Origin of the sequence: Arthrobacter sp. NPDC056691 (assembly GCF_042791415.1) — a bacterium.
In the GTDB taxonomy this organism is placed as follows: Bacteria; Actinomycetota; Actinomycetes; order Actinomycetales; family Micrococcaceae; genus Arthrobacter.
The window spans coordinates 308,678-352,240 of record NZ_JBHTXX010000002.1 but is presented as its reverse complement, the minus strand read 5'-3'; the positions used below and the strand labels follow the sequence as shown (position 1 = coordinate 352,240).

General features: G+C 61.0%; 41 protein-coding genes and 1 pseudogene (1 of these 42 running past the window's edge). 21 read left to right on the top strand and 21 right to left on the bottom strand.

Annotated elements, in window-relative coordinates:
• Positions 1–375 precede the first annotated feature (375 nt).
• The 9 genes from ACFRAU_RS03580 to ACFRAU_RS03540 all read right to left on the bottom strand — a co-directional run bounded on the left by ACFRAU_RS03580 (position 376) and on the right by ACFRAU_RS03540 (position 6,682).
• Positions 376–885 (bottom strand): flavin reductase family protein, encoded by a 510-nt coding sequence (locus ACFRAU_RS03580; RefSeq protein WP_377998829.1) that lies wholly within the window; start codon positions 883–885, stop codon positions 376–378.
• A gap of 15 nt (positions 886–900) precedes the next feature.
• Positions 901–1,206, bottom strand: a complete 306-nt coding sequence (locus ACFRAU_RS03575; RefSeq protein WP_377998828.1) for a hypothetical protein — start codon at positions 1,204–1,206, stop codon at positions 901–903.
• 110 nt (positions 1,207–1,316) lie between these two features.
• Entirely contained in the window at positions 1,317–1,805 is a 489-nt protein-coding gene (locus tag ACFRAU_RS03570; protein WP_377998827.1) for a DUF1097 domain-containing protein, read from the bottom strand.
• A 177-nt stretch (positions 1,806–1,982) separates the two neighbouring features.
• A complete protein-coding gene (locus ACFRAU_RS03565; protein ID WP_377998826.1) occupies positions 1,983–3,260 on the bottom strand; it encodes an amidohydrolase family protein in 1,278 nt (425 codons plus the stop codon).
• Positions 3,261–3,303: 43 nt separating this feature from the next.
• Positions 3,304–4,212 (bottom strand): alpha/beta fold hydrolase, encoded by a 909-nt coding sequence (locus ACFRAU_RS03560; RefSeq protein WP_377998825.1) that lies wholly within the window; start codon positions 4,210–4,212, stop codon positions 3,304–3,306.
• Positions 4,209–5,081 (bottom strand): fumarylacetoacetate hydrolase family protein, encoded by an 873-nt coding sequence (locus ACFRAU_RS03555; RefSeq protein WP_377998824.1) that lies wholly within the window; start codon positions 5,079–5,081, stop codon positions 4,209–4,211. The genes ACFRAU_RS03560 and ACFRAU_RS03555 overlap by 4 nt, the downstream gene beginning before the upstream one ends.
• A gap of 128 nt (positions 5,082–5,209) precedes the next feature.
• Complete coding sequence (locus tag ACFRAU_RS03550) at positions 5,210–5,851, bottom strand: GntR family transcriptional regulator (RefSeq protein WP_377998823.1); 642 nt, start codon at positions 5,849–5,851, stop codon at positions 5,210–5,212.
• Entirely contained in the window at positions 5,829–6,386 is a 558-nt protein-coding gene (locus ACFRAU_RS03545) for an MFS transporter (protein ID WP_377998822.1), read from the bottom strand. The genes ACFRAU_RS03550 and ACFRAU_RS03545 overlap by 23 nt, the downstream gene beginning before the upstream one ends.
• Positions 6,383–6,682 (bottom strand): hypothetical protein, encoded by a 300-nt coding sequence (locus ACFRAU_RS03540; protein ID WP_377998821.1) that lies wholly within the window; start codon positions 6,680–6,682, stop codon positions 6,383–6,385. Before ACFRAU_RS03540 ends, ACFRAU_RS03545 begins: the two co-directional genes overlap by 4 nt.
• Positions 6,683–6,950: 268 nt before the next feature.
• On the opposite strand from ACFRAU_RS03540, the pseudogene ACFRAU_RS03535 reads away from it, so the two are divergent.
• Both ACFRAU_RS03535 and ACFRAU_RS03530 read left to right on the top strand, forming a co-directional pair.
• Positions 6,951–7,400 (top strand): annotated as a pseudogene (locus tag ACFRAU_RS03535) (DUF1016 N-terminal domain-containing protein); the annotation flags it as partial.
• A complete protein-coding gene (locus tag ACFRAU_RS03530) occupies positions 7,386–7,745 on the top strand; it encodes a PDDEXK nuclease domain-containing protein (RefSeq protein ID WP_377998836.1) in 360 nt (119 codons plus the stop codon). The pseudogene ACFRAU_RS03535 and the gene ACFRAU_RS03530, both read left to right, overlap by 15 nt.
• A gap of 245 nt (positions 7,746–7,990) precedes the next feature.
• Here ACFRAU_RS03530 and ACFRAU_RS03525 read toward each other — a convergent pair whose 3' ends face one another.
• From ACFRAU_RS03525 to ACFRAU_RS03510, 4 genes are all read right to left on the bottom strand, one after another.
• Positions 7,991–8,509, bottom strand: a complete 519-nt coding sequence (locus tag ACFRAU_RS03525; RefSeq protein ID WP_377998820.1) for a hypothetical protein — start codon at positions 8,507–8,509, stop codon at positions 7,991–7,993.
• Positions 8,510–8,543: 34 nt separating this feature from the next.
• Positions 8,544–9,542 (bottom strand): hypothetical protein, encoded by a 999-nt coding sequence (locus ACFRAU_RS03520; RefSeq protein ID WP_377998819.1) that lies wholly within the window; start codon positions 9,540–9,542, stop codon positions 8,544–8,546.
• A 66-nt stretch (positions 9,543–9,608) separates the two neighbouring features.
• Complete coding sequence (locus ACFRAU_RS03515; RefSeq protein WP_377998818.1) at positions 9,609–9,905, bottom strand: hypothetical protein; 297 nt, start codon at positions 9,903–9,905, stop codon at positions 9,609–9,611.
• A complete protein-coding gene (locus tag ACFRAU_RS03510) occupies positions 9,905–10,198 on the bottom strand; it encodes a hypothetical protein (RefSeq protein ID WP_377998817.1) in 294 nt (97 codons plus the stop codon). The genes ACFRAU_RS03515 and ACFRAU_RS03510 overlap by 1 nt, the downstream gene beginning before the upstream one ends.
• A gap of 283 nt (positions 10,199–10,481) precedes the next feature.
• Between ACFRAU_RS03510 and ACFRAU_RS03505 the strand changes: the two genes are divergently transcribed.
• A complete protein-coding gene (locus tag ACFRAU_RS03505) occupies positions 10,482–12,113 on the top strand; it encodes an IS1634 family transposase (RefSeq protein WP_377998816.1) in 1,632 nt (543 codons plus the stop codon).
• A 310-nt stretch (positions 12,114–12,423) separates the two neighbouring features.
• Here the strand turns inward: ACFRAU_RS03505 and ACFRAU_RS03500 are convergent, their stop codons facing one another.
• Positions 12,424–13,227 (bottom strand): site-specific integrase, encoded by an 804-nt coding sequence (locus ACFRAU_RS03500; RefSeq protein WP_377998815.1) that lies wholly within the window; start codon positions 13,225–13,227, stop codon positions 12,424–12,426.
• Between the two features lie 455 nt (positions 13,228–13,682).
• A complete protein-coding gene (locus ACFRAU_RS03495) occupies positions 13,683–14,699 on the bottom strand; it encodes a hypothetical protein (protein WP_377998814.1) in 1,017 nt (338 codons plus the stop codon).
• Between the two features lie 217 nt (positions 14,700–14,916).
• On the opposite strand from ACFRAU_RS03495, the gene ACFRAU_RS03490 reads away from it, so the two are divergent.
• Together ACFRAU_RS03490 and ACFRAU_RS03485 are read left to right on the top strand one after the other, a co-directional pair.
• The gene (locus tag ACFRAU_RS03490; RefSeq protein ID WP_377998813.1) at positions 14,917–16,230 is read left to right on the top strand and encodes an SIR2 family protein; all 1,314 of its coding nucleotides are present in this window, start codon (positions 14,917–14,919) and stop codon (positions 16,228–16,230) included.
• Complete coding sequence (locus ACFRAU_RS03485; RefSeq protein ID WP_377998812.1) at positions 16,230–16,544, top strand: PDDEXK nuclease domain-containing protein; 315 nt, start codon at positions 16,230–16,232, stop codon at positions 16,542–16,544. The genes ACFRAU_RS03490 and ACFRAU_RS03485 overlap by 1 nt, the downstream gene beginning before the upstream one ends.
• Before the next feature lie 18 nt (positions 16,545–16,562).
• Here ACFRAU_RS03485 and ACFRAU_RS03480 read toward each other — a convergent pair whose 3' ends face one another.
• On the bottom strand, positions 16,563–17,129 hold the full coding sequence (locus tag ACFRAU_RS03480; RefSeq protein WP_377998811.1) for a recombinase family protein: 567 nt from the start codon (positions 17,127–17,129) through the stop codon (positions 16,563–16,565).
• A gap of 390 nt (positions 17,130–17,519) precedes the next feature.
• Here ACFRAU_RS03480 and ACFRAU_RS03475 point away from each other — a divergent pair, with 390 nt between their 5' ends.
• Positions 17,520–18,278 (top strand): FadR/GntR family transcriptional regulator, encoded by a 759-nt coding sequence (locus ACFRAU_RS03475; RefSeq protein ID WP_377998810.1) that lies wholly within the window; start codon positions 17,520–17,522, stop codon positions 18,276–18,278.
• Positions 18,279–18,738: 460 nt separating this feature from the next.
• On the opposite strand, the gene ACFRAU_RS03470 is transcribed toward ACFRAU_RS03475, so the two are convergent.
• The 4 genes from ACFRAU_RS03470 to ACFRAU_RS03455 form a co-directional block, all read right to left on the bottom strand.
• Positions 18,739–20,223, bottom strand: a complete 1,485-nt coding sequence (locus ACFRAU_RS03470) for a sugar ABC transporter ATP-binding protein (RefSeq protein ID WP_377998809.1) — start codon at positions 20,221–20,223, stop codon at positions 18,739–18,741.
• Positions 20,224–20,331: 108 nt separating this feature from the next.
• Positions 20,332–21,351: a sugar ABC transporter substrate-binding protein gene (locus ACFRAU_RS03465; protein WP_377998808.1), complete on the bottom strand. Its 1,020-nt coding sequence runs from the start codon at positions 21,349–21,351 to the stop codon at positions 20,332–20,334.
• A gap of 61 nt (positions 21,352–21,412) precedes the next feature.
• On the bottom strand, positions 21,413–22,429 hold the full coding sequence (locus ACFRAU_RS03460) for an ABC transporter permease (RefSeq protein ID WP_377998807.1): 1,017 nt from the start codon (positions 22,427–22,429) through the stop codon (positions 21,413–21,415).
• Between the two features lie 46 nt (positions 22,430–22,475).
• Positions 22,476–23,636, bottom strand: a complete 1,161-nt coding sequence (locus tag ACFRAU_RS03455; protein WP_377998806.1) for a Gfo/Idh/MocA family protein — start codon at positions 23,634–23,636, stop codon at positions 22,476–22,478.
• Positions 23,637–23,939: 303 nt separating this feature from the next.
• Between ACFRAU_RS03455 and ACFRAU_RS03450 the strand changes: the two genes are divergently transcribed.
• The 13 genes from ACFRAU_RS03450 (at position 23,940) to ACFRAU_RS03390 (ending at position 39,498) form a co-directional block, all read left to right on the top strand.
• Positions 23,940–25,391 carry an NAD-dependent succinate-semialdehyde dehydrogenase gene (locus tag ACFRAU_RS03450; RefSeq protein ID WP_377998805.1) on the top strand — a complete coding sequence of 484 codons (1,452 nt, stop codon included), beginning with the start codon at positions 23,940–23,942 and terminating at the stop codon, positions 25,389–25,391.
• Between the two features lie 45 nt (positions 25,392–25,436).
• Positions 25,437–26,570 carry a sugar ABC transporter substrate-binding protein gene (locus ACFRAU_RS03445; RefSeq protein ID WP_377998804.1) on the top strand — a complete coding sequence of 378 codons (1,134 nt, stop codon included), beginning with the start codon at positions 25,437–25,439 and terminating at the stop codon, positions 26,568–26,570.
• 157 nt (positions 26,571–26,727) lie between these two features.
• The gene (locus ACFRAU_RS03440) at positions 26,728–28,227 is read left to right on the top strand and encodes a sugar ABC transporter ATP-binding protein (RefSeq protein ID WP_377998803.1); all 1,500 of its coding nucleotides are present in this window, start codon (positions 26,728–26,730) and stop codon (positions 28,225–28,227) included.
• Entirely contained in the window at positions 28,224–29,258 is a 1,035-nt protein-coding gene (locus ACFRAU_RS03435; RefSeq protein WP_377998802.1) for an ABC transporter permease, read from the top strand. The genes ACFRAU_RS03440 and ACFRAU_RS03435 overlap by 4 nt, the downstream gene beginning before the upstream one ends.
• Position 29,259: 1 nt before the next feature.
• The gene (locus tag ACFRAU_RS03430; RefSeq protein ID WP_377998801.1) at positions 29,260–30,264 is read left to right on the top strand and encodes an ABC transporter permease; all 1,005 of its coding nucleotides are present in this window, start codon (positions 29,260–29,262) and stop codon (positions 30,262–30,264) included.
• Between the two features lie 43 nt (positions 30,265–30,307).
• On the top strand, positions 30,308–31,327 hold the full coding sequence (locus ACFRAU_RS03425; protein WP_377998800.1) for an alcohol dehydrogenase catalytic domain-containing protein: 1,020 nt from the start codon (positions 30,308–30,310) through the stop codon (positions 31,325–31,327).
• A gap of 142 nt (positions 31,328–31,469) precedes the next feature.
• Complete coding sequence (locus ACFRAU_RS03420) at positions 31,470–32,678, top strand: mandelate racemase/muconate lactonizing enzyme family protein (protein WP_377998799.1); 1,209 nt, start codon at positions 31,470–31,472, stop codon at positions 32,676–32,678.
• Positions 32,679–32,779: 101 nt separating this feature from the next.
• Complete coding sequence (locus ACFRAU_RS03415) at positions 32,780–33,853, top strand: LLM class flavin-dependent oxidoreductase (protein WP_377998798.1); 1,074 nt, start codon at positions 32,780–32,782, stop codon at positions 33,851–33,853.
• A 20-nt stretch (positions 33,854–33,873) separates the two neighbouring features.
• On the top strand, positions 33,874–34,419 hold the full coding sequence (locus ACFRAU_RS03410) for a flavin reductase family protein (protein WP_377998797.1): 546 nt from the start codon (positions 33,874–33,876) through the stop codon (positions 34,417–34,419).
• Positions 34,416–35,210, top strand: coding sequence for a FadR/GntR family transcriptional regulator (locus ACFRAU_RS03405; protein WP_377998796.1), 795 nt, complete (start codon positions 34,416–34,418; stop codon positions 35,208–35,210). Before ACFRAU_RS03410 ends, ACFRAU_RS03405 begins: the two co-directional genes overlap by 4 nt.
• A 77-nt stretch (positions 35,211–35,287) precedes the next feature.
• Positions 35,288–36,361, top strand: coding sequence for an LLM class flavin-dependent oxidoreductase (locus tag ACFRAU_RS03400; protein WP_377998795.1), 1,074 nt, complete (start codon positions 35,288–35,290; stop codon positions 36,359–36,361).
• Positions 36,362–36,401: 40 nt separating this feature from the next.
• Positions 36,402–39,254 (top strand): FAD-binding and (Fe-S)-binding domain-containing protein, encoded by a 2,853-nt coding sequence (locus ACFRAU_RS03395; RefSeq protein WP_377998794.1) that lies wholly within the window; start codon positions 36,402–36,404, stop codon positions 39,252–39,254.
• A gap of 43 nt (positions 39,255–39,297) precedes the next feature.
• A complete protein-coding gene (locus ACFRAU_RS03390) occupies positions 39,298–39,498 on the top strand; it encodes a hypothetical protein (RefSeq protein WP_377998793.1) in 201 nt (66 codons plus the stop codon).
• Between the two features lie 346 nt (positions 39,499–39,844).
• Here ACFRAU_RS03390 and ACFRAU_RS03385 read toward each other — a convergent pair whose 3' ends face one another.
• Positions 39,845–40,552: a LysE family translocator gene (locus ACFRAU_RS03385; protein ID WP_377998792.1), complete on the bottom strand. Its 708-nt coding sequence runs from the start codon at positions 40,550–40,552 to the stop codon at positions 39,845–39,847.
• 1,249 nt (positions 40,553–41,801) lie between these two features.
• Here ACFRAU_RS03385 and ACFRAU_RS03380 point away from each other — a divergent pair.
• Both ACFRAU_RS03380 and ACFRAU_RS03375 read left to right on the top strand, forming a co-directional pair.
• On the top strand, positions 41,802–43,199 hold the full coding sequence (locus ACFRAU_RS03380) for an AAA family ATPase (RefSeq protein WP_377998791.1): 1,398 nt from the start codon (positions 41,802–41,804) through the stop codon (positions 43,197–43,199).
• Positions 43,192–43,563 carry the 5' portion of an HNH endonuclease gene (locus ACFRAU_RS03375; protein ID WP_377998790.1) on the top strand. The gene runs 294 nt beyond the window's last position, so only the first 372 of its 666 coding nucleotides appear in the window; its start codon is at positions 43,192–43,194; the stop codon falls past the right edge of the window. Before ACFRAU_RS03380 ends, ACFRAU_RS03375 begins: the two co-directional genes overlap by 8 nt.

The window sequence follows — 43,563 nt, the reverse complement described above, 5'->3', positions numbered from 1 at the left end:
GACGGCGTCGGCTCGCTTATTTCTGCAAAGAAGGGGCCCGCTTCCTTTCGGAAGCGGGCCCGTTCTGTCCTGACACTAAAGTGTCAGGTTGGGATTTAAGAGCTTCTTGAGTTGGTGTCAGCGAAAGGGGAATCGGACCCTATTCTGACGTCGTTTTGCGCCGACGCCTGACGTCAGGTTGGGGTGTACTTCGACCTGTGAATTCGCTCAGCCGCAAGGACTCCCGGCAGATCGGTGATGGCAATGTTCTGTCCGGACTGAAGGACCGGCAGCGCACAGCAAATTTCCTCTGCTACAGCCTTGGTTCAGTTCTCGCAGAAATTCCGCAGTGTGGGCGTGTCGGGGGTCAGGGGTGCTGTGGGGACGCAAAAGGTGTCAGCGGGGGAGGAGACTGGAGAATTCGTGGTTTTGGAAGACCAGGGGGTCTGTAAGGATGCCGGTGGTGAGGCCCAGGACTCGGGCCAGGATGAAGGCGTGGTCCCCGATGGGCGTAACGTTCTCGATTTGGCATTCCATGGCTGCGACGGCGCCTGCGACCAGTGGGGCACCGTATGCTCCTTGGGTCCAGAAACTGTCGTCGAAGCGGTCGGCTTCTTTTTTACCGAGCTTGCGGCAGAAGCCGGCCTGACCGGAGGCCAGTGTGCTGATGCCGAGCACGGTGGCTTTGTTTAGCTGTGGCCAGCTGGAGGACTCGTGGCCGACGAAGAAGCCGACCAGGCACGGGTCCAGGGAGATGAAGACGAAAGATCCGACGATTATGGCGGCGCGTTCACCGGTGAGTTCAGGCTGTCCGGCGACGACGGTGACGCTGGTGGGCACCATGGACATGACGTCCCGCACGTGGGTGGGGTCGAGGGTTCCGGGCCGTTCGGTAACGATAGTCATGGCTGGCCCCTTCGGTTACCGGTGTTGCTGGATGTAGTAGAGCTGGTCGGCTTCGACCCACACTTCGTATCCGTCGAGTTTGTCTATGAGGATGCGTGAGTCGACGCCTTCCGGTGCGAGCCACAGCATTCGGGAGTCCGGGGTGGCATCTTCGATGCGTGCGGTTCTGACGTATGCGCCGTTGTGGCGGATTTCCACTGTTGCTGTTGTGGGGAGATGGAACCAGTCATCGACCCGGTAGGACTGTGCCGGCTGGGGGGTGAAGGTTCTGTGTTCGATCGGGAAGGATCCGGCGGCTGCATGGGCTGTTAGTGCGTTCATCACGGTTCCTTAGGTGGTGGTGGCAGGGTTTGGGTTCAGGTACCACCGAAACCGGGGAGCGGGTCGGTGGCACCTGAGAGGGGTTGGCCGGTCGGGGCCTTGCTGTGGGTTTAGGCGACGGCTTGTGTGTCGGCGGCAGGGGCAGGTGTCGGGTCTTTTTTACCGGTGGCGAAGAGCCCTGCTGTGTATTCGGATAGCCAGCCAAGGCAGGCTCCGGCGATTAGGGCAAGGGAGGTGCCGGCCGCGTCGAAGCTGGTGCCGAAGTAGGCGGCGCATCCGGCAAACGCTCCGGGGATGAAGCCCAGGACGCTCCAGCGGGCTTGGACGCACATGGCGAAGGCTGCGATGGCGACGGAGATGCCGAGCGCCCCGGGGACGGGGAGGTTCGGCGCTGCCCAGAGGATGATGGCGCCCCACAGGACTCCGGAGAGGTTGGCGGGGATCGTTTTGAGGAGTCCGGCGCGTTTGCCGCCGGCGGCGAAGAAGCATGCCCAGGAGAGGAATCCGACCCAGGTGATGAGGCCCAGGGGTGTGCTGAATTGGGTCCAGAGGCCGGCGAGGATGCCGGCGGTGATTCCGATGATGACGAGGGGCTTCATTGGTGGTTCCTTAGGGTCAAAATGGCGTCGTTGTCTTTTTGAAAAGGAAAGCTAAGGGAGTGTGCACGCTTCGCTGGCGTGCACAGAACGCGGAGCAGTGTCAGCTCGTTCGGGTGCTGGTGAATCAGGCGGTATGGCCCCGGCCGGCAACCGGGGCCATACTGCATGGGCCGTTTGTTAGAGGTGGGTCAGGGCGAGGTCGGCGGGGTCGGCGCTTTCGGGGGTGGCCGGGGTGTGTTCGGCCGGTTCGCGGTGGAATTCGCCGTTTTTCATCACTGCGGTGATTTTGGTGATGTCCTGCAGGATGGTGATGTCTTCGAGCGGGTTGCCGTCGACGAGGATCATGTCGGCGTAGAAGCCGGGCAGGACCTTGCCGAGTTCGTTGGGCTTTTGGAACAGTTCCCCGCCGAGGGCGGTGGCGGCGATGATGGCTTCCATTTCGGTGTAGCCGAAGAGCTTCACGAAGTGGTCCAGGTCGCGGGCGTAGGTGCCGCGTGGTGTCCAGGCGAAGCCGTAGTCTCCGCCGGGCAGCACGCGGATGCCGCGGCGGCGCATCTCCTGCATGGCCTTGACGGCGATGTCGAGTTCGCGGGCGTAGCCGGCCTGTTCGGCCGCTTCGTGGGAGTAGCCGAAGGCTTCGGCGTCGTTGAGGGTTGCGACCAGCCAGTTGATGGCAGGGGCGACGAAGACACGGTCCTTGGCGGCCTCGAGGAGGTCCATGCCTTCCTCATCGATGTAGGAGGCGTGGTAGATCATGTCGACGCCGGTTTTCAGGGAGATGAGGACGGAGTCGCGGCTGCGGGCGTGGGTGCAAACGCGCACGTGCCGGCGGTGTGCTTCATCGACGGCGACCTGGAGTTCTTCTTCGGTGATGTAGGTGTCGGTGGCTGCCTTGGAGCCGGTGATTTCCTCGCCGGAGATGCTGAGTTTGATCTGGTCCACGCCCAGTCCGATGGTTTCCCGGACCACTTTGCGCATTTCCTCGACGCCGTCGGCGATCTGGGTGATGCCGGGTACGAGGTCCCCTGCGGTGGTGGCGATTTCCTGGCCGTTGGCCAGGTAGCGGGGGCCGGGGACCCGGCCGGCGTTGATGGCGTTGCGTACGACGACGTCCAGGCGCTTCTTGGCGCTGGCCGCGCCGAAGCACATGGTGTAGCCGTAGTCGATGTAGTACTTGGCTGACTCGACGGTGTGCAGCAGGTGTTCCTCGACGTTCATCGTTTCCAGGCTGTTGAGGTCGCCGTCGTTCCAGGTGAAGTGGGTGTGTGCGTCGCACAGGCCTGACATCAGGGTCTGGCCGCGGCCGTCGATGACCCGGGAGCCCTCCCGGGGCAGGTTGCCGGTGCCGGCACGGACGTCGGTGATGCGCTCATCGACGACGAGCACTTCGCCGAGGAAGGGCTGGGCGCCGGTGCTGTCCAGGATGTTGACGTTGGTGAAGAGGGTTTTCGACATGACTTCGTTGTCCTTATCTTGGGTTGGAACGGTGGAGGTGTTGTCAGGGGGCTTTGCGGATCTGCATGGTGATGGTCTGCTGGCGGCGTGACTGGCAGCCGGGGCTGGCGCTGCTGCAGGCGCACGTCTTCTTCGTGTCCGGCTTGAGCGTGGAGCGTGTGAGGAAGTCCAGGACGGCGGCGGTGACGAAGTCCGGCGCTTCCGGTACGGTCCAGTGGCCGGTACCCGGGGCGACCAGGAGTTCGGCCTGGCTCAGCTCCGCTGCGATGGCCTCGTTCGATTCCGGGGTGCTGACTTTGTCTTCGCTGCCGGTCAGCAGCAGCACCTTGGACTGGATCCTGGCCAGGTCCGGGTTGGTTGCTGAGGCCAGGGCTTCGCAGGCCTGAGCGTAGGCTTCCGGGTCCTGGCCCAGGAGCAGTTCACGGACGAAGGGGCGCACCAGCGGGTTCCCGATCGCTGCATGATCGGCCGTGGCGGCGGTCGCGACGGTGTCGGCCACCGCGGCCATTCCTTTCTCGCAGACGAGGGCCGCCCGTGCCCGGGTGGCTTCCTTGGCCGCCTGGGCCTGTTCCCGGACCGGGCCCAGCAGGACGACTTCCCGGACCAGGTCAGGACGGGTTGAGGCCAACTGCTGGACGATGAGGGTTCCCATCGAGTGGGCAACAAGGTGGGCGCGGCCTGTCGTGGTCTGGGATTCGATCACCACGGCCAGTTCAGCGGCCAGGGATTCCAGGCTCACTTCCCCGTCCCGGGGCGAGCGGCCGTGTCCGGCGAAGTCGTAGCGGGTGACCCGGAACCGTTCGGCAAGTGAAGCGACGAGGGGTTCGTAGAAGCTGGTGGTGCCGCCCAGTCCGTGGACCAGGACAACATCCTCGCCGGTGCCCGTGGTTTCGACGAAAAGGTGTTTCGTTCCGACGGCTGTCAGTCCTGCAGGGATGGTCGCGGTGCTCATCGGCCTTCTCCGATCCGGTTCCGCAGGGTGCCGAGCTTGCTGATGCTGATCTCGACGACGTCTCCGCTGGCCAGGAACCGCGGCGGGGTGAAGCCGATGCCGACACCGACCGGGGTGCCGGTCGCGACGATGTCCCCGGGCTGGAGCGTGATGCCGGCGCTGATCGTTTCGATGATCGTGGGGATATCGAAGATCAGGTCCGCGGTCGTTGCCTTCTGCCGGGTTTCCCCGTTGACGGTGCAGAGCAGGTCCAGCGGACCGTCACCGACCTCATCGCGCGTGACCGCCCACGGACCCATCGGGCAGTGGGTGTCCAGGCTCTTGCCCAGGAACCACTGCTTGTGGTCTTTCTGCAGGTCCCTGGCGGTAACGTCGTTGATGATCGTGTAGCCCCAGACGTGGTCCAGTGCCTCGGCCTTGCTGATGCCCCGGCCGCCCGTGCCGATAATGACACCGAGTTCGGCTTCGTAGTCGAGTTCGGAAGTGACCCCGGTGTGCGGATCGACGTCCGCGTCGGTGCCGATGACCGTGGAGGGGGCTTTGGTGAACACTACGGGGTATTCCGGCTGCGCGGTCGCGCTGGCCGTGGCGTCGTAGCCGGAGTTGGCGAACTCCTTGGCGTGTTCGACGTAGTTGCGGCCCACGCAGAAGATGTTCCGGCGGGGGAGCGGAACCGGGGCGAGCAGCTCAACGTCGGCGACGGCAATTGCTTCCCCGGTCAAGGCCCCGAGCTGGGCAGCGGCCCCGTCCCAGTTGTCGATGAGCGAGAGCAGGTCCTGCCCGCCCGGCACGGCGGTCACCGTCGAGGCGTCATTGTTCAGAACGCCGGTCTGCTGGGTGCCCTGGTGGCGGAAGGTAACGAGTTTCAAGGTGTTTCTCCTTCGAATCGATTATCGATAATTGATGAAACGACTCTACGTGACCGTGACTGGCATCACAAGTGATTATCGATAATTTCCTTTGGAGGGGCCCGGTCCTTCCCGGGAGAAGGAAGGCTTTAGTCTTGGGGAAGGATGGAGTACTCGTGCTGGTGTTCGATGACGAGCTTGGTGCACAGACCCGGTGTGCCGCTCTCGAAGGCTTCCAGGATCGGGACGTGGGCTTCGGCTGCTTCATGCAGGTTGACGTGGCCGCGCACGACGGTGGCCATGGTGCGTGCCTCGACGTACAGGGAATCCCAGATCTCGAGCATGAGCCGGTTCCCGGTCGCAACCACAACAGCGCGGTGGAATTGCGTACTGTATTTGGCGATGCCATGGGCATCGTTCGTCGCCGCGGCCTCACGCATGCCCGCTAACGCATCGCGCAGCGGCGTGGGGTCAGCATGCAGCGCCGGATACGCAGCCGCCGCGGCGGTTCCCTCCAGCGCGAGGCGGACAAAGTAGACCTCGGCGAGGTCATCCTGGGTGGCGGAGCGCACGAAGGTTCCGCGGCGGGGGATGTTTTCGACCAGCCGGGTGGAGGACAGCTCACGCAGGGCTTCGCGGACCGGTGCCTGGCTGACGCCGAATTCTTTGGCGAGCTGGAGCTCCACGAGGCGCATGCCGGGAGGGTAGGTGCCGTCAACGACCCGGTCCACGATGGTGCGCTTGACCCTTTCCGAGAGGCTCTCGTTCTCAAATGTTGCTGATACCGCCATCTCCCCAGTCTTTCATGATGCTCTCGTGGCGCCCGCACCATCTGGCTGTTTCGGGGCATGTTCTCGATCTCGCGCTGCGGGCTTCGAGTCCCTGAAGGCGAGACTGGGGACAATGGCCAGGGCTGCCAGGAACGCGTGAGGAAAATGGCGCCGGCATATCCGGAACCGGGGGCATTGGCGCCGCCCCAGGCAGTGAGGGCAGCAGCAGCAGCGGTGGTAACGCCGACCCGGCCATGCCGATCTGCCGGGCCATGTTCACGATCGTCGAACCGTCGGCCAGCTCTGGACCGTGCAATCCGGAGACCGTAGCCGTCTGCAGCGGGACGATGGTTGTGCCGAAACCGGCGCCTGTGACCAGGGTCGCCGCCCCCGTCAGCCAGCCCGGCGTGGCGTGGCCCGTCAGCGCCAGTGCCCCCACTCCCGCCGTCATGAGGCTCAGCCCTGCAACCAGCGGCTTGCGAGGGCCCGTGCGCGGGGTAAATCGGGTGGTGACCGGCGTGGCCAGCAGGATGCCGACGGCGTGCAGAGATGTCATGAGTCCGCTGTCCAGCGGGGACATCCCCCTTGGCCCTGCAGAATCAACGGGAGCAGGAACAGCAGCGCACCATAGGACAGGGTCAGGAGGAAGGCGAGGTTACTGCTCCAGATCTCCCGCTTGGCGAGCAGCCGGACATTGAGCAAGGGATCTGCGCGGCGGAGCTGCCGCACGGCGAACACGGCCAAGAGCAGCACTGCGGCGGCGATGGCGGCCAGGGGCAAGGCAGCGGGGGATCCGTTCTCGGCTCCGCTAAGACCCAGCACCAAAAGCACAAGGCCTGCCGCGACAAGCAAAATCGCAGCCCGGGAAGCAGTTCCAACTCGCCGTCAATCGGAACGAAGTGCATCCCGGGTTCAGGGATTCTGGTTGGCGCGCAGGGCAACTTGATTCCGCCTCGTTAGGGTGGGAAAACGACAGTAAAGAAAGGCCCTTACACCCCTCTCCCGCGGGAGTTTCGTAACGCCGATAATGGTGATTCCGTCAGCCTGATTGGCGTTGGCTGTGGCCTCCGGCAAATGTGCCACAGCCTGTGGCACATTTGCCTCTCTGTAGGGTTGAGGCATGGTGACTTCAGAAATCGATCTGCCAGCAGACTACGCAGACCTACTGGAGGAGCTGAAGACCCGGATCTCGAGTGCCAGGATCCACGCCCAGAGGACCGTCAACACGCTGGTCATCCAGCTCTATTGGTCGCTTGGCAGGGACATCATCGTCCGGCAGGAAAGCCAAGGCTGGGGGAGTGGCGTCATCCGGCGGTTGGCAGCTGATCTGGCGACCGCCTTTCCGGATATGAAGGGCCTGTCTTACCGAAGTCTGCAGTACATGACCGCGATGGTGCGGGCATGGGGTGAGGACGAAAATGTGCCATAGGCTGTGGCACATTTGCCGTGGGGCCACATCCGGATGATCCTGGACAAGGCAGCCAACTCGGAAGAGCGGGACTGGTATGCGGCCGCGGCCGTCCAGTATGGCTGGTCCCGGAACGTGTTGCTGAACATGATGATGAACCGGTCCATGGAACGCACCGGTACAGCGCCATCCAACTTCACCCGGCACCTGGCGGCCGCCGATTCTGAGCTTGCCCAGCAGATGGCGAAGGACCCTTACAACTTCGAATTCCTCGGCCTCTCCGGCGAAGTCGCAGAACGCGACCTGGAGAACGCACTGACAAGTCGGATCACCGAAACCCTGCAGGAGCTGGGACCGGGCTTTTCCTTTGTCGGCCGTCAGGTTCATTTCGACGTCGATGGCGATGACTACTACGTCGACCTGCTCTTCTTCCACATCGAGCAGCTCCGGTTTAACTGCACTAAGACATTGCAGCTTGCAAAGCACAAGCTGGGCTGGGCAGCCTAGGTTGCGCCCCGCTCTCGGAGGGACTGGAAGCAAGCTTAGGGGATCCCAGACCACCCCTCTGTTGGCGAGATCCAAGGTAACAGGCACCGAGTAGCCCCAGCTCCTCAGCCTGAGGATATGAGCGCCGTACGCCCGGCGCATAGCTCCCTTATCGGACACTTTTCCAGAGCGGAGGCCTGTAGTCCGGCCTGTTGGCATCGCTCTGCATAACGGCAGGGCGACCTGCGCTGGCTCAAGTCCGATCCCTACGCACAGAGATGTTGACCGATATGTTCCTCGAGGCTCCGGACGTACGCAGGGAAGTCCGTTATGAATACCAGCTCCTCTGGCATCCCAGAATGGTCGGGGCTCCACATGGTGGCGGCAGGTGATTCGGATTGCATGCTGACTGCCGCCTTGGCGAGCTCAAGGGCGTCCGAATCCCGCTGCAAGAGGTGTAGGGCGAGTACTTGATTCGCCAAACGAATCAGATCATCGCCGATGCTGAACATGGCAGCCTTAGATAAGGATGCAAATGCGGCAGACGGATCAAACGCCAACTGGCAGAAACCGAGATTGTTCCACACCATGGCGTCGGCTGGCCTCAACTGGCTGAGTCCGGCGAATATATCTGCTGCCTTGCGAGCATCGCCCTGGCGTAGATGTCCGAGGGCCTCCGAGACGAATTCGTGGGCATCGAACCCTGCCGTCTGCGTAAACGAGCGGGACTCATTCAGTGCGTCGAGGCAGGCTGAGGTCAGTCGGTCCTGATGGACCGTACGCAAGGACAGCACATGGCGCGGAATCCCGTGGTCTTCTTCACGAGCGACCCACGCCCACTCGGACAGCAGACTGGAAAAGGCTCCAAGTATCGAGGTCCGTCTCGGTAAGCCGCGTCCAGAGCCATAGCCCTGCCTCATCCACATAGTCTTGGGCAGGAAGGCTCGAGAACACGTGCTCGTCTGGTACCTGGTTATCCAGCCGGCTGAGGCTGCCTTCCTGCAGAACCCGCCCGAACCACTGGCTGAGGCGCGGAACAAAAGTCGGGCCGAAGATGTATGCCAACACGGGGTCCTGCATGAGGCGTTCAATGACATCCCTGCTGTCATCCAAGTCCCGAAGCCAATTTGGCAGGTTGACCCGGGTGCCTCGGATTCGCTCGGCTCGCCTCCGTGACATGTCAACGTTGCCGTGCTCGCCCATGACCTCACGGTCGGATGCTACCCGGGTTGCGAACTTTTCCCATTCGTCCTGGACAGGGACTGAATGCGGCGGAGGAGCGGCGAGCAATCCCAAGTCACGGAGCCTTCCTGCCGCGGATCTAGACGCCGCAGCTAAGGCGAGGACCCAATTCAGGCCGCCAGCGGCTGCCCGGTCAACCGGGAACCCCCGGCCGGACAGCTCTTGCCAGATCGCCGTGGCGTCGTCTTCGTCCGGATCCCTTGGGTCTCCGAGCACCGCATTGGTGCAGGCTGTACGCAGCCTCAGCAGAAGCGTGCTTGCAGCTTGCTTGCCCGCATGCTGATGTCTGTCCGAAAGGAAATGCCTTCTGGCATCGAAATCTTCGACTCCAGCAACCACTTCACGGGGAAGCACCCGCCCCGTCATCCTTAGACCACCAATGTTCTCGGTGACCACTGGTCGCTGCGTGAAGCCCAATTCTTCGGCGATCTGCCGACATTGCTCACCGCACGTCGGACCGTCTTCGGTCGCCCTGTAGAAGGGACAATTGGGCGTTAGGCTCGGCCGGGTGCAGGAGTCGCCATACGCCACTAATGCGTTTAGCAGCAGCCGTTCGCGTAATTCTGAGTCAACCATTCCCCCGCCCTTACGTAGATTAGCTAACCTAGCCTATGCCAAACTGCGCGAGTGAGGCCTCAATCATTAGGGGTGTGGCGTGATCGCCAGAACAGTGATAACGCCGTCATCAGGCCCGTAATGCCAGAAGATCCGCCACGCCGAGGGAGTGTTGTTTTCTACGTATGAGTCCCACACGGCCTCGCCGTTCACTCCTGACAAGGACGTGTATTTGTGTGAGCTCAAGCCGGGATGCTTTGGATCCTGCTGCAGGCGCCCCAAAGCTCGTCGGACCTTCTTCAGCTTCTTCTCCTGATGGCCGTCGCCCCCGAGCGCTTCCAAGGCGCCGACGGCCTCAGGGGTGAAGACGAGGCTGAACGGCATCAGTCGTCGTCCTCGTCTCCGTCGAGGAACTGTGTGAAGTCACCGAGCGACTTGGCCTGCCCTGCTGCGGATTCGAGCAGCCCGCGGCTGAGGGCTTCCCGTATCTGGACATCCTCCCAGACCAAAAGCTCGCGCTTGGGTATTGATACCAGCGGCGTCAACAGGATGGCGCCTTCGTCGTTGACGGCGATGGCGTAGCGGTCATCGCGCCGCACACCGGCCTTTCCCACTGAGATCCGGGAGCGTTCGTCTGCGCTGACTTCTCCCACTGGCGTGAACTTTGTGCTTTCCATTTAATGCTCCTAGGTGGTAGCTACCATAAGCGTACAACGCAGATGGGGCATCGCCCATATTCCCACTTGGGGTAATTAATCTATCCCCTCGCGCGTCACCTGTCGAGTCCATGCTTTGAAGGAGCCGGGGGATATGGCGATAAGTGACATTGTTTTGTTGGCCGTTCCCCTGACTTGGCTCACGGCTCGTGGCTTCGTGGGCGGCCAACGCGCTGACCTGCGGTGATGTCGGCAGAATGGTGCTTTTTCACGCACTAACGGGTTTTGTTCTAGTGTCACCGGTGTGGCGTTCATCAGGAGGGTGCGGACGGCCTCGGGAGCGACGGCAGTGCAGATCGCCGAGTATGTGCGCGGCCGTCAGCGGATCGTGGAGCACGTTGGCTCGGCGTATACGGAGGCCGAACTCGGCATACTGCTGGAGCGCGCCCGTGAGCTGCTGGACAATCCCGTCCAGGGCGTCCTCGATCTCGGTATCGAACCCACCCCTGCGGTGAAAGGCCTGATTGCGCCTCCCGGACCGGGCTTGTTCGAGCCGGCGGGCGCGGTGGCGCCAGCCGGTCGTGACGGTCCGGGACGCGTGGTGGGAACGGACTCGCGGATCCTGTTCGATGCGTTGGCGGCCGTGTTCACCGCGCTGGGGTTCGATGGCCTCGATGATGAGGTGTTCCGGGACCTGGTGATCGCCCGGGTTGTCGAGCCGACATCGCTGCTGGATGCCGGCAGGGTCCTGCGGGACCTGGGCCAATCCCCGGCCAGTTACGCGACGATGAAGCGCACTCTCGGCCGGGCGGCTTCGGGCAAGTACCGGGACCGGGTCGCGACCTGGTGCTTCCGGCACGCCAGCACCAGCGGGGACATTTCCCTGGTGCTCTACGACGTCACCACGCTCTACTTCGAGGCCGAGAAGGAAGATGAGCTGCGCAAGGTCGGCTACTCCAAAGAACGCCGCGTCGATCCGCAGATCGTTGTCGGCCTGCTCGTGGACCGCGGCGGGTTCCCGCTGGAGATCGGTTGCTTCGAAGGGAACAAGGCCGAGACCGCGACCATGATCCCGATCATCAAGCAGTTCCAAGCCCGCCACCACCTCGCCGACATGGTCGTCGTCGCCGACGCCGGCATGCTCTCCGCGGGCAACCTTCGGGAACTGGACGAGGCGAACCTGCGGTTCATCGTCGGCTCCCGGATGACGAAGGCCCCGACCGACCTCGCCTCGCACTTCCGCTGGCACGGAGACGCCTTCAGCGACGGGCAGCTGATCGACACCATCACCCCCAGAACCGGCCACACGAAAGAGAACAACCCCGACCTGCGCGCCGAACCCGTCTGGGACCCGGCTACGCATTCCGGTTCGTGGCGGGCGGTATGGGCCTACTCCCGCAAGAGAGCGGTCCGCGACGCCACCACGCTCACGGCTCAGGAGAACCGGGCCCGCGAGGTCATCGAGGGACAGAAAGCTGCCCGTACCCCCCGCTTCGTCAAGACCGCCGGCGGCAAACGCAGCCTCGACGAGGCCTCACTGACACGAGCCCGGCAACTGGCCGGCCTCAAAGGCTACGTCACGAACATCCCCGCAACGGCCATGGCCGCATTGGAAGTCATCGGCTCCTACCACGACCTCTGGCACGTCGAGCAGTCCTTCCGGATGAGCAAGACAGACCTGCGCGCCAGGCCCATGTTTCACCGCACCCGCGATGCCATCGAGGCACACCTGACGATCGTGTTCACCGCACTGGCAGTCTCGAGAACCGTCCAGAACAGGACGGGGTTGGCGGTCGCCAACGTCGTCAAACAGCTCCGGCCCCTGCGCTCAGCGACCATCGCCATCAACGGCACCAAACAGAGATTCGAGCCCGACATTTCCACCGAACAGCAAGCCATCCGCGACGCGATCATCGGACCAAAAGTCACGCACTAAGGAAATGAGCCAAGTCAGGTTTGAAGGAGCCGGGGGATATGGCGATAAGTGACATTGTTTTGTTGGCCGTTCCGGGTGCCGCGATCGTCCGGTTGGGTACAGAAGTGCACATGCGACGTAAGGAGATGAACTGGTCCCTCAGCGAGGCGTATTCACATTGGACTGGTAGAAAACGACCCGGGATGCACTGACGGTCGCTTGATCATTGCTCCGCAGACTTGCTGACCGGCGACGGTCATCTGCTGGTCAATTCCTCGCCCGCTTGGAGACGCTCAGGCATTCTCGGTTTAGACCGCCGACAGCGCCCCGATCAGCATCGGTGGATCAAGGCTAAGGCGGGATTGAGCCCGACGGTACGCCTTCCGGCAGCCGTCTTGGTCGGCCCGACGTAGTAGTGCGATTGGCCATCCCGTTTCCATGCCTTATTGATTCTTGCCGTCGGTGGTCGCGATACCAGGTCGATGTCGGCGACCCTGATGGCAGTAGCTTCGCCGAAAAGGGCACCCGTCATCACCAGGAATTTCACAAACGTTCGGTAGTGCTCGTCCAAGCCGTTTAGAAGCAGGCTGAACTCGGAATGAGTGAGGAATACTGTGTCGTCATCGGTCCGCTCAACGGTTGGTAGGGCGATGCCGTGGCATGGATTACGCGAGACGTACTGCAGCAGCTCAGCGGTCCTCATCGCCGACGAAAGCAGTCCGTGCATGTTGTGAATGCTCTTGGGCGCGATACCTTGGACGAGCAGACCCTTGACCCACTGCATGAGTTCGCGATACCCGAGCGCGTCAACCGGGATGTGGCCGATCGTGTTCCGGATGTGCAGGTCGAGGATCCCTTGATACGTTCTGACGGTCCCGGGGGAAGGCCGGACCAGCAAGTCAATATGTTCCTGAACCATCTGCGCGATAGTGGGGACACCCGCCTTCCCAATCTCGGCAGCGCCGGGAGCCCGCTCGTGCATCCGGCCGTTATCGTTGAGGTATTGCACTAAGCTCTGGGCTTCCTGCTCTGACCGCAGGGTCACGCGACGCTGATGGCGGGTCCCTAGGTCCCGCCATCGCACCGAGTAAGCAGTGCTTCCATCCCAACGGGCGCGGGCGTCAATCTTGGCCACGACGACAGGCTACGCCCGGACGGACCCGTCGTCACCAGAGGAGCTGACTACTATATGGCATGCCCCCGAAGCATCTTGACCCAGACGATGACCCGAACCAGACGCGGCATCATTCCGACCAAGAACAACGTAATGGTGGAGATTGCCGCGCCAGTGTTCGGAAGTTATCTCACCGTCAAGTGATCGACGAAGGGCTCGAATACGTCCTACATCACGACGCTGAATTGCTACTTCGTCTGGCGGACGCCTGACGCATCGCTGCTGCTGCAAGGACGCCCGCCGCCGTTAGTTTCTCCCTGAGACCCCGGAGAAACGGCCGGCCCTGCCATCCCCCGAGGACCGGCCCGCTGGCAACTAAGGATGAGCAAGCGATGAGAATCCTGATGCCGTTTAGCCTCACGACGCTGAAGCTTTTCTTCTCTCTCAGGACTAGCAGCTGGAAACCGATCCGCATTTCAGGGTCGTCCCTGTTCTGCCCTTAGATGGTCCAACCAATCAAAAACGCGTTGAGCAATTTCGGGAGCACTGAGTCGCAGAGGGTTGACCGCGCTCGGGATGCCTTCGTGAACGAGTGAGTTCCTGTTAGCCGACAGCGCCTGGACGTGTTGCCATAGATCTGGTTCAGCCCGACGAAGCGTCATGCCGCGGACGACGTTTAGGACGTCATTGAGGAAGTAATGCAGCGTTGATCCTTTGCGCAGGAGGAGGTGAAGAATTGCTGCGGTTTCTTCTGTGGCCATGTCGCGAAGATGTTCCTGCGCTTTGATTTCACAAGCGATGGCAGCAAGGATGACGCCACGCTGTCGATCTGGCCGGTCTGTGCCATCGGTCAGGTGCCAGGCATCTGCCAGAAGCGCCTGGGACGGAGGAACCGATTGCCCGCTCTCGACGCCAGTCATCACGGCTTCTAATTGCGAAGGGCCGATCCTCCTTCTAGAGGATACGAAGGTCTGGCTGACGGTGGGTCCGATGCCAGCAATGTCTGCACCGGAATCGGCGTAGTAGATGCCGCCTCGGCCATACTGCACTGGAATGTCAGCCGTCAGCCCTAACCACGGTTGTCGACTTAGCGCCCGAACCCATTCGAGAAAACTGTGCATAGCGGCCTCCGCCTGGCTTCGGCCATGCTCATAGGCCATCTGCATCGCCGTCCCATAGTCACCTTCGAACGGATTTTCGGGACGTTCGACCGGGAGATCGGCATCGAATACGACGGTTACACGAACCAGCCGAACAGCAACAGTGTGACTGTCCCAATCCGGTTCCTCGTAAACGTTGTGCATATGGACGAAGGAAGGAATTGGTATAAGCCCCGATTCCCAAGGACGGGCTGTAAATTCTTCCGGCGAAGCAGGAAGCTTGATCTCCATGCTTTCACCATCGTTCTCAACTCGGCGGCTCCAGCCCAACAATCCTGGATCCAGCCAGAGGTCGTTTATGGCATATCGAATCCTGACTTCGAGTTTGGTCATGATTGATTCAATCAGGAATCTTTCTTGCCTCCGCAATAATCCCCCAGCAGAGCATCAGGGCTGCTCGGCTCGCGCCCAAGCAAGCTATCGACGGCTATATTCGCTGCCATAGCGTCGCCTTAGACTAGTCCGTCGCAACCGAACGGCGCTCCGCTGAGCTTGTGCACAGGGCGAACGCCGATGGTAGGGGATCGCGTTTCACCTCTAGGCTGTGACTGTGTCTACTAATGATTTTGTGGCGCTTCTCGGCGCCGGAGCGTCTCGTGGGGCCGGCATTCCGCTGGCAAGCGAACTGACCAGGTGTGCTCTGGAGGCGCTGGATCAACAACCCGGCCTCGTGTCCAATGACTATCACATAGCTAACGCCCTAAATTTCGTAGTGGCCGCCATCCAGTTGCATGACTCACGGAACGGGCTTCCAGTCTCCCAGCTGGTGGGGATTGAAAGACTTGTGAGTGCGGTAGAACTCCTTAAGGACCGGCGTTCGCTCGAGGTGGCGCCCTTCGTTCGTGAGTGGGACCCCTCCGTCGAGACTTTTGATACGCGTCGGCAGACCTCGTCGAGGTCCAATCGCTACCGCGATGTTGAGCGAGGCATTCTGCAACTGATCGAACCAGACTCCACGAGGTTTCGAGTACCGAGATTTGGAACTAGATCAGGAGTACTTGAACGTCCTTTTGAGAGCTTGCTAGCCGATGTCCTTCATCGGGGGAGCCAGGATGTGTTTCGAAGCCTTTACCACTGGCTGAGGATGCGAGTCGTTGAGGACGTTAGAGTCAAGTCAGAAGCAGACGTCGATTACCTTCTGCCGCTCCTTCGTGCTGCCAGAGGCGGTGCAGGCGTAATAGGCACGCTCAACTACGACTTGACAGTGGAAACTTGTGCCCGAAGAAACAACATTTCATTGAACCGATTTGTTGACGCTTGGGAAGAGACTGGTGCTCTGAGCGAAGCGCCGGATTGCATCCCCTTCCTGAAACTTCATGGTTCAGTTGATTGGGTCAGCACAGATCCCGACAGCCTTCGTGTAAAGGGCGAGGGTGAGGACTCGGATATTCAGGGCACACCGGCACTTGTGTACGGTCAAAGAGAAAAACTGCGTAGCGACGGTCCCTTCCTTCAACTAATTGAAAGATGGAGATCCGAGTTGGCAAAGACCCAGCATCTCATCGTCGCGGGATATAGCTTCGGCGACGAACATGTGAATGCACTTATCCGCCGCTGGCTCAAGACGAAGCATGATGGCGTACTCATCGTGGTAGACCCCGGATATCCAAACCTCATCGAGGCCCAAAGGAGAGTCAACAATCCACGCCTAGAGCTCTGGCGGGACTACGGTAAAGACGCGAAACGCTGGAACTCCGAAACGAACGTCTCGGAAAATCTGCCTCAGCGAATGTTCGTCCGGCGCGAGGGGCTAGAGGACGCGCTTCGCAGTTGGGAGTCTTCTGGTTTAGATGCTCTGGCTTCTGATATGAACCTGCAAGAACTTAAGCAGCAGACGGGAACGATAAGCTCCCGCGTGCCTTAGTGCGGTTAACGGGCTACGTGGTCATCGAATTCAAAACCGGTAAGTTCCAGCCCGAATACGTCGGCAAGCTCAACTTCCACGTCGCCCTGGTCGATGACATGCTCCGCCGCGACTACCACAACGAAACCGTCGGGATTCTTATCTGCGGCACGAAGAACGACCGCAGCGTCCGCTACAGCCTGGGCCGATCGACCTCACCCATGGCCGTGGCGGCCTACACCTACGACAAGCTCCCCGCAGCAGAGCAACAAGTCCTTCCCAACGAAGGGCACCTTGTCGCAGCCCTCGAGTGGGCCGAATCGGACACCGAGTAAACGGGCTAAGGGGAAGCCTCAGGAGAGCTTGGTCTGGCGCAGGTACTGGTACACCGTCTCCCGGCTGATGCCATACTCGCCGGCCAGGACAGTTTTCGGAATTCCATTGGCTGCCCGCTGGACCAGCTCCGCAGCCCGGTCCGCAGAGAGCGTCTTCTTCCGCCCCTTGTAAGCGCCGCGCTGCTTGGCCAGAGTGATGCCTTCCCGCTGGCGTTCCCTTATCAGGGAGCGTTCGAATTCAGCGAAGGCTCCCATGACCGAGAGCATGAGGTTGGCCATGGGGGAGTCCTCGCCCGTAAAGAGCAGGTGCTCCTTAACGAACTCCACACGCACCCCCTTGCGGGTCAGGCGCTGTACTAGGGCGCGGAGGTCATCGAGGTTGCGGGCGAGCCGGTCCATGCTGTGCACCACGACCGTGTCCCCGTCACGGGCGAAGCCCAGCAGTTCTGCCAGTTGTGGCCTGGCCGTGTCCCTGCCGGACGCCTTGTCCGTGAAAACCCTGTCCAGAACCAAACCGTCGAGCTGACGCTTCTCGTTCTGATCCAGCGTGCTCACCCGCACGTACCCAATTCGCTGACCAGCCACCGCCGCCTCCAACCGTCTTACGTGTGGGATTGAGTTCTAAGGCCTCCTTAGACGAACGTCAAGAGGCAGGCGCCGTGGTGTCAGGTTGGGGTGTGCGTCAGCCTGACACCGGTCGCAGTGCTGTCGCGCAAGCCGGGGGACGATATACCGGGGTCCTGACAACGCTGTGTCGAAATCCATTGGCCAAATGGGGTCGGAAGCGGCCCTTGCCAGGACGATCACGGAAGACGGAAGCCGAACTTCCAAGAGGCCCTACCGCTTCGGTACATCCACCAAGGTAAAGTTAGCAGCAAGGTAAGTCTGGTGATTTACCGAATAAGTACATTCGTGCTGCAACGATGCGCATCCGGTGTATCCGCACGAGAGATCCAATTTTGAAACTAGGTTAACGTGAATGTCACCAGCGCGGCTCGTTCCGGCGACGAGGACCAGGTCACGACGGTCCTTGCTGAAATCGTGTCCCTGATTCATCAAAGAGGGTACGTGCCGGGCGACCGGGTGCCGTCCGAACGGGAACTTACAGATCGGTTCAAAGTGGGGCGGGCTGTGGTTCGCGAAGCGATGACAATTCTCGAATCGATGCGCTATGTCGAACGCCGACGTGGTTCCGGTGTCTTCCTGTGCAAGGATGGCGAGGCGACGAGCCTGGAGACTCTCGTGCTCTTCTCCCGCGTGGGCCTTCCCTTGGGTAGGAAAGTGCATGAAGATTCCGTTGAAGTACGAAAGATTGTCGAAGTGCAGGCCATACAGCTGGCTTGCGCCCGGCGGACCGACAGCAATCTCAAGAACCTAGAGTCAATCTTGCGGTCCTTTGAGAATTCGCCCGATTTTGGCACGAAGGCCCCGCAATACGACTACGAGTTTCATCTGGAGATTCTCAGATCAACGGGCAACGACGTTCTAGTTCGTCTGCTGACGCCCTTCTACATCATGTCCGAACAGAGGCGCCGGGAGTTCTTCTCCGACCCGGCCCGGTGCGTCGTTTCGCACGATCAGCATGTAAAGATGGCCCAAGCTATCAAGGATCGGGATCCGGCCACAGCGGCGGTTCTCATGGAGGCACACATCGGGCGGGTTGATGCTTACTTCAACGCCGAAGAGCCTACGAGCTCTCCGGAGCCAACCAACAACGTGCGACTGGAAATCTGAGGGGCCGTTGGCGTCATCGGTCCAGGTCTCCCGCCGGATTTGCCTGCTCAGGGACCGACCGAGGCGCAGGCAAGTCGTCTGACCACCCATGCGTGGGTCGGTCCAGAGCCAGGTTTCTTCAATGCCATGCTGAGATCACAGAACCGGAGCGCGACGCTGGAGATCACGTGGGGCGATCCACACTTCATATCCCTCATCCTTTAGGTACAGCTTCCGGCCGAGGCGCCATGAATCGCCTGCGAGCCAAAGCATGGACGAGTCGGGACTTACAGCGTCCACCGTGCCCACGCGCACACGGACACCCTCCAATCGGATCTCCACTTCTTCACCGAGCAGGGCGTGCCAGTGGTCATATAGGTATCTTCTGCGTACGTGTCCGTGGGCTGTCACTGCAGACACCTCACTGACACCGGTGTTTGTGCTGGTGCCTGCCAACACTCTGTGGTTGATGAGGGAAGACTTAGGCAGCATCGTCGCTTGAGATTGTCGCTACGAGCTTCTTTCTCGTCAGTTGGGAACGGTTGTGCTCTGACATGATCCGGCCGTGGCTCATCACGACCACACGATCACAGAGGGCGAGAAGTTCGTCGAGGTCGTCGGAGACGACCACGAGCGCCGTTCCGGCCGCGGCTGAATCCTTGAGCAGCCGATGGATCTGGGCCTTGGTCCCTACGTCCACTCCGGCAGTGGGCTGGTCGGCAATGATCACTGCCGGCTTGGCGAGTAGCGCGCGGGCCAAGAGCAATTTTTGTTGGTTGCCTCCACTGAACCACTGGCCGGCAAGGCTCGGACTTTCGGGCCTGATTTCGAGATCGGTGAACATTTTGTTGGAATCTCTCATGAGCGATCGCCGGTTGATGATCCCAAGTTTCGAATAGCCGCGATCCAGTGCCATGCCGATCATGTTGGACCGTGCCGTTGCTATTCCTACGATGCCCTCAGTCTTTCGGCTCTCCGGAATGAGCACTATTCCATTCTGGAGGGCACCACGCGGTGTCTTGATACGTGCGGGCCGGCCGCCGAGAAGAATTCGTCCGGCGGTATTCGGTTCTGCACCAGCCATAGTTTTTGCGAGTCTGGTCCGGCCAGAGCCAACCAGACCGGCGATGCCGACAACCTCGCCGGCATGAACTCTCAAGTTGATGCCTGAGATGCGGGGGCCGGCGACGTCTTCAAGTTCCAGGACAGTGTCAGTCGAGACAGCTCGGTCTGTCCGCGCTTCGTCCAGTTCTTCGTGTGCAAGTTCTGCGTTGAGCATTGCCCTTGTCATCGACGACAGGGTGAACTCTGCAACCGGACCGCTGTCCACAACCTTTCCGTTGCGCAGGACGGTTACTGATGAACATACGTCGAAGATTTCCTCCAGGAAGTGCGAGATGTAGATGATCGTGATGCCGCCGTTTGCCAGTTCAATCATCAGGTCACGAAGGTCGGTTCGCTCCGGGCCGGAGAGCCTCGCTGTCGGCTCGTCCATCACAAGTACGCGGACATTCCTGGAGAGGGCTTTGGCGATCTCCACCCGTTGCTGCATGCCGGTACTGAGGTCACCGGCCAGTGCCTCCAGCGGCAGGACGCTGAGCATCGGCGTCCGGGAGATCACGTCTGCTGCTGCTGCGGTTGTCTTCCCCCTGCTGTACAGTTTCCCGGGTTCCATGCCCAAGAGGATGTTTTCGGCAACGGTGAGCGAGGGGATGAGGCTTAGCTCCTGGTAGATCGTGCCCACTCCGTTGCGGAGGGCCTCGCGTGGTGAGGCCATTTTCCGTTCATCACCGTCGATGAGAATCCGGCCTTCATGTTCGGGGTAGATGCCGCCCAGAATTTTGGTGAGGGTACTTTTGCCAGCACCGTTCTGCCCCACCAGAGCGTGTATTTCGCCCGGGGCGAGTGACAGGTTCACTCCGTGCAGGACCGTTGTGTCGCCGAATTTCTGGGAGATGTCAACCATTTGGACACGTGGTGACGTGCCGTGGGTGGAAGTGTGCCGCGTGGTCATTTTTGTATCCCGTCTTCGTGGGGCGGACGACGGACCGTCCGCCCCACTTTGGATTTCTGGTTACCAGTTCCAGCTGGTCTTGTACTCGCCGACATTGTCTTTGGTGACCAAAGGCATCTCGACGAAGTCAGTGGGCTGCTTGACCTTGTCCTTCTGTCCCTGGACCCAGTTGCAGAGGGCGTCGACGCCGGCGGCACCTTGCTGGGCTCCGTCCTGAAGGACCGTGCCGTAGACGGTTCCGGCGGTGATGGCATCGCGCACTTGGACCGGGTAGTCGCCGGCAATGAACTTCACGTCAGTTCGTCCGATGCTCTTGGCATAGTCTGCACCGACGTAGATCTGGGGGCCCTCGGCGATAATGGCGTCGAGTTGTCCCTTCGGATAGCGGTTAAGAAGGTCTTGGACAGCGGCCAGGTTCTTGTCGTTGCTCCAGCTATCGGAAACGGTGGCGACGACGTCGACCTTGCCGGACGCCTTGAGTGCGTCGGTTGCTCCCTGGGTCCTCTGTACCTCTACGGGGTTACCGACGACGCCCTGAATGATGGCAACCTTCCCGCCGTTGGGCAGGGCCTTCATTGCGAGCTCCGCCAGGCCCTTGCCGTAGTTGGTCTGGTCAACGCCGACGTAGCTGACCACGTTCGCTCCGTCGCCCACGCCCGAGTTCACAGCCACGACGGGAATGCCGGCAGCGTTGGCCTGCTGGACAGCCGGTACAACGCCGTCCGCTTCGACGGACTGGAGCAGGATCCCGTCCACCTTGTTGGCGATGGCCTGCTGAATTTGGGAGATCTGGGTGGCAGTGTCCAGATTGGCGTCCTGGACCTTTACAGTGGCCCCGATCTCCTTTCCGCGTGCCTCGCCGCCCTCAGCCATGGTCGAAATCCATGGGTTGGAGATGTTATTGATGAGGTAGGCGACGTTCTTGCAGGATCCTGAGCCTGTCGCCGCCGTTCCTGTGGCCGAACCGGGGGCCGAACTGCTGCATCCGGCAACAGCCAGCAGACCCAGCGCGAGGATTGCGGCGGAAACCTGCTGGGTCGTGGCCCGCGGTCGGTTTAGCTGTTTCTTTGGACACTCCATCGTGTTCACCTTTTCTGATAGTTCGCGGTGTTGTGAATTGTTGGTTGGCGCTATGCCGGTTCTAGGAGCGTTGCCGTTTGGTTCCGAGCCTGTCTGCTACGACGGCAACGAGGATGATCGTTCCTGTGACTGCCGGCTGCCAGTAGGGGGAGATTCCGAGCTGGTTGAGGCCGTTGCTGACTACGCCAAGAAGGAGTGCCGCGGCAATGACATTGCCCACCCGACCGACTCCGCCGGAGAGGGATGTCCCGCCGATGACGCAGATCGCGATGGCGCTCAGTGGCCATGCCTCGGCGCCCGTTGGTTGACCGATGGCCGACTGGCCGAAGAGGAGGATTCCGCCGAGGCCAACAGAGAAGCCTCCGAAGACGAAGGCGGCGAACTTAACCGCAGACACTGGCACGCCGGAGAGGTAGCTTGCGTGCGCGTTAGCGCCGGCACTGTGGATCCAGTGTCCCCATTTGGTGCGGGTCAGGATAAGCCAGGTCACGGTTGCGAAAATGAGGAAGGCCATGAACAGCAACGGGATACCCGCCACACTGCCGTAAGCGAAGACCTGAAGCTCCGGGGACCGGCCCACGACAGATTTTCCTCCAGTGGCAACGAGGATGACCCCTGTCACAATGCTGGCGAGGGCGAAGGTGGCGATGAAGGAATTGATACCAACCTTGGCGATGAAGAATCCATTGACCGCGCCGAGGATCACCCCCAACGCCAGGCCGGCGGCCAGGGCAGCGGGGAGCCCAAGCGTTGTCGAGACGAAGGCCGTCAAAACTGCCACGGCGCTGCCGACGGCACCGACTGAAAGGTCGAAACCTCCGCTGATCATCATCACGAGCATTCCCATCGCAACGATACCGATGATGCCGTTTTGCATGAGGATGTTCTGAAGGTTGGCGATATTTCGGAAGGGCTCGCTGACGACTGCGAGGACCGCGACCAGAACGATCAGCGCGATCCACAGGCTGTGCCGGGCCAGGAGGGTTCGGACCCGGTGCTTGGCTGAGACTACCGGATTCGTCCGAGCTTCTACTTGAGCGTGCTGCTGCACGGCTTGTGTAACCAACGCGCTGCTCACTTGTACTCCCTTGGTTATTCGGGGATCGCGGGTGTCGCTGTTCAGATCAGACATCGGCCCATTGCCCTGTACTCGCGGACGTCTGGATGGCATCGGCCACCAACTCGACCTTGTAGCCGTCTTCGAAGCTCGGGGCTGCCTGGCGGCCTTCGGTTACGGCTTTGATGAACTCGTAGCATTCGATGGTTTTGACGTCCAGGTAGCCTGTGCCCATTCCCGCAATCGGCCAGAATTTGTCACCGTATGGTTGGAAAGGCCCGGCCTGAACGGTTCGGAATCCCTGGACGTCGTCGCGGTCGTTGGCGAACATGACTTGCAGCTCACCGAGCCGTTCGTAGTCGAAGACGATGGTTCCGTCTGCGCCTTGTATCTCGAATCCCAGGTAGTTGTGCCGTCCCCGGGCGTTCCGGGTCGCCTCCAGCGTCCCGATCGCTCCGCTGGAGAACCGCAGGAGGCTGTAGACCGCGTCATCCACGTCGACCGGAACCTTGGCACCGCTTCCAGAACGGTCCCCTGAGGCAAGTTGATCGAATGCACTGGAACTGGCGGGACGTTCGGTGACGTGGGTGGCAAGGACCGAGCTGACGGCTTCAATATCGCCAAGCAGGTATCTCGCCGTGTCCACTACATGCGTTCCGATATCACCCAGAGCCCCCGAACCGGCCGTCGCCTTGGAGAAACGCCAGGAGGATGGGGTGTTCGGGTCGGCGGACCAGTCCTGCATGTAGTGGCCACGAAACGACAGCACTTTGCCGATACGCCCGGCGTCGAGGAGTTTTTTTGCCATCCGGATGGCGGGTGTATAGCGGTAGTTGAAGCCAACAGCATGAGTCACGCCGGCCGCAGTGACGGCTTCCAGCATCGTCTTTGCCTCGCTCGCATTACGCGCCAGAGGTTTCTCGCAAATGATGTGCTTTCCGGCCCAGGCCGCCTCAGCCGCGATCTCTGCATGGCTATCGTTCGGCGTACAGATATCGACAATGTCGATGTCGGGCCGATTGACCACCTCCCGCCAGTCGGTGCTCGACTCTTCGAAACCAAGCCGCTCCGCCGCGGCTTTTGCAAGCTCAGGGCTCACATCGACAACGACCTTGCGTACCGGGATTGCCGGCGCCGGATAGAAGTGGACGGGCATATTCGCGTAAGCCAGAGCATGGGCCTTACCCATGAATCCTGAACCAATCATCGCGACATTGAGATGCTTCATGCTTCGCTGACTCTCCGTTGAGTTCGTGGTCGCCGGGCGGCCTACCAGTCAATAGCACCATAGTGGTATGGCCACTTTGGTATGTCAACCATCTCTTCTTGATCGGTTCCGCGACTCGCGCCCGCAGGCGAAGGGCGTTGGTGAGGGCGTGAACAAGGTGGCAGGCGAGTGCCGAAAATATGATTGACATCACGATCTGGTGTGCCTAATCTGGCATTACCACTTTGGTCCACCAAGTGTCGTGTCGACCAAAAAGTTCCCTTTCGAAGGCCCCGCCGAAGAAGCGTGCCGAGGAGATTTTCAATGATGAAGAACGTAGGACCCACGACGTACCCCGAGATTTTCCTGGCAGTAGGCGGTCGTGAGATACCGCCGTCTGACCGGGAGGTGTCGGACGTGGTTAATCCAGCCGACGGTGCGGTCGTTGGGTTCGTTCCACAGGCCACTGACGCTGACCTGGACGCGGCACTCGCCGCCACCGGCCCGGCATATGAGGAATGGAAGCAGGTGTCTGCCTTCGACCGGTCAACCATCGTCCGGCGCGCTGGCGCCATCCTGCGGGAAAGGTCAGAGCGGATCGCCACCACAATGGTTCTCGAGAACGGAAAGACCTTCCGCGAGGCGCTGGGCGAGGTAATGGTTTCAGCTGACCTGCTCGACTGGCTTGCCGACGAGTGCCGGCGGTCGTACGGCCGGGTCATTCCGAGCCGCTTCCCCCACGGACGTGTGCTGGTGGTCCAGGAACCTGTCGGCCCGGTGGCCGCCTTTTCCCCATGGAACGCTCCGGCCCTGACCCTGATGAGAAAGGTCGGTCCGGCAGTAGCCGCAGGATGCTCGGTTATCGCAAAGGCCTCCGAGGAGACCCCCGGAACAGCATATGAAATCTACCTGGCCTTCCGCGATGCTGGCCTGCCTGACGGGGTCTTCCAGCTCGTTTTCGGAAACTCCACTCAAATCTCCGAACACCTGCTGGCTTCGAAGGTCATCCGCAAACTGACCTTCACCGGCTCCGTCCGGGTCGGTGTCCACCTCACCCAGCTTGCTGCTCAAACGATGAAGCGCGTCACCATGGAGCTAGGCGGACACGCACCGGTGATCGTTTGTGAGGACGCAGACATCGACCTCGCCGTCCAGGAAATGGCCGGTTTCAAGTTCCGCCAGACCGGGCAAATTTGCGCGGCGCCATCCCGGTTCTTCATCCATGAATCCCGCTATGACGAGTTTGTGGAGAAATTCGTGGCCAAAGCACAGCAGGTAGTCGTGGGGAATGGTCTTGATGACGAAACCACCATGGGACCCCTTGCCAACGAACGCCGGCTCCAGGCAATGCTGGACTTCGTGGCCGATGCCAAGTCCCGCGGAGGGAAGATAGTCCTCGGAGGCAACCAGATCGGCGACAAGGGATTCTTCTTCGAACCCACTGTCATCACGGATGTCGATGACGACTTTGAGGTGATGCGCTCGGAAATCTTCGGGCCCATCGCCCCGATCGCACGGTTCTCCGATCTCGACGACGTCATCCGCCGCGCCAATTCCTCCGACCTCGGGCTGACAGCCTTCACCTTCACGGAAAACGAACGAACGGCACGGATCCTCAGCGACCGCATCGAGGCCGGACTCGTCACGGTCAACACCGGCGGGACATCGTTGCCCGAAACCCCCTTCGGCGGCGTGAAGCAAAGCGGCTATGGACACGAAGGAGGGGCCGAAGGCCTCGAAGCCTACATGACCAAGAAACTCATCAACCAGCTCTAACCCCCAAACAATTTCCACACTTGTTGTTCAAAGGAGAACTCAGTCATGCCCATTTCCAAGTGGAAGAAAGCACAGTCGGCCACGCTCCGGCTCGTCGCAGCCTCGAGCGTCCTGCTATTTGGACTCTCCGCCTGCGGCACAGCAGAGGTCGGATCCGGAGGCAGCAGCGGCGCGGCAGCATCCGGAAGCAAAGAGGTCATCGCATTCGTACCTCCCACCACCGACCCTTACATCGCCAACTATCTGACCTACTTCAAAGACACACTGTCCAAAGAGGGCTACACACTTCGAGCCGTCACCCAGGAGAGTTCCTCCGCCGCTGAGGCCGCCGTGCAGCAGGCGTTGGGTTCGGGGAACCTGCCCGCAGCATTTCTGTGGTGGCCGATCCAGCCCGAAGCACAGGTCGGATCGCTCTCGGCCCTGCACGCCAGCGGAGTACCGGTCTTCCAGACAAACCAGCTGCCCGTGAAGGGCACCGAGAACATGCTCACCGCCTTCGCGGGCGTCTCGGACCTTCAGGCCGGAAAAATCGCCGCCGACGCCTCCATTGCCGCACGCGACGAACTGAAGAAGAAGGGCGACAAGCTTTCGAGCGCAGGCGGCGGCATCCTCGTCCCCAACTTCCCGGTCGGATACGGCGCAACCCGCGACCGCATGGCCGGCCTCGTTGACGGGATCAAAGGATCCGGCATGAACGTCGTCGCGGAAGGCAACGCCGCCGGATTCAGCGCTCAGGACGCCTTCACACTGATGAACCAGATGATCGCAGCCAACCGCGCAAAAGGCTTCGATGTGGTGTACGCGCCCAACGATGATGTGGCGATCGGATCAATCCGGGCGCTCGAACAGGCCGGATACAAGCCCGGCACCGACGTTATGGTCATCGGCGGAGCCTGCCACGGCGATGACTCAGCAGTGAAGTCCGGAAAGCAGTACAACACCATCGTCCAGGGTTCGGGCCTGGAAGGTCAGTTCACAGCAGATCGAATCCTGGCCTACCTCAAGAATCCGAAGGTCCAGGACGGCGAGTACGTTGCCCCGGCCGATGCGGACGCAGCTCCCAAGCTGCCGGACACCATCAGCAAAAGGAACCTGATTCCGCTGCCGTACGTGCTCTCGGGCGACTACGAAACCCAGAAGCTGTGGGGCGAACCAGCAAAGACGTGGTGCACCTACTAACCACGCTGGTCATTGACGGCGGGCGGTGCAGGAAGCTGCGGTAATGACACTTCACAACCTGCGCCGCCCGGTCTCAACCTCTCAGTAAGTCTACGAATTGCAGAAAGCGGGTATTCCGGTGGGACAAGAAACCACACGGACAGAACCAGGCGAGGTCGTGCTCGAAGCGCGCAACCTGCGCAAGCAGTATGGCTCGGTCATCGCCGTCGCAGACGGCAGCATCACCATTCGGGAAGGCGAGGTCCTGGCACTTCTCGGCCCCAACGGTGCGGGAAAGAGCACCATGATCGGTCTCCTCTCGGGACGGCTCAAAAGCGACGCCGGCGAAATCCTCTTCAAAGGCGAACCCATCGCCGCGCACGACCTCGCCAGGGAAGACTCTCCCGTAACGGTAGTGCAGCAGGAACTGAGCATTGTCCCGACCATGACGGTGGGCCAAAACGTCTTCCTGTCCAACAAACGGATAGGCAAGATCTACGGGGCCCGCAAGGCAGCGATCCGGGCCCAGCCCTACCTCGAGAAAGCAGGCCTGGGCCACGTTGACCCGATGATGACAGCCGACAGGCTCTCCATCGGAGAACAGCAACTCGTGGAACTGGCACGCGCCCTGGCCCGCGACGCCAAAGTCATCATGCTGGATGAACCCACAGCAGCCCTTTCCGAGCCCGAGATTGACCGCGTGCTTGCCGTGGTAGCCGACCTTCGCTCCCACGGACACTCAGTCGTCTACATCTCGCACCGCCTTGACGAGATCATGAGAATCGCTGACCGTGCCCTGATCATCCGAGACGGCCGCAGCCTCCAGCCCCTTGCCGGAACCGATCTCACGATCTCCAACATCATTGAACTGATGCTTGGGCGACAGCTTGGAGCCCTGTACCCGCCGAGAGCCGAGACGCTCAGGAACGACGAAGCCCTCCGCCTTGACTCGGTCACCGCCCAAGGCATCGACAGGCCCGTATCCCTGTGCGTCCGGCGCGGTGAGATCTTCGGACTTGCCGGGCAACTCGGCAGCGCCGCAGCGGTCATTCTCGAGGTCATCGCCGGCGTGCGGCCCATCCAGGCGGGCGACGTCGCGGTATCCGGTGAACCCGCGCGACTCAGCGGACCCCGAAAAGCAGCCCAACTCGGTATCGCCTACTGCTCCGATGACCGCAAACGGGACGGCTTCTTCGGCGTTCGATCGGTTCTGGAGAACCTCACCGCGCCCGCCCTGGCCTCCGTGAGCACAGCAGGCTGGATCTCACGCCGGCGTGAAAAAGAACTCGGCAGTTCGTTGGCCAAGGCGTTCGGCGTCAACGCCACCCGTCTGCCGCACCCCGTCGAAACCCTCAGCGGCGGCAACCAGCAAAAAGTCGTGCTCGGAAAATGGCTGGGCATCGACCCGAAAATCGTGCTGGTCAACGAGCCCACCCGAGGCGTGGATGTCGGCGCCAGGGCGGAAATCTACGCATACCTGCGCGGGCTGGCGGACAAGGGCCTCACCGTGATCCTGACCTCCACCGAAGCCGAGGAAGTACTCGGCCTTTCCGACACGGTCGCCAGCTTCTACCGCGGCTCCCTGGTGGGAGTCAGGGCGGCCAAAGACATCACTGTCAGCGACCTCGAGCACGAACTAAGCACACCAGCTCTTGCGGCGGAAAGGACGTCATCATGACGACAGCGGCAACGACGGACAACCCCTCGTCCCCGTCCTCAACCCCAGCCTCATCCGGGTTCGTTACCGACCTGGACCTCATCGCCAAACACAAAAGGCGCCGCACTGTAGCGACGCTCGTCATGGTCGGAGCCGTGCTGGCGCTGGTGGTCACCGGCGGCATCTTCGTGCCGGAGTTCCTAAGCCCGGCGAACCTTCTGAGCGTCCTGCGTGCAGCATCAATCACCGGTGTGGTGGCAATCGGCCTGACGTTCGTGACGATCTCGGGAAACTACTTCTCACTGTCGGTCGCCCAGACGGCTATCCTCTCCACCGTCGTCTACGCCACCGCCGCCAGCGCCGGCGGCTTCCTGACCGGGCTCCTGGCCGTCGCCGCCGTCTGCCTCATCATTGGCCTCATCCAGGGCCTGGTAGTCGGCGCCGGCGGCAACCCCATCGTGGTCACCCTTGCGACCGGCGCGGTTCTGCTGGCCATCGTCCTCGTAGTCACCGGCGGCAAGCGCGTTCGACTCCTGCCACCGGACGGGGATACCCTCGCCCTGTTCGGACAGTCATCGCCGCTCGGAATTCCGGTCGCGACCTGGGCGTTCGTACTCCTCGCCATCGTGTGCCACCTGCTGCTGAAAAAGACAACCCTCGGCCGGCGGACCGTGCTGCTCGGCGCCAACAAGGACACCGCCCGGTCCATCGGCTACAACGTCCGATGGATCATCGCCATCGTCTTCCTCGTAGCCTCACTCACCGCCGGCATCGCAGGAGTGCTCACAGCCGCCGAATTTGGCGTTGCGGACGCGTCCCAGTTCACCTCCCTCGACGTCGACGCCATCGCCGCGGTCCTCGTCGGAGGCACCGCCATACGCGGCGGCCAGGGGTCAATCCTGCAGACGACCATCGGCGTCGTCTTCATCGCCCTGCTGAACAATCTCCTACAAATTCTGGGCCTGAGCACCGGAATCCGTCTCAGCCTCGTTGGCGGGGCCGTCGTCGTAGCCGTCCTGGCCTATTCGCTGATGAAAGAAAGGTCCCGCTGACATGCCAAATATCGCACACTGGGCAACCGCCAATGCAACGCGGAAGGACCTGCTCCTCAGACTGCTGATACTTGTGGTCGTCATTGCAGCCTTTTCGATCGTTATCAAGGGCTTCATCTCTGTAAATAACCTCTATTCGATCCTCCAAGTCGCCACCCCCATCGGCCTGGCAGCGGTCGGTGTCGGCGTCACCATGCTGGCCGGCGAATTCGACCTGTCGGTCGGATCCATGACCGTCCTCGGCGGCGTCATCGCCGTATCCATGGCACCCCTCGGCCCCGGAGCGGCGGTCGCCGCGGCCGTCGCGGTGGGGATTGGACTCGGCGCAACCCAAGGCTTCCTGATCGCATTGCTGCGCGTCAGCTCCCTGGTCGTGACAATCGGAACCCTCATTCTCTTCCGGGGATTCGCGTACCTGCTTGCAGGCGACGCATCCGTCTCCCTGACTTCCTTTGAATTCGGGAAATGGCTGAACACCCGGGTACTCATGTTCTCCCCCTTCAGCTTCCTGCTGATCGCCCTGGTGGTCGGCGTTTGGTGGGCTCTGAACTACTCGAAGATCGGCCATGAAATCATGGCAATCGGCGGGGGGCGCCGCGAGGCAGTCGCCGGCGGAATCAAACCCCAGCGCCCCGTCACCATCGCGTTCGCTTTCTCGGGAGGCATGGCCGCCCTCGGCGGCGCACTCGTGTCACTGAGCATCGGCGGGGCAACACCGACCGGATTCAGCGAGACCCTGCTGACGGCCGTTGCCGCGGCCGTCATCGGAGGAATCGCTTTGAGCGGCGGAAAGGGCTCACCCTGGGGAATCCTGATCGGCGCGATCGCCCTCGGCGTGATCTCAAGCGGCGTCAGTGTCCTCGGCGCACCCACCTACATCTCCCAGCTCCTCTCGGGCGGACTGCTGCTGGTCGCGCTCCTGTCGGAGATGGTTTCTCGCGGACAGATCCCGCTGGGATTCCTGCGCAAAGCCATCCGCCGCCGGCAGCCCGCCGTCGCCGCATAGCAGTCATCCCCACAAACCAGGAACAACACGTTGTAAAGGAAACATGATGAAAGCAGTAGTCCTCCCCGGAGATGAATCCGTTACCGTTCGCGATCTGCCGACGCCGGAACCCGGGTTCGGAGACGTATTGATCAAAGTAAAAGCCTCCGCAGTCTGCGGCAGCGACATGAGCGTCCTTCGCGGGAACCAGTTGGTGGGTGAACGCCAGGAATTCCCCGTCCCGGGACACGAAGTCACAGGAACCGTCGAGAAACTCGGACCGGGCGTCACCGGCATCTCAGCCGGGGACCGGGTCGCCGTCTACCTGGCCGTAGGCTGCCTGCGGTGCGAGTACTGCCTCGAAGGTTACGTAATGCTGTGTTCCCGCCTGCAGACCATCGGCTTCGATCTGCAGGGAGGCGACGCTGAATACATCTCGATTCCTGCCTATAACTGCATGCCCCTGCACAGCGGACTGAGCTTTGAAGAGGGTGCCGTCTCCACGGATATGTTCGGAACGCAATTCAGTATCCAGCAGCGTCTGGGTGTATCCGGTGCTGACACGGTGCTGGTGAGCGGCCTTGGACCGATGGGTTCCGCGGCCGTCGCCACGGCCAAAGCCAATGGAGCACGGGTCTTCGCAGTCGATCCCGTCGCCCACAGGCGCGAACTGGCCCTGCATTTGGGCGCTGACGAAGTCTTCGAATCCGTCGACTCCGGAATTACCGATCTCGGACTCAGCCGCGGCCGCGGGGGACCGGACGTGATCATCGAATGCTCCGGCAATGGCAGGGCACAGGAATCGGCACTGAACATCGTCCGGCCCCTGGGACGGGTCGCATTGGTTGGCGAAAACGCCAACCTGACCATCAATCCCAGCGGGCAGCTGCTCCGCAAGCTCACAACGGTGGTCGGTTCCTGGTATTTCCCCAGGTGGCAGTTCTCCCACATCCAGGAGTTCCTCATAGAACGAAAGGTTCCGGTCGGCGAAATCATCAGCCACCGCATGCCGCTCGATGACGCCGCCAAGGCATTTGAAATGCTCGTGAACCGGAGCGCGGAAAAGATCATTTTCCAGCCCTGACACCACAAAACGAACGGCCAGAGACCGTTACAACGGCCGGCGTCCTGCCCCCACGGTGGACGCCGGCACGACAGCCATCGGGACGGGCCGCGGGCAGCCAATCCATCGCCACCAGATTTCGCCCACCTAAGGAGTACCAGCTATGAACACCCACGGCGTAGTGACCGCGGAGCCGCAGGAATTAATCAACCAGGCTCGCAGTCATCAACGAAGCGACTTCGACATCGTCGATATTGTTGCGACCCCGATTTCCGTCGCGTTGACCAACGGATCCCAACTGGCCATCGGACGGGCAGTCAAGCGAGACGCCGTCGTCGTGAAGATTACAACGCGATGCGGAATCATCGGCTACGGAGAAGCGCACCACGCCCGTGCTGCGAACGTCGTAGCCGAGACCATCAATACCGCACTGCGGGACATCCTCATGCCGGGTTCAGCCTTGGACGTCGTAGAACTCTGGGACCGAATTTACACTTGGCAGCTCCGCAGCCACGGCCTGGGCGCGGCTGCCGTTATCGGTATGAGCGGCATCGATATGGCACTTTGGGATATCCGTGGCAAGGCAGTGGGCTGGCCGCTGTACCGGATGCTCGGCGGCAGCCCTACACCGGTTCAGGCCTACGCCGGCGGCGTTGCACTGGGCTGGCAGGCGCCGTCCTCCCTCGTTAATGAAGCCGTTCCCCTAGTGGAAAGCGGATACAAGGCAGTCAAGCTGCGCGTGGGTGATACCGCCGCCGCCGACATCAGCCGTGTTCGGGCGGTCCGGGAACACTTCGGAGATGACTTGACCATCCTCGTTGATGCCAACACCGGCTACACGATGGAGGACGTCCGCCGGGTCCTTCCGGCTTTTCAGGAACTCGGTGTGGCGTGGCTCGAGGAGCCATTCCCCGCAAACGACCACCGCAGCTACAGGATGGCCTCCGAACAGACCACGATTCCGCTGGCTGCCGGCGAAAACCATTACACCAGATACGAATTCGCACGGCTCATCGAGGACGGCTCCGTTTCAATGATTCAGCCGGACGTGGCAAAGGCAGGAGGCATCACCGAGACAATGCGAATCGCTGGGCTGGCATCCGCCTCCAAACTCCTGATCGCACCGCACAGTTCGGTCACAGGACTGAGCCAGGCCGCCTCCATCCATGTCCTCATGTCCATCGACAACGCCCGCTACTTCGAAGCCGATGTAACCCCCGACAATCCGTTCCGTGAAGAGCTCACATCCTCGCCGTTCTCCATCTCGCCGGAAGGAACCGTCGCCATGACGGAGAAGCCCGGACTCGGCGTGGACGTGGACGAGTCGTTCATCGAACGACACCCCTTCATCCCAGGCAAGAACTTCGTCTAAGACGGCAACCCCCATTGACATAACCAAAGTGGGCGACCAAACTGGTACTACCGGCTAGAAGCCACTCACTTTCCCATCAAAGAAGCTGGAGCTTAAAGAAAATGAAACTTGGCCTTTTCATGATGCCCTTCCACGACGCCGCGCGCCCGGTCGCAGAGCTGATCGAGGAGGACATCGACAAGATCGTTCTCGCCGACCAGCTCGGCTATGCAGAGGCTTGGGTTGGACAGCACTTCACCGCGACCGTCGAACCGATCGCGTCGCCGCTGATGCTGATGTCGGCGGCTCTCCCGCAGACCCAAAACATCACTTTCGCTACCGGCGTGATCAACCTGCCGTGCCACAACCCGGCAACCGTCGCGGCGGAGATCGCCCAGTTCGACCACATGAGCCGCGGACGCCTCATCTTCGGCATCGGTCCAGGATCGCTCTCGAGTGACTTTGAGCTTTTCGGCAACACCGAGGGATGGCCGCGTCTGGCCAAGTTCCTTGAATCGGCCGACATGATCCAGGAGATCTGGGCCAGCGACCCCCCGTACAACTTCGAGGGGGAGTTCTACTCCGTCAAGCTGGAAACCAGCAACGCCGATCTCGGCACCGGGTACATGCAGAAGCCGTACCAGCAGCCGACCCCGCCGATCGCCACGTCGCTCATGAGCCCGTTCCCCGGCCTGGGTGCAATCGCGGGGGAGAAGAAGTGGATCCCTGTATCCGCCAACTTCATCCCCACCGCCAGCGTGGCCTCGCACTGGGTGAAGTACCTCGAAGGCGCCGACAAGGCCGGCTACACCCCGGACCCGTCAACCTGGCGTGTGGCCCGCAACATCGTGGTCGCGCCCACCGACGAAGAGGCCCGCGATATCGCCATGGACCCCAAGGGCGGCATGTACACGACATACGACTACCTGTGGAAGGCGCTGAGCGCCGGCGGCTTCGGCAATGCCCTCAAGACCGACCCCTCCGTCCCGGATGAAGACATCACCGTCGAAGGCCTTATTGATGACCTGGTGATCCACGGCAGCCCGGCCACCGTAATCGAGAAGCTGAAGGCCTTCAAGGAAGTCACCGGCCCCTTCGGCACCCTGGTTGTCGGCCTGCAGGACTGGGGCCACAACACGGAGCAGGAACGCGCGAGCATGAAACTGCTCGCAACCGACGTCGCACCCCACATCTGATCCGCACGAAAGGACGGTGCATGATGTCAATTGTCGATTCAAACACATGGAAGTCGGACCCGGCCCTCACTGAAGGCTTCAAAGGCGCTATGGGTCTGCTCGCCGGTGCGGTCACGGTAATCACAACAGGAATAGGTGATACGCGGCGGGGGCTGACCGCCACTGCCGTGTGCAGCCTGTCCGTGGAACCGCCCATGATCCTCGTCTGCGCCAACCGCTCAGGCGAGGCCCGCGAGATGATCTGGAAGTCGGGGTTCTTCTGCGTCAACGTCCTCTCCGGCGACGACCAGGACGTGGCCAACGGGTTCGCCGGTCGAAGCGGCCTCAGCGGCAGCGAAAAATTCACCGTCGGGAACTGGGGAACCATCGCCACAGGCGCCCCCGCCCTCAAGTCGGCGCTAGTGTCCATCGACTGCGAATTGTCCGAAAAGCTGGAAACACACACCCACACCGTGTTCCTTGGCCAGGTCGCCGGACTCAACTTCAACGCCTCCACCGAAGACGGCTCACCCAGAGTTCCCCTGGTCTACTGGGACCGGATGTACCGGGGAATCACGAGCCAGTGAACGACGTGGCCCGCAGCAGGACGGGTGAGGCTTTGGCAGCCGGCACGCGTCCGGCAAACCCAGCGATGAACGGCAAACCGGCACAGCAAAAAGCCCAAGTGCTTCAGATCGTCGCCGAAATCATCCAGTTGGTCGAACTCCGGGGCTACCAGCCAGGGGACAGAATCCCTTCCGAGCGTGAGATCTCCGAACGGTTCAACATAGGACGAAGCGTCGTGCGCGAGGCCATGGCCATGCTGGAGTCAACACGGTATCTGGAGCGCAAACGGAGCAGCGGCGTCTTTCTGAGCGACAACCCCGAAACGACCAGCCTGGAGGCGCTCGTCCTCTCGACCAAGGTGGGGCTGCCGCTGAGCGACAAGGTCAACACGGATTCGATTGAAGTCAGGCGCATCATCGAGGTGCAAGCGATCCATCTGGCCTGTCTGCGCCGTACGGCCGAAGCACTCGGGCGGATCTCTGCCGTACTTGCCGGATTTGAGCACACCGTCGTCGATGCCGAGACGGCGTCGGACTACGATTTCCAATTCCATATGGAGATCTTTCGGGCCACGGACAACGAGATTCTGAGTCGGCTCGTGCAACCGTTTTACATTCTGTCGCGCAACCGAAGAGAGGCCTTGTTCGCCTCGCCAGTGCAGCGCGGGGTGTCGCACGAGCAGCATCTTGCCCTGTTTGATGCCATTCGCGATCAGGATTGCGAGCGGGCTGCCAGCCTCATGGGCCTGCATATCGGCCGGGTTGATGACTGGTTCAGCCAACACCTGGCACAGCCAGCCGAATCGGCCTGACCAGGCCCTGCTGCAGGCACAGCAAGGGTCCGAACTGAAAAGCGGACTATCCCATCAAAGAAGCTGGAGTTAAGAAAATGAAACTGGGCCTTTTCATGATGCCGTTCCACGATGCGGCCCGACCCGTCTCTGACCTGTTTGATGAGGACATCGACAAAATTGTCCTCGCCGACCAGCTCGGCTACACAGAGGCCTGGGTCGGACAGCACTTCACCGCGACCGTCGAACCATTCGCATCCCCCCTGATGCTGATGTCGGCGGCCCTTCCGCAGACCAAAAACATCATGTTCGGCACCGGCGTGATCAACCTGCCGTGCCACCATCCGGCCACTGTGGCAGCGGAAATCGCCCAGTTCGACCACATGAGCCGCGGCCGCCTCCTGTTCGGCATCGGGCCAGGTGCACTGGCCACTGACTTTGAGCTATTCGGCAACACCGCAGGGTGGCCCCGATTGCGGAAAATGCTGGAATCCGTGGAGTACATCCAGGAGATCTGGGCCAGCGACCCCCCGTACAACTTCGAGGGGGAGTTCTACTCCGTCAAGCTGGAAACCAGCAACGCCGAGCTCGGCACCGGGTACATGCAAAAGCCGTACCAGCAGCCGCACCCGCCGATCGCCACGTCTCTCATGAGTTCATACCCTGGCCTCGGCGCCATGGCGGGAGAAAACAAGTGGATCCCCGTATCGGCAAACTTCATCCCCACCGCCAGCGTGGCCTCGCACTGGGTGAAGTATGAGGAGGGTGCCTCCAAGGCCGGTTACACCCCGGATCCGTCAACCTGGCGTGTGGCCCGCAACATCGTGGTCGCCCCCACCGACGAAGAGGCCCGCGATGTCGCCATGGATCCCAAGGGCGGCATGTACATGACGTACGACTACCTGTGGAAGGCGCTGAGCGCCGGCGGCTTCGGCAATGCCCTCAAGTCCGACCCCAAGATCCCGGACGAAGACATCACCGTCGAAGGCCTCGTTGACGACATGGTCATCCACGGCAGCCCCACCACCGTGATCGAGAAGCTGAAGGCCTTCCAGGAAGTTACCGGCCCCTTCGGCACCCTGATCCTCGCGTTGCAGGACTGGGGCCACAACACGGAGCAGGAGCGCGCGAGCATGAAGCTGCTCGCAACCGACGTCGCACCACACCTCTGACTGCCAAAAAGACTCGAATCCTCCAGAGACGGCGCTGTTCATGGTGCTGTCCGAGAAAAAGGACAGCACCATGCTTGCCGCCTTCCGTGCCGCTGTAGACGCCACAGTTCAGATCAGCGATCGGGCTATCGACCTTCACGCCAACGCTCACGACGCTTCTCACTTCCTGCTGATACCGAGCGCATTTGCCACGCCCAGAAATGCCGGCGAGGTTGGAGCGCTGCTTCGTGCCGGCGCTGCCAGCGGAATGCCGGTTACCCTACGCTCGGGCGGGACAAGTCTGAGCGGACAGGCACTGACAGACGGCGTCCTTATGGATGTTCGAAAGCACTTCAAGGACATTGAGGTGCTCGATGGCGGCGAAAAGGTCCGCGTCCAGCCCGGCGTCACCGTGCGCATGCTCAATGCCCGCCTGGCCAGGTACAACCGAAAGTTCGGACCGGACCCGGCAAGCGAATCAGCCTGCACTATCGGGGGAGTGGTGGCTAACAATTCCTCCGGTATGCACTGCGGCACCGCCGACAACGCATACAGCACACTGGAGTCCGTGACGGTCGTACTGCCCAGCGGCACCGTCATAGACACCGGGGCCCCCGACGCCGACCAGCGTTTGCGGGCCCTTGAACCTGACCTCCACGAAGGCCTTGACCGGCTCTCACGGCGCGTCCGCGGGAATCCCGCGTCAGTCCGCACGGTCACACAGCAGTTTTCCATGAAAAACACTATGGGATACGGGCTCAATGCCCTACTGGACTTTACGCGGCCCGTCGACATGCTGGCACATTTGATTGTCGGCAGTGAAGGGACGCTCGGTTTTGTTGCCGAAGCCGTGTTCCGGACCGTTCCTACAAAGAAGCACTCCACAACAGGGCTGCTGGTGTTTCCGGATCTGCAGGCCGCGAACCTGGCCCTTCCTGCCCTGGTGGCTTCCAACGCTGCCACGATCGAACTCATGGATTCAGTGTCCCTGAAGGTAGGCCAGACACTTCCCGGGACACCTGCCGCCGTGCGCGATCTGCATGTGCAGGATCATGCCGCCTTACTGGTGGAGTATGCAGCTGATAGCCCCGACGAGCTTGCCGCAGCACAAGATGCCGGCGCCTTGGCCATCATGGCCCTGGGACTTAGCAGCCCGGCCGCATTCAGCACCGACGCGGCTGCACGGGCGGAACTTTGGCATCTTCGGAAGGGTCTGTACGCCTCGGTCGCCGGCGCCCGCCCCCAAGGAACCACAGCCTTGCTCGAAGACGTGGTCGTGCCGGTGCCATCGTTGGCCCGGACATGTGCAGAGCTGAACCGACTCTTCGACAAGTACCGGTACCGCAACAGCGTGATCTTTGGACACGCCAAAGACGGCAACATCCATTTCATGCTCACCGACCGGTTCGCCTCCGCTACGGAGCTGGAGCGTTACAACGCGTTCACAGAGGACATGGTAGACCTTGTACTCGGTGAAAACGGTTCCCTTAAGGCCGAGCACGGCACCGGCCGCGTCATGTCCGCCTACGTGCGTCGCCAGTACGGCGACGAGCTGTATGGCGTCATGTGGGAAATTAAGCGGCTGTTCGACCCCGCAGGCATTCTGAACCCCGGCGTGATCATGAACGAAGATCCGCAGGCGCATCTGGTCAACATCAAAACCGCGCCGACGGTGGCCGAGGAAGTGGACAGGTGCGTCTCGTGCGGATATTGCGAGCCGGTATGCCCAAGCAGGGACATCACGCTTACGCCGCGTCAACGCATCGTCACACTGCGCGCCATGGAACAGGCACGGATCGACGGAGATACTGCCCTTCTGGCTCAACTGGAGAAAGACTACGACTACGAAGCCGTGCAAACCTGTGCTGTGGACGGCATGTGCCAGACGGCATGTCCGGTCGACATTAACACGGGCAGCCTGGTCAAGCGGATCCGCAGGGAAGCGCCGCACACGGCGGCGGACACAGTATGGAAAGCGGCGGCAGATCATTGGGGAGCCGTGACCCGGGGTGCTGGTGCGGCCCTGTCCACGGTCGCCAAACTTCCCGCACCCCTGGTGCAGATTCCAAACAAGGTCGCCCGGACCGTGCTGGGAAGTGACACTGTCCCTCTCTACTCGCCCGAGCTGCCAGCCGGAGGGCCATCGCGCAGACGACCGGCGCCCGAGGCGGAGGCCGAAGCGGTCTATTTCCCTGCCTGCGTGCAGACGATGTTCGGACCAGCAGACCCTGCCGACAACAATGCCGGCGTGCAGGAAAGTTTTGAACAGCTTTGCGAGCGGGCAGGGATATCCCTGCTGGTGCCACAGCGCATCAATGGCCTCTGCTGCGGCACGCCGTGGTCCTCAAAAGGGCTCGTCAAAGGGCTCGAATCGATGCGCACGCGTACGCTGGCCGCTTTGAGGGAAGCCACCCGAGACGGTGAACTGGACATCATCTGCGATGCGTCGTCCTGCACCGAGGGTCTTCTCGCCGTCGTCGAATCCGAATCGCGGCGCCCCGGCCAGCGGCCCCTTCGAATCAGGGACGCAGTGCAGTTTGTGGCCGAACGCATCGTCCCATCCTTGGGTGCATACGCCAAGTTGGACTCGTTGGCTCTGCATCCAACCTGCTCGTCCACCAGGCTCGGCTTGAACGGGTCCCTAACGGCTGTCGCCCATGCTGTCGCTGACACGGTTCAAACACCGGAAAACTGGGGATGCTGCGCCTTCGCCGGCGACCGCGGAATGCTGCACCCGGAGCTCACCGATTCCGCCACACAGAAACAGGCTGCCGAAGTGGCTGCGTTCGACGCCACCGCACACGCGTCCTGCAACCGCACATGCGAACTTGGCATGACCCGTGCAACAGGTGAGACTTACCGGCACATCTTGGAGCTACTGGAAGAAAGAACCCGGCCGGACACGCAGGAATGAACGCACAATGGCGCAAGATACCACTGAATCCCCGCATCAAAATATGCAAGCCACCGAGCTGGTAGTGGACTGGACACTGTTGACGCCGGGGGAGACAGTAGTCGTCACCGATGCCAACGGCACCCACCACAGCGGCGCCGTCGACGTGGTGGCCCCCGATGGCTCCATTTTTTGGGTCTACTCCATGTTCGGACGTTGCCTCTTCGCCCGAGCGGAGCAGTACGAAGTATGGCGTACCCCATGACAGCCGCCGATTTCACGATGCCCGCGCTGCATGGATACATCGAGCAGTCCCGCCACAGTTCGCCGTGGAACCGCGCGCCGCACGGATGGCCATACATGGGTAGCAATCGATGTCCACGGCCGGCCTGTCGGCACAATCGGTGCCCCTATCTGTGACGGCCGGAAACCTTCCGGCGCGATCCGCTGCCTCACGCACTCTACTTTGATGCGCTAGAGGCAGACCACCTTGTAACGGCCCTCGACTATGCCCCTGAACAACTTCCCCGCGCGGCCCTAACTTTGCATCGCCTCCTGCATGGACTCCCCGCATGCTGAAAGCGAGGGCCGAGATGAATGATCATCCGATGTCACTGTTGGGCGGGAGGATGGCTTGCGTCCAGACCCAGCATCAGCCCGGCCGCACCGAGAAGCACACCGCTGACCCGCCCCCGCCACATCATCCAATTGGGCTTCGATGCCAACGAAGCACTGATGGAGGCGGCGACCAGGACCGTAACGGCGTTGACTGCGAGACTAACGCAGATTTGGATACCGCCGAGAACGAATCCTTGCCCGGCCGCATCGCCGCCAGGGACTACGAACTGTGGGACAAGAGCCAAATAAATGAGAGCTGTTTTTGGATTCAGGACGTTAGTTAACAACCCCATCCGAAACAGCCTCCAATGCGACACCGTGTTTCGAGCTCTTTCCGGCGACCACATTTGTCTATCTCCACGGAACGCCATCACACAGAGACAAATCAGATAGGCTGCCCCTGCCACCTTCAGCCCCGCATACAGCGCAGGAACAAGGGAGAAGATGGCCGCGAGCCCCAAATTCACCATGATCAAATACGGAACAAATCCGACGAGCGTTCCGGCCAGGGATATGAACCCGGCCGCCCGGCCGTGTCGCATGCTGCCTGAGACCAGATGCATCATATTGGGCCCCGGAACCAAGGCGGCGGCTAGCGAAAGGACGGCTACTCCAACCGCAGCATCCGGAGATATCAACGATTCAACACCCGGAACAGTAAACCATCTCGATTCTTCACAAACTTTCCAGACCTCCATCATTGATTCCCCGAAGGCCCGATAAGCCATTGGTGCGCCGAAGTGGCTCTACCACTACGGTAGGGCGCGCAACAGGCCGCGGTCAATCAGGAGGCTCTTTCGTTTGTGCACATCGGTCCCCGGAAGCTGGACCTTATTATCACTCGACAACCGTGACCGTGATGTGTCATCAACACCCGGTTGGACTCCAGTCGCTCCCGCACTTTACCGATAGTGCAGATTTCGTCAACTTGGGGGAGTGGTCCGACGATCCACTCCCTTGCAGGTGGACCTTGTGAACGGGAGAGCCCTGCCTAGTCTTCCAGCGCGCCCCCGCCGCGTCGTGGAGATCGGGCAGGAACTTCTCCTGCGCCTGGATCTTGCGGCGGTAGAAGTCATGGGCGGCTTGTTTAGTAATCCCCAGTGCTTCGCAGCTCAGGGCCCACGTCGCGCCGGCCTAACGCACCGATTTCATGACGTGCCAGCGTCTCGCTGTGAGCAGCACGGCGGCCTTCGCGTTCGCGCTCAGCGCCTCGAGCGCCGCGACTTCCCTTACCTCAGCATGTAACTGTGCGGTGGCCGCCCCGCCTGATCACTGCCCGAGCCAGAATTCGCGCCATCTCTCGCCGCAGGGGAAGTCTTCCCACACTGTGAACAACTCAAGGACATTGCCGCCGCTGAGCGCTTGCTCCACCGACGCCGCATCTTCATCCGTGAGGTCACGCTAGCTTGACCATTTCGATGGGCCAAGAGAAGCGTCGCTGGCTGCACCGGGCACACAAGCACGCCGTCAGCATCACGAAGCGCTGACATGGCAGCAGGAAGACCGCGTCCTTTTGCCGCGTGGGATATTTGCGGTTCGAACGCTGAAATGTTCCTCCCTCCGGCGCACGGGCCGCATCATCACTGTCATGCCGGCCCGCAAGGCCCCTTCCTGACGCTATCGGGGGCGGGTCGGACTGCCTGATTCCTGCTGGGAAATAGCTCGGAAGCCCTGGGCAGATTGGTTCAATGAATTGCTGTCGTGGCGCCAGCTGTCGGCCGGAGTCAGTGACTCCGACTCCGTTAGTGACTGGCTTTCAGGCTCATGTTTCATCGGGATGTCAGACCCCCACCATGTGGACCTAGCGGCGCAAACTAAGATTGCGCCATGGACTTGAGGGAAGTTGAATCGCGCGCATCACTGCTCTTGGCAACACTGTCTCAGTTTGGAGGGCCGGCCGATAGCAACTCCGTGATTAGTCATGCTCTAAGCCGGGACCCTAGTCGGCGCATGAACCCGGCACTGGTGCGGACGGATATGCGGGCCTTCGACCTTCTGACAAAGCTGGACTTCGTTCGCCTGGCGAACGGCGGTTACGCCTACGAACTGTCGGACCTCGGCCGCCAAGTGCTGGAAGCAGGATGGCCCGCTAAGTTGTCCGCCGGCTGGCTCGATGAATGGGTGGCTACCGAGCAACTCATAGAGGCTCTGAGTGAACAGCGTACTTCTGACGAGAACGCAGTTAGCCAGCTCACCGTCCGTAACTGGCGGCAGTTTTCGGACATAGACATCGTGTTTCATCCGAGACTGACCATCTTGACCGGAGCGAATGGTGCCGGCAAGACCACGCTCCTCAACATCCTCGGGCCCCATTTCAACTGGGCTGCGCAGTTGCTCACGCGTCAACCTGAAAAGACTTCTCCAATGGCCACGCTAGATGTGGGCCAACTTTTGTATGCGAACGGCGCGCGATCATCGCTTGTTCAAGACGCCGGCGCTGGGATCAATAACGCGCCGTTATCAATCCCACAAATGCAGACGGTTCCGGGGATATTCATTAACTCACACCGTTCAATAAGTGCTTACCAGCCACTTAAGGCTTTGCCGCCCCGCTTTTCAGAGTGGGATGCCCTGCAACAACAATTTGCGTCTGAGATCCAGATTCGCTACGCGGGCGGAAGTTCGCAATATTCTCCGCTTCACCGCATGAAGGAGGCACTGGTAGCGGCAGCGATGTACGCATACGGCAATCAGGCAGTCCGCGCTAGTGAAGCCGCGAGAGAAGTTTGGGAAGGTTATCAGGACGTACTTCGGCGGTTCCTTCCTTCATCACTGCAGTTTCTTCGTTTCGAAGTTGAAGATTCCGAAATTATACTTGTCACCCGTAGTGCGGAGTTTCCCCTAGAAGCTGCTTCCGGTGGGATTAGCGCAATGCTCGAACTTTCGTGGCAAATATTTCTTCGACAAAGAAATAAAACCTCATTTTCCGTTTGTATCGACGAGCCGGAGAATCATTTGCACCCCGAATTACAAAGGTCAATCGTGCCATCGCTGCTGGCTGGTTTTCCGGATGTCACGTTCATCATCGCCACGCACAGTCCATTCGTAGTCACCTCAACTCAGGATTCTTTTGTCTACGCCCTCGGAGCCGATGAGAGGGGGCATATCCGCTCTCGCAGAGTGGATGTCAACAAATCAGCGACGCCCGACGAGACTCTGATGTCTGTCTTGGGACTGGACACAGCACTGCCGCTATGGGCCGAATCTCGCCTCAGCCAACTAATGGATGAATTGCCAGCGTCCCCTTCAACGAGTGACCTGCGCGAACTTCGAGATCAGCTCAAAGACCTCGGACTCGACAGGCAATTTCCGGCGGCGGTTCGTTCACTGGGAGCACAAATTGATTGAAATCGGCAAGGGAGATGCGCCAGATTGGCTAGCCGTACACCAGAGCCAAAAGACTATCGAATATAAGAACGCCCCTGCCAAAGCCAAACCTTCGCCTTGGCGTGCTCCAGAGATCGTCGAGAAACTCAAGCAGGAGTGTTCAAGGAAGTGTATGTACTGTGAATGTTTCATCGATGATGCATCGTACTCAGCGGTAGAACACATTCGGCCCAAGAAGCACTTCGAGGACTTGGTGCTTGAGTGGACGAATCTAGGTTTGGCCTGCTCTCGTTGTAATACGAACAAGGGGGACTACTGGACTGAGGACGCTGCTTTGCAGTTACTCAACCCATACCAGGACTCGCTAAGCGAACATCTCGACTTC

What these genes read in the sequence shown, in the direction of transcription:
- ACFRAU_RS03580 (WP_377998829.1), bottom strand. Translation starts at nt 885, where the DNA reads ATGACTATCGTTACCGAACGGCCCGGAACCCTCGACCCCACCCACGTG.
- ACFRAU_RS03575 (WP_377998828.1), bottom strand. Translation starts at nt 1,206, where the DNA reads ATGAACGCACTAACAGCCCATGCAGCCGCCGGATCCTTCCCGATCGAA.
- ACFRAU_RS03570 (WP_377998827.1), bottom strand. Translation starts at nt 1,805, where the DNA reads ATGAAGCCCCTCGTCATCATCGGAATCACCGCCGGCATCCTCGCCGGC.
- ACFRAU_RS03565 (WP_377998826.1), bottom strand. Translation starts at nt 3,260, where the DNA reads ATGTCGAAAACCCTCTTCACCAACGTCAACATCCTGGACAGCACCGGC.
- ACFRAU_RS03560 (WP_377998825.1), bottom strand. Translation starts at nt 4,212, where the DNA reads ATGAGCACCGCGACCATCCCTGCAGGACTGACAGCCGTCGGAACGAAA.
- ACFRAU_RS03550 (WP_377998823.1), bottom strand. Translation starts at nt 5,851, where the DNA reads ATGGCGGTATCAGCAACATTTGAGAACGAGAGCCTCTCGGAAAGGGTC.
- ACFRAU_RS03545 (WP_377998822.1), bottom strand. Translation starts at nt 6,386, where the DNA reads ATGACATCTCTGCACGCCGTCGGCATCCTGCTGGCCACGCCGGTCACC.
- ACFRAU_RS03530 (WP_377998836.1), top strand. Translation starts at nt 7,386, where the DNA reads ATGATGATGAACCGGTCCATGGAACGCACCGGTACAGCGCCATCCAAC.
- ACFRAU_RS03520 (WP_377998819.1), bottom strand. Translation starts at nt 9,542, where the DNA reads ATGGTTGACTCAGAATTACGCGAACGGCTGCTGCTAAACGCATTAGTG.
- ACFRAU_RS03515 (WP_377998818.1), bottom strand. Translation starts at nt 9,905, where the DNA reads ATGCCGTTCAGCCTCGTCTTCACCCCTGAGGCCGTCGGCGCCTTGGAA.
- ACFRAU_RS03510 (WP_377998817.1), bottom strand. Translation starts at nt 10,198, where the DNA reads ATGGAAAGCACAAAGTTCACGCCAGTGGGAGAAGTCAGCGCAGACGAA.
- ACFRAU_RS03495 (WP_377998814.1), bottom strand. Translation starts at nt 14,699, where the DNA reads ATGACCAAACTCGAAGTCAGGATTCGATATGCCATAAACGACCTCTGG.
- ACFRAU_RS03470 (WP_377998809.1), bottom strand. Translation starts at nt 20,223, where the DNA reads ATGGTTGACATCTCCCAGAAATTCGGCGACACAACGGTCCTGCACGGA.
- ACFRAU_RS03465 (WP_377998808.1), bottom strand. Translation starts at nt 21,351, where the DNA reads ATGGAGTGTCCAAAGAAACAGCTAAACCGACCGCGGGCCACGACCCAG.
- ACFRAU_RS03455 (WP_377998806.1), bottom strand. Translation starts at nt 23,636, where the DNA reads ATGAAGCATCTCAATGTCGCGATGATTGGTTCAGGATTCATGGGTAAG.
- ACFRAU_RS03450 (WP_377998805.1), top strand. Translation starts at nt 23,940, where the DNA reads ATGATGAAGAACGTAGGACCCACGACGTACCCCGAGATTTTCCTGGCA.
- ACFRAU_RS03445 (WP_377998804.1), top strand. Translation starts at nt 25,437, where the DNA reads ATGCCCATTTCCAAGTGGAAGAAAGCACAGTCGGCCACGCTCCGGCTC.
- ACFRAU_RS03435 (WP_377998802.1), top strand. Translation starts at nt 28,224, where the DNA reads ATGACGACAGCGGCAACGACGGACAACCCCTCGTCCCCGTCCTCAACC.
- ACFRAU_RS03430 (WP_377998801.1), top strand. Translation starts at nt 29,260, where the DNA reads ATGCCAAATATCGCACACTGGGCAACCGCCAATGCAACGCGGAAGGAC.
- ACFRAU_RS03425 (WP_377998800.1), top strand. Translation starts at nt 30,308, where the DNA reads ATGATGAAAGCAGTAGTCCTCCCCGGAGATGAATCCGTTACCGTTCGC.
- ACFRAU_RS03420 (WP_377998799.1), top strand. Translation starts at nt 31,470, where the DNA reads ATGAACACCCACGGCGTAGTGACCGCGGAGCCGCAGGAATTAATCAAC.
- ACFRAU_RS03415 (WP_377998798.1), top strand. Translation starts at nt 32,780, where the DNA reads ATGAAACTTGGCCTTTTCATGATGCCCTTCCACGACGCCGCGCGCCCG.
- ACFRAU_RS03410 (WP_377998797.1), top strand. Translation starts at nt 33,874, where the DNA reads ATGATGTCAATTGTCGATTCAAACACATGGAAGTCGGACCCGGCCCTC.
- ACFRAU_RS03400 (WP_377998795.1), top strand. Translation starts at nt 35,288, where the DNA reads ATGAAACTGGGCCTTTTCATGATGCCGTTCCACGATGCGGCCCGACCC.
- ACFRAU_RS03395 (WP_377998794.1), top strand. Translation starts at nt 36,402, where the DNA reads ATGGTGCTGTCCGAGAAAAAGGACAGCACCATGCTTGCCGCCTTCCGT.
- ACFRAU_RS03390 (WP_377998793.1), top strand. Translation starts at nt 39,298, where the DNA reads ATGCAAGCCACCGAGCTGGTAGTGGACTGGACACTGTTGACGCCGGGG.
- ACFRAU_RS03385 (WP_377998792.1), bottom strand. Translation starts at nt 40,552, where the DNA reads ATGATGGAGGTCTGGAAAGTTTGTGAAGAATCGAGATGGTTTACTGTT.
- ACFRAU_RS03380 (WP_377998791.1), top strand. Translation starts at nt 41,802, where the DNA reads ATGAACCCGGCACTGGTGCGGACGGATATGCGGGCCTTCGACCTTCTG.